We start from the raw sequence: 57,077 nt of genomic DNA, 5'->3' as shown, positions 1-57,077 counted from the left end.
TGATTTGTGTAGTGCGGCCGCTGAGCCGCGACTGGAGGACTTGGTACGGCAGAGCGCGTACTTGGTGCCGGATCGCGAGGCTTTGCGGATCGGCAGGCATCGACTGTCTTACCAGCAGTTGATCTCTACGGCTGATCGCTGGGCGAGTGTCCTGCGGTCGGCTCATTCCAGGGGTGAGCCACGGCGTATTGGTGTCCTTGCCGACCGGACGTTGACGGGGTACCTAGGGATTCTGGCCGGCATGTGCGCTGGTGCAGCGGTATATCCACTCGCCCCCGACCTCCCGGTGTCCCGGCTTGCCGAGCTCCTGCGTGACCATGCTATGGACGCTCTGCTCACGGACGCGGTGTGCGCCGCGAAAGTGAAGGAGCTGTCCGAGACCGAAAGCGGGGTTGTCCCGACGGTTTTCGCACCGGAGGTGGGCAATTCTGTGTGGGGTGAGTCAGGTGTAACCCTTCTTACCGAGGGTGACGTCACTGTACTCCCTGCACGGCAGAAGGCCATGGATGTTGCGTACGTACTCTTTACGTCGGGCTCCACTGGGCGCCCCAAAGGCGTGCCCATCAAGCATGCGAATGTCTGCCACTTCATAGCCAGCGTCATGTCACGGTACGACTTCACGGAGAAAGACGTCTTCAGCCAGACCTTCGGCCTGACGTTTGACTTGGCGTTCTTCGACTTGTTCGCCGCATGGGCCTGCGGCGGCACGGTGGTTCACACCCATCCAGCGGCTCTGGCTCGGTTGCCGCAATTCGTAGAACGTGAGGGGATCACCGTTTGGTTCTCCGTACCTGGAACGGTCTCCGCTCTACAGCGCTCCGGTGGTCTGCCGGCGGGATCCTTGCCTTCGCTGAGGTGGAGCCTGTTCTGTGGCGAGACGCTGCTGCATGAGGACGCAGCCGCCTGGCAGCGGGCCGCCGGGAACTCAACCGTAGAAAACCTCTACGGCCCCACAGAGCTCACTATCGCCTGCACCGCATACCGTTGGGCGCCGTCGAAGCCGGTCGCAGGATCGCATGGCGTCGTGCCCATCGGCCATTTGTTGCCCGGCCATGACGCCGTGCTCCTTGACGAGACCGGCGGGCTGAATGCCTATGAGGGGGAGTTGTGCGTCACAGGTCCACAGATGTTCTCCGGATACCTACAGGCAGAAGACAATGAGGGACGTTTCCTCCGCAGGGACGGCCGCCTCTGGTACCGCACTGGCGATCTCGTACGCCGAAGCGACGAGGCAGGCTTCCTGTACCTGGGTAGAACGGACCATCAGATGAAGGTCCGGGGCCATCGCATTGAACCGGCTGAGGTCGAACAGCGCCTTCGTGTTGTGCCAGGCGTCGAGGAGGCTGTGGTTCTTGCAGTGGGAGAGGCGACCGATCGTCGTCTGGTTGCCATCTGCGGTGGTGACGCGTTGCATGCTTCCCTGATCGACAAGCGACTCCGTGACGAGCTGCCGCCGTACCTGATACCTGGTCAGTACATATTTCTCAACCAGTTGCCGCTGACCGATAGGGGAAAGATCGACCGCCAGGCTCTTGTCTCCTTGGCGCAGGCGTCGCAAGAAGTTTCTTCGAATTACAGCGGCTAACAAAATGGCCACATGGCCTTGCAGCTAATCAGGTTGAATTCAGTGTGATGTCCGACGGTCGTTACGAGTGGTGATCTCTGCGGTACGACGGCCTCATGTGGTATGCGCGAGGGGTGGGCACGGCGCAGATCGCGGCGGAGCTTCGGGTGACGGAGCGGTCGGCACGGCAGCCGCGGGCGGCGTAGCGATGCGGGGGTGTGGCGGCGGGGTCGATGGAGGTCGAACGGTTGCCGTCGGCGCATGGGCATCGGCTGGAGGCGCAGTTGCAGCGGGGCCCGCTGGCGCACGGCTTCGATCAAGGAGGACCAGGGCTGGACGCTCAAGTGGGTGGAGAGCGTGTAGCGGCTGCTCAGGTGGCACCGCTGGAGCTGTTAGGTGCCCGTGCGCCACGCGCTGGAACGCGACGAGGCAGGGATCGAGGTGGGGAGGCCGCGGGGTGTGGCCTCGGGCAAAAGTACCGCGCACGAGCTGGGCGCCCACATCTGCTTCGCGGACGGGACCGGTGCTTCGCGGACGGGACCGGCCAGTCGCTGATCCCGCCGAAGGGTGCACTTGGGCGCCGCCCGGGGCCAGGTCCCGTAGTGCGGGGTGGCCGGCCGGTGCGGCGGCGGGTGAACATCGTCGGCGCGGTGCGCCTGCGGTCCGGGCGCCGACCCGGATGTTCTTCAAGCTGCAAAGACTGGCTGGTCATCTTCCACCTGCCGCCGTACGCGCCGGAGCTCAATCCGCAGGAAAAGCTGATCGACGAACCGACATCGCCTATTCAGCCTGAGCATAGTAAAGCACAAACGGGAATCCGAAGGGTATGCGGGATGCAAGCTGCATGCTCAACCCGTGCGTGCAGCGTCGACAGATTCGTGAAGGTTCTGCTTTGCGCTTGATCAACCAGCTTCCATCCGGGTAGCATGCAATGGACTGGAATTAGTTGGATACTTGAGCATCACAGGGGATAGACGGCCAGGCGGGAATTCGCTGGCATGTCGGAGTTAGACGGAAGTCAGCAGATCGATCTGTACAGCGGTCATGGCGTCGATGTCACGTCTGCCGTTCTCGCATGGCGAGTTCCTTCCCGGCGGAGTAAACCGTATCGGGTAACATTTTCGAGGAATCAGCCACATATTTCGGAGGGAAAACTCGCGCGTCCGGGCAGACGGGGAGAAAGGATAGTTGTGGCTGGGTGGGTAGGAGAGGAAGCGCTCCACGGAATTCTTGACACGGCGGCCGGACGGTTTCCGGGACTGCCCGCTGTGCGCGATGTAGACGGCCGCTGGACGTACCGGGAGCTGTCGGGGGCCACCCGCGCCGTCGCGGACTGGCTGAAGCAGCGCGGCGTGCGAGCCGGGGACCGAGTCGTGACCCGGCTGCCCGCGAGCCGCGCGTTCACCGCTCTGGTGTACGGAGTGTCCCGGGTGGGCGCCACCTTGGTCCCGCTCGCCCCTACGACGACCGCCCACCAACTTGCCCCAATCCTGAAGGAAACGGAGGCTTGCACACTAATCGCCTCCGGCGGACTGGGAGAGCTGCCGGGCTTCTGCCACACTGCCGACGCCGCTGAGCTGGCCGCCGCTGTGGAGACTGTGAGCACATACCGTTCCTCGGCCGCCGTACGTGATCGGTCGCCGAATCCGGAGGTTCCACGAGCGCCCGCCCTGATCATCTACACCTCGGGGACGACCTCCCGCCCGAAGGGCATCGTCTGCCCGCACGATCGGGTGCTCTTCGCCGCCCGCGCGATCGCACAGTGCCTTGAGTACCGCAGCCATGACATCGTCTTCTGCCGACTGCCGCTTTCCTTCGACTACGGCCTCTATCAGCTCTTCCTTTGCGCCTTGGCAGGTGCCGAGCTGGTCCTGGCTGATGAGGGCAGTGACGTCACAGTGCTGCGTCAGCTGCGCCGCTCTGATGCGACAGTCGTCCCCCTGGTCCCCTCGCTGGCAGCGATGCTTATCACGCTCGCCGCCCGGGAGCGCACCCAATCCGGCGCCGGCCGTGCCGTACACAACACGGTGCGACTGTTCACCAGCACCGGAGCGAAACTCCCCCCGCACCTCGCCCGCACATTGCGCGACACGTTTCCTGGAGCCCAAGTCTGCCCGATGTACGGCATCTCCGAATGCAAGCGCGTCTCCATACTCCCGCCGGACCAGGCCTCCCTGCGTCCCGAGTCGGTTGGGCGCCCGTTGCCCGGCACCACGGTGACCATCCTCGACTCCGACGGCATGGCCGTGCCGCCTCGCGTGGTAGGAGAGATTGTGGTTGACGGCCCCCACGTGATGGACGGGTATTGGCGCAGCTCTGGCGCGACTGCGCGGATGTTCCGGACCACGCCGGGCGTCCCGCGGTTCCGGCTCCACACCGGCGATTACGGGTACCTCGATGAGGAGGGATACCTCTACTTCTCCGGACGGCGTGACGAGATCTTCAAGCGACGTGGCGTGCGCATGAGCACACTGGAGATCGAGGCCGCTGCTCAGTCGGTGCCCGGAGTACGTGACGCGGTGGTGCTCGTCCCGGTAGACGAGAACGAACTCTCCTTGTTCGTGACCGGCACGGCACGGCCTGCCATGGTGCTTGCCGAACTCGCCGCCCGGCTGGGGCTGGCCCGAACCCCCACGCGCTGCATGGTGCTCGACACCATGCCTGTGACCGCGAACGGAAAAGCCGACCGGCAGGCCCTGCGTACCTTGCTCGACGCGGACGCCTCGGAAGCGGACTGGCATGCCTGACTTCGACGCCATAGCCGAGACGTACGGCACACCGGCATACGTGTACGACCTGGATCGGTTGGAGCAGGCATACGACGACCTCGTACGCACACTCCCCACGGGCTCTCTCATCTACTACTCCCTGAAGGCCAACCCACATCCCGCACTGGTGCGGCGCCTGGGCGGCCTCGGCGCCCGTCTTGAAGTCAGCTCCGCAGGCGAACTGGCTGCCGTCATCGCCGCCGGACAGTCTTCCCAAAACGTGCTGTACACCGGGCCAGGCAAGACTCCCGAAGAACTCGGCGGGGCACTGGCAGCGGGCGTACGTCTCTTTTCCGCCGAGTCCTTCGCGGACATTCGCCAGATCGGTGCTGCCGCCGAACGGCACAGTGTGCGCGTTGACTGCCTATTGCGGGTCAACGCGCCGGATGCGGTTGGCGGCAGCGGGCTCCGCATGACGGGCACTTCGTCTCAGTTCGGCCTCGACTATGAACAGTTGGTGGCCGAGTGGTCCGCCTTCCGGCCACCAACCACTGTCACAGTGCGGGGTTTCCACTTCTTCCCTCTGACCAATGCCCGCGACGAGGCGACACTGCTGGACGAGATGACCCAGAGCATCAGGTGCGCGGCACAGCTGTCCCATCAGCTCGGCATCCCGCTGGAATTACTCGACTTGGGCGGCGGTTTTGCCGCACCGTACGCGGTCCCCGGGGGCCGCCCGCAGTACGTGAGCCTGCGGGCGGGGCTGCAGAAGGCGCTCGAAAAGTGGCTTCCAGAGCGGGACAAGGGACGACCGTTCCTTGCCTTCGAGTCAGGGCGCTACCTAGTTGCCGACTGCGGGACCCTCCTGGCGTCCGTCATTGACGTCAAGGAGAGTAAGGGCCGCACCTTCGCGATCCTCGACGCCGGCATCAACGCACTTGGCGGGCTGTCCGCCACAGGTCGGCTGCTGCCGGTCAACGTCGGCCCGGAGTCCACCGGACAGCCGGGACCCACGTTCACCGCCGATCTGGTCGGGCCGCTGTGCACCCCACTGGATCGGCTGGGACGGCAAGTGAAACTCAATGGCCTGACACGAGGTGACGTCCTGCGCGTTCCGAACACCGGCGCGTACGGCTTGACCGCCAGCCTGCTCGGTTTCCTCAGCCGACCGGTCGCCACCGAAGTGGTTGTCTCGTCTGGACGCGTCGAAGGAATAAGCCGTCTGGCGCTTGTGAGGACGACCGAAGGAGAAATGCAGCAGTGAGGCTTCCCTGGGACGAATGCTTCTCTTTCGGGGAGACAGGTCACATAGTTACCTTTGCTGTTCAGAGCCGGGAGATGGAAAAATGGACAAAATAGTGATTCACTTCGAAGGTAAGCGCGGCGCGATCGCCCCCCTTACGTGGGCACAACGGAGGACTTGGCGAGGCTCCCGCCTCAAGTACCGGTCGTTCGCGTATGTCCAATCTATTCCGCCAGGGAAAAGTCTCCGCGAGGTCAGTGACGCTGCCAAATGGGCATTCGAGGAGTTTGAGTCCCTGAGAACGGTATTTCCGTTGGGGGCCGATGGCGATCCTCGCCAAAAGGTTGAAAAAGTCGGATCAGTGGAGATCCCGATAATTCAGGCCGGAGCGTCTGTCGAAACTGATATTCAAAGTGCAGTACAGCGCCTCAAGGCGGAACGCTTTGATATTGCAACCGAGCTCGGGGCCTTGTTCGCCATAGTGACGTGCGTAAACGTTCCAACGCATCTTATTTGTCTGGTTTCCCACCTTGCCGTCGATGGTCACGGTTGCAGGGCACTAGGAGTGGCGCTCGATAGCTACTTTTCCGGGGAGCGCGAATGGTCATCGACGCCTGGAATGCAGCCAGTGGACCGAGCGCAGCTAGAGCAATCGACGAGGTGGCAAGAAAAGAGCGCTCGCTCCCTCGAATACTGGAAGTCGGTACTAGAAAAGCTTCCACAAGACGGCGGTCGGGCAGCAGTAATGGATTCTTGCGCGCTGAGGGCTGCTGTTTCAGTCATCTCAAAGAAGTATGCAATGAGTGCATCCGCTGTCTACCTAGCCGCTGTTTCGGTGGTTTCCGGCGCACTCATCGGGCGGGACAAGTCCTCCTTTCTGTTGCCAGCATCCAATCGATTGAGCCAGGAAGAACGTTCATTCGTCGGGGAGCTTGTGCAATTTGCTCCTGGGGTGCTGGAATCGCTCAACATGCCTTTCGAGGCAATAGTTAAGGATGCTTGGAAAGCAAGCCTCAGGGGTTACGGATCCAGTCACTACGATGAGAAGGCTCTTCAAGTGATGCTCACGGACCTCGACGAAGGGAGAGAGTGTAAAAGAGCTTTCGACTTGTCATTCAATGACATGAGGGATTCCACGGAAGGGGAGACCTACGGTGGCGTAGTGGAAGAGATTCACGATCTCGCGAAACTGACGAAAATCGAATTGCGCGAACATGTATATCAAGGCGGAACTCGTTTCCTGTCTTTCGCCCTCCGGTGTGAGGTCAACGAAATACTCACGATCTCTGTTCACGACTCGTACTTCCCGCAGTTTCCTATACGGCGCATTTTGCTGGCAATTGAGGCTCTAGTGGTCGGAATAGCCATGGAGAATGCGGAGCCGCTTCATTACCCCATGCGATTCGTGAGAGCTTACCTGGCATCTCAAGAGGAGACAGTCAATTGAGAGTTGGAGGCGTCTCGGCGAAGTGAGAGACCCGAGGTTCCCCATGCAGATACCCGATCGCCGAGGGGAGTGTCAGTGGAGAAGATTGCACATAAGGGCGTAAGGCTGGGCGCGGCCGTGGGCGGCCGTCTCGCCGACCACCGTGCCGCCAGGCGGAGCGAGAGTCGATGACCGGAGAATCATCCGCCAGTCCGGGATGGGTTCGGCGCCTGTGGGCTCACATGCTCTGGCGCCGCAAGGCAATGGCGCTCTCACTGCTCGGTGCGGTACTCGGTAGCGTCTACATGATCACCATGCCCATGGTCGTACGGCAGATCGTCGATGGCGTCATCGTCAGCCATGGGTCGGCGTTGTGGCCGTGGCTGGCCTTGGTCCTAGCGGTCGGCGCCGCTATGGTCGGCTTTGAATGTCTCCGCCGTTTGTATGGTGCTCGCCTTGCCCTTGAAGTTGAGTTCGACCTGCGCAATGCCATGCACGGAGAACCGCGACCGCATTCCGACGGGTCAGCTCGTCGGACGAGCCAATTCCGATACTGCCCTGATCCAGGGGGCTGCTCAACTACTTCCCGTTCCTTAGCAGCGATGCCCTGCGGGTGGTGCTGTCGGTCGGGGTGATGCTCTTCCTGTCCCCATTGCTGGCCATCGTCAGTATCATTCATCGTGCCAATCGTGCTCGTGGTCTCCTACAGAATGCGCTGGAAGGTGTTCCCCGCCACTTGGGACGCCCAGCAGCGTGTAGGCGACGTCGTCCAGATCGTCGACGAGGACCTCAACGGGGTACGGTCCACCGAGATTCGGGTCTGCTGCCATGAGTCGAAGACCTGCGAAAGCTGTTCGACCGGTGAGAAGAATAGGCCGGTGTAGAGGATGAACGCGATCAGGTATCGCTGACCTCATGAAGAACAGCCTCACCCCAGACTCAGAGGACCCCGAGAAGACTGGTCAGCTGTCCGGTGAGGTGGTCATCGACGACGTGCACTTCTCCTACCCGACCAAGGCGATCCGGCGCGGATGCACCCCGGAACGCAGCGGCCCGCAAGACGTCCAGAGCCTTCAGCACGCCGGCGCCCTGGCGGCCAAGCCACGGAGGCGTCGCGCGGTATCAGCCTGCGCATTGCGCCCGGCGAGACGGTCGCGCTCGCTGGCGCAACAGGCGCGGGTAAGTCGACGACCATGAAGCTGGTGGCACGGTTCTACGATCCAGGCGACAGTGCCATCCGCGTCGATGGCCACGATCTCCGAACGCTCGACCTGCTGCCGTACCGGCGCCAGCTCGGATACGTGCCTCAAGAAGCGTTCCCGTTCACCGGGTCGGTTCGCGGCACATCGCCTACGGCCGGCCCGGCGCAAGCGACGCCGAGGTCGAGGCAGCGGCCCGGGCGGTTGGTGCCCACGACTTCATTGCCGGGCTGCCCGGCGGCTATCTGCACGAGCTGGCCGAACGTGGCCGATCCCTGTCGGCCGGGCAGCGTCAGCTCATCGCGCTGGCCAGGGCCGAACTGGCCGACCCCCTCTTGCTCTTGCTGGACGAGGCCACCTCCAACCTCGACCTCGCCGCAGGGGCCCGGTTGCAACGGCGATGCAGCGCGTCTCGCACGGCCGGACCACGATCGTGATCGCGCACCGCCTACAGACGGCCCGGACTGCGGATCGCATCGTCGTGCTCGATGGCGGCCGGATCATCGAGGTCGGGCCGCACGAGGAGTTGCTCGCCGAGGGCGGCAAGTACGCCGCGATGTGGCAAGCGTTCGAAACGGCCAGCCATGCCAAAGCGCGCACCGCGCTCGAAACGTAGGCCTTGCGTTTACTGAGCTCTTTCAGCGTGGCCACTGATCGGGTGATGGGATCGGTGCCCGCAACGCACGAGGCTCCCGTGCCGTTGGGGGAGGTGTTCGAAGTCTCAACCCTCAGGCACAGGAGCCGCGTTGGTGCCGTATTCTGCCGCACTCGACCTGCCCCATGCCCTGGTCGAGTGGGTCACCATGCTCATCGTCACTCTTGAGGGTGACCGCCGCTGCAAGTTCTCGCCGCACCAGCGTGCCCTGGTCGGCCTGGTGTACCTGCGCCGGCACGACACCCTCGCCCAGCTCGCGGTCGGGTTCGGTATCTCCGTCAGCACCGCCCACGCCTATACGACAGCAGTCGTCGACCTACTCGCGAACCACGCCCCCGGGCTCCTGCGGGCTCTCGCGAAGCGGCGGACGTTGGCCTCAACATGGGGCGAGGAACCTGGAGTTGGATCGTTCCGGACGGGCTGTGGGAGATTGTGAAGCCGTTGATCCCTCCGTCCGGGGTGCGGTCGCAGGGCGGCGGAACGCAGGACACGCCTCATGAGACGTTGTTTGCGGCGATCGTCTACGTCCTGGTGAGCGGGTGCGACTGGCGCGCCTTGCCGCCGTGCTTCGGGATATCGAAGTCGACGGCACACCGACGGTTCCTGATCTGGTCCAGAGCCGGTGCCTGGGGCCGACTGCACGAGGCCGTACTGCACCGACTGGACGACGCCGGCCTCGTCGACGCCACCCGCGTCGCCCTGGACACCGCGCACGTCCGCGCTAAAAGGGGGCGAACACACAGGTCCGCGCCCCCTGGACCAGGGCAAGCCGGATTCCAAGATGCACATCCTGTCGGACGCGAACGGCCTGCTCCTCATCGTCGGTGTCTCGGCCGGCAACGTCCACGACAGCGAAGGGCTGAAGCCCATGGTCGAGGGCCCACCAAACGTACACGACCCGTACCGCGGCCACTAGTTCAAGCCGCAGCGGCTGCACGCGGACAAGGCGTACGACGTTCTCCACCTGCGGAGATGGCTAACTGCGACGCCAATGCCAACATCGAAGCCGCCGTCGTGCACACCCTTGCCACCTGCGAGTGGGTGAAGAAGGGGCAGCCGCTCTGCCTGATCGTCGACTCCGCACCGGCAAGTCACACCTGCTGATCGCGCGCACCGAGGCCGAGATGGCAGACTTCCGCGGGAAGTACACCCTGGCAACCAAGCCCGTCAACGAACTAGTCGAAGCCGCGGACGAGAAGCAGCTGACCAAGACGATCGCCCGCTACGGACGTGTCGATCTTTCATGCATCGACGAACTCAGCTACATGAACTCCACAAGCACGGTGTCGAACTGTTGTTCCAGGTTCTGGCCGCGCGGGAGGAAAAGCACAGTGTCGGCATCGCCTCCAACGAAGCCTTCGGCGGCTGGACCCAAGACGTTCACCGATCCCTAGCTCTGCACGGCTATCAGCGACCGGCTGACCTTCAACAAACCGTTAGGAATCGTTACCGAGAAGGATCCACTATAACGTTAGGCCGCCACTAGCGACTCCAGACCGCCGTGGAGGTTTGCGGACCCGGTATCCTCATGCGATCCGCACCGTAAACCTGGAGAGCTGTCATGGTCCTGCGTATGTCCCGGCTGATGCTCAAGACGTTGCCTGATGACCCGGCTGGTGCCGAGACCGCGAGCCACAAGCTCCTGGTCCGCGCTGGGTATGTCCGGCGTTCAGCAGCCGGGCTCTGGACCTGGCTGCCGATCGGCAAGAAGGTACTGGAGAATTTGACCCGGATCGTACGCGAGGAAATGGACGCCATCGGCGGGCAGGAGATGCTGGCGCCCGCGCTGGTGCCGCGCGAACCCTACCAGCTCACGGGCCGTTGGGACGAGTACGGTGATCAAATCTTCCGGCTCAAAGACCGCAGGGGTGGAGATTATCTGCTTGCCCCGACGCTCGAGGAGATCTTCACTCAGGCGGTTAAAGACCAGTGCACGTCCTACAAGGACCTGCCGTTGATCCTCTATCAGATCGGGAACAAGTACCGCGACGAGGCGCGTCCCAGGTCGGGTGTGCTGCGCGGCCGTGAGTTCCAGATGAAGGACTCGTACTCCTTCGACACGACCGACGAGGGCCTGGCGGAGTCGTACCGGCTGCACCGCGAGGCGTACATCCGCATCTTCGAACGGCTCGGTTTCGACTTCCGGATCGTGTCCGCGGTGTCTGGGGCCATGGGCGGCTCGGCGTCGGAGGAGTTCATCGCCCCGGCAGAGGCGGGCGAGGACACCTTCGCGGACTGCCCGACGTGCGGCTACGCGGCCAACACAGAGAAGGTGACGGTCGGTAAGATCCTGGTCGAGGATGGTGACCACCCGCCTCTGGAGGAAGTGGACACCCCGGATACGGCGACTATCGAGGCTCTGGTCGAGGTTCTGGGTGTGTCGGCGTCGGCGACGCTGAAGAACCTCCTGGTGAAGGTGGATGGCGAGATTACGGCTGTCGGCGTGCCGGGCGACAGGGAAGTCGACCTGGGTAAGCTGGGCGAACACCTCTCCCCGGCGATCGTCGAGCTGGTCACCGCAGAGGACCTCGCCGAGCGGCCGGACCTCGTACCCGGTTATGTCGGGCCGCAAGGACTGGACATCCGCTATATTGCCGACCCCCGGATCGCGACCGGCACGGCGTGGGTGACCGGCGCGAACAAGGAAGGCGTTCACGCCCGCAACGTCGTCGCCGGGCGGGACTTCGAGGTCGACGAATATCTGGACGTCGTCGTCGTCCAGCCTGGCGACCCGTGCCCGAACTGTGGCTCCGGACTCCGGCTCGGCCGGGCCATCGAGATTGGCCACATCTTCCAGTTGGGACGCAAGTACGCCGACGCTTTCGAGCTGGACCTGCTCGGTCAGAACGGTAAACCGGCCCGGGTCACCATGGGCTGCTACGGCATCGGCCTCTCCAGGGGCGTCGCCGCCCTCGCGGAGCAGACCCACGACGAACACGGACTGTGCTGGCCGCGTGAGATTGCTCCGGCTGATGTCCATGTCGTCTCGGCGGGAAAAGCGTTGCAGAGCGAGCTGGCGCTCACCATCGCCCAGAAACTGGACGCGGCAGGCGTGCGGGTGCTGTTGGACGACCGGGTCGGAATCTCCTCTGGGTCCAAGTTCGCCGACGCCGACCTCCTCGGGGTGCCGACCATCCTCATCGTGGGACGGGGAGCCGCGGACGGCGTCGTCGAACTGAAGGACCGCCGTTCCGGTGAGCGGGAGGAACTCACGGTAGACAACGCCGTGGCGCGACTCTCCGCGTGACCGGCAGGGAAATCCGTCTCGTAGGAACCGCGCACTCCATGGCGGTCAGCGGATCCTCGCCGACGAGGTAGTGGCCGCTCTCTGCGGCCTGGACGCTGCCGCCTCGGCCCGCATGGAGTTCACGGCGCGCTTCTCCAAGCGCTCTTCCGGGGACACTCAGAACCTTCCCGTCGTCTCCCTGAAAGACCACGCCGAGGACACGCTGGGGGCGCTGATCAGCCGCACGCTGGACTTCGCGCCCAGCACTTCGCCGTGCGCCGCGTGGCACGGAGGCTTCTGTTCAGTAGACCCTCAGCGAAGTCGTGAGCGCGGTCGGGGCACTCGAAGATGCCGAGTTCTACCTCAAGGCAGGCGGCAAGGTCGCCCGCATCGACACCTGACGCTTGGGCGCGGCGCCGACTCACCTACGTGAGTCGGCGCCGTTCTGTTTGCCGATCAAGTGATCAAGGCGCGATGTATTTAAAACCCGAAATGCGATAGGCTATGTTGATCTTGTAGCCTCTGACGCGGCCAGTTCTGGATGCCCTACCCGACCATTGTGGGAATCGGCCAGAGAACCGTCGTTGAGCAATACTCAAGACCCGGAGATCAGCCCTGGGAGGGACGCGGAAAGCGTACCTTCCCCATTGATCCTGTGATGGTTACCGAGTAGGCCCGCGTTCGCAGCGAGGGTCGGGCTGGTGGTCCGCAACGGCTACCACCAGCCGCGGACCGTGGTCACCGCCGCCGGGCAGGTGGAGGTGAAGGCGCCGCAGGTGAACGGCCGCCGCATCGATGAGAAGACCGGGGAGCGCAGGCGGTTCTCCTCCGAGATCCTGCCGTCCTGGTGCCGCAAGTCGCCGAAGAGCTCCGAGGTGCTGCCACTGCTGTATCTGCACGGCCTGTCGTCCGGGGACTTCGTTCCGGCGCTGGAGCAGTTCCTCGGTGGCGCGGCGGGCGTGTGCGCGGTGACCGTGACGCGGCTGACGAAGTAGTGGCTGACCGCGACTACGTGTATGTGTGCCGACGGCGTGCACCCAAGGCCCGGCTCGGTATTCGGCAGTAGTGGGTTCTGGCACAGATCTTGGAGAGCGGTCGGGGAGTCCTCTCCCGGAGCGGATGCCCACTACCGGCGCCGACGCGAGCAAGGGGACTGGCACGCGGCAGCCCAACGTCACCTGTTCAACCGCATGATCGGCCAGCTCTACCAGTGTCTTCAGGCAGTCGAACTGTTCGGCGAACACATCGCCTTTCCCTCCGAACTGGCCGCAGCAGCTTGACGACTTGGCATCGTGAGATGTCTATACGGTCAGCACTAGAGATCTTTAACAGCTGACGTTACGGCGATTGGAGGTCGAGACCGGTCTTGGCGATGAGGCCCTCGATGAGGCGGGGGCGATACTGCATCCGTTTCAGCCGCGTCTTCACCAGCGCGGTGAGCTGGTCGAGGCTGTGTTCGGTGAGGTTGGCCAGCGACCTCTTCAGGTGCGACCACAGGCCCTCGACGGGGTTGAGCTCGGGAGCGTACGGCGGCAGCTGATAGTGCCCTTGCCGAATGCCTCGTCCACGCAGGTGGGATCAGGTTTGGGCGTTGGCCGAGGCCCATCGAGTCGCCGGTATCGCGTGGCGCCGGTTGGCGCGGCATGATGATCGGTCGTGCTGCTGAGACTGGCGTACCTGGGTGTGACGAACGCGTTCGCGATGCTGCGACTGTTGCCGGTGAGTGACCGGGAGAAAGATGTCGAGATCCTCGCTCTGCGCCACCAGATCGGCGTTCTGGAACGGCAGCTGAACGGGCAGCAGGTCCGGTTCCACGCGAGCGACCGGGCGTTTTTGGCGTCGCTCCTCCATGGCCTGCTACGGGAAGTGCTGCGCCGGATGCGGCTGCTGGTGCGGCCGGACACGGTACTGCGCTGGCACCGCAACGTCATCGCCCGCCGACACGCTTCCCAGTCCCGGCCGAAGCGCGGAGGCCGGCCCCGCACCGTGCACTCGATCCGGGCGCTGGTGCTGCGCCTGGCCAGGGAAAATCCAAGTTGGGGCTATCGGCGCCTGCACGGTGAGCTGCTCGTACTCGGGGTGAAGGTGGCAGCATCCACGGTCTGGGAAATCTTGAAGGAGGCCGGCGTCGACCCGGCGCCCGAGCGGGCCTCCAGCACTTGGGCGGACTTCCTGCGCTCCCAGGCCGACGCGCTCCTGGCGTGCGATTTCTTCGAGGCCGTCACTCTGTCCGGGGCCCGCTTGTACGTGTTCGCGGTGATCGAGCACGCGAGCCGCCGGATCCGGATCCTGGGCGCGACCGCGCACCCGACCGCGTCCTGGGTGGTCCAGGCTGCGAAGAATCTCGTCATGGACCTCGAGGACGCCGGCTGCCGGGCTCGCTATCTGATCAGGGATCGGGACGGGAAGTTCCCACGGCCGTTCGACGAGGTGCTCAAGGACGCGGGTATCGAGGTGGTGCTCAGCGCGTCCGGATGCCGCGCATGAACTCGATCATGGAGCGCTGGGTGCAGACCTGCAGGCGAGAGCTGCTAGACCGTACGTTGATCTGGAACCAGCGCCATTTCCTGCACGCCCTGCGCGAGTTCGAGGCGTTCTATGACGAGCACCGGCCGCACCAGGGTCTTGCGAATGCCTGCCCTCTCCACTCGCTGCCCGCTCCGATCGAGGACCCGGACCGGATCGCCCATCTGGACATACGACGGCGAGCGCGACTCGGCGGCACCCTCCACGAGTATCAACATGCCGCCTGACCAGCATGGAGGAGGTATTCGGCAAGCGCACCTTCACGGCGCACTCGGCGCCAACCCGCGGAAGGGCGTCTCACGCGTGGGGTGTGCCGAAGGAGTTCGCGGACGTCATCGTGACGGCCATGGTCGCCCTGGACGCCGTGAGCGGGGACAGCGCGGCGGTGGTGGAGCACCAGCTCCAGGGCCGCGCGCCGGATGAGATCACCGGCGGCTGGGGACATCCAGCTCCAGGTCCTCGCGATCAACGGGGGCATGGGGGAAGTCGCCATCGCGGTGTACGGGGCACGGGTCCGCACAGTGAGCCAGGCGAGGTGACGCACACGTGGGAGGACATGGAAGCGCGCCTCGGCTGGCTCATCCTCACGGCCGCCGCGCTGGACAACCTCACCGGTGCTACCTGGGACACGGTGGATGAGCGGGTGCGTTTCCTCGCGGCGAGGGTCGCGGCCTGGGCTGGACATGAACCTCAGCTGACCCGCTCTACCCTCTGTGCGGAAGGGCCCGCACGGCAGTGCGGGCCCTTCCGCGTCATCCCCTACTTTGCGGACGCACACGCCCTAGGGGGCGTGTGCGTCCCGCCTCCCAGGTGGGAGACGAGTGGGAGATGATCATGGCGGGGTGCTGCAATCAGGCGCTAGGAAATGCTAGACAGCGCTACCTGTGCGGCCCTGGTTCAGCCCGCCGACTCCGCCGCGTGGGGGCTCAACACACCCACACTGACCAGCACAATCACTGCGATACCGAGGGCGATGCGGTACCAGACGAACGGCATGAAGCTCTTGGTCGAGATGAACTTCATGAACCACGCGATGACGGCGTAACCGACGACGAAGGCGATCACCGTGGCGAAGATCGTGGGGCCCCAGGAGACGTGGTCGCTCTCCAGCGCGTCCTTCAACTCGAAGAGTCCCGAGGCCAGTACGGCCGGGATGGCGAGGAGGAAGGAGTAGCGGGCCGCGGACTCGCGCTTGTAGCCCATGAAGAGGCCGCCGCTGATGGTGGCGCCGGAGCGGGAGACGCCGGGGACGAGGGCCATGGACTGGCAGAGGCCGAAGATCAGGCCGTCCTTGACACCGAGGTCCTCAAGTCCCTTGCGCTGCTTGGGTGCGCGATGCCGCCCGCCGGTCTCGTCGCGTGCCGCCAGGCGGTCGGCGACGCCGATGACGATGCCGACGACGATCAGCATCGTGGCGGTGATGCGCAGATCGCGGAACGGCCCCTCGATCTGGTCCTTGAACAACAGCCCCAGCACACCGATCGGGATCGAGCCGACGATCACCAGCCAGCCCATCTGGGCGTCGTGATCGCGGCGCAGTTCCTTGTTCCCGAGAGAACGGGTCCACGTCGAGATGATCCGCCCGATGTCCTTGCGGAAGTAGATCAGCACGGCGGCCTCGGTGCCGATCTGGGTGATCGCGGTGAAGGCCGCCCCGGGGTCCTTCCAGCCCGAGAAGGCCGCGGTCAGGCGCAGATGCGCGCTGGAGGAGACGGGAAGGAACTCGGTCAGCCCCTGGACGAGTCCGAGGATGAGTGATTCGAACCAAGACATGAAGTTACGGCGTCCAAGTGCTGGTCGTGTGACGGGAGTCGGGCGCGCCACATCACCGGGCGCGGTGATCGGGGTGCGAGGGCAGCGTAACGCCCCGCGGTGACGGCGCGGCCACAGGGGCGGTCAGGCTGCCGTCGGTCCGGTCACCGTCCAGCCGGGGGTCTGGGGGTGAGCTGTCAGGTCCTCGTGGCGGACCATGCCCCCACAGGCGGTGCAGGTGACGACGGGCAGCAGTTCGTTGCCGCAGCTGTGCTCGACGACCATGGGCCGGTCGTCGTCCTCGCGCAGGTGCCGGTCGCCCCAGGCCATGAGCGTCAGCAGCAACGGTTCCAGTTCGAGCCCCGCTTGAGTGGGCCGGTACTCGAAGCGCTGCGGTCGCTCGCTGTAGACCCGCTTGGTCAGGATCCCGGCGTCGACGAGCCGGCGCAGCCGGGTGGCCAGGATGTCCCGCGGGGCGCCGATGTTGCGCACGAGCTGGTCGAACCGGCCGTTCCCCATGCAGACCTCCCGCAGCACGAGCAGGGAGTGCTTCTCGCCGACGAGCGCCAGGGCGTCGGCGATGGAGCAGGGGCGCGGGTCTCGGGTGGCGGCCATGATCCCCAGTGTAGGTGAGAGTTTGGTTCTCCAACTTAAGGGTTTGATTTTCCAACCCGCAAGGTTATGGTGAGTTTGGATTTCCTACTCACCAGTAGTCGCCGCACAGATGGAGGCCCGCACCATGCGTGACGCAGTCATCGTCGAAGCCGTACGCACCCCCGTAGGCAAGGGCAAGCCGAACGGCGCCCTCGCGCACGTGCACCCCGTCGAACTCCTCGCCCACACCCTGCGCACCCTCGTGGAGCGCTCCGGCGTCGACCCGGCGCTCATCGACGACGTCATCGGCGGAACCGTCGACCAGGTCGGCGAGCAGGCCATGAACACCACCCGGTACGCGGCCCTGTCGGCCGGCTTCCCGGAGACGGTCCCGGCGACCACCGTGGACCGTCAGTGCGGTTCCTCCCAGCAGGCCGTGCACTTCGCCGCGCAGGGGGTGATCGCGGGCGCGTACGACATCGTCGTCGCCTGCGGGGTCGAGTCGATGAGCCGCGTGCCGATGTGGTCGAACGTCCCCGAGGGCAAGGACCCCTTCGGCCCCGGGGTCGCCGCACGCTACAAGGAGGGCCTGGTCCCGCAGGGCATCAGCGCCGAGCTCATCGCCGCCAAGTGGTCGATCGGCCGGGAGCAGATGGACGCGTTCGCCGTCTCCTCGCACCAGAAGGCCGCAGCGGCCTGGGAGAAGGGCCTCTTCGACGCCGAGGTGGCGCCCCTGGAGGGCGTCTCGCGCGACGAGTGCGTACGCCCGGGCAGCAACGCCGACATCCTCGCCGGCCTCAAGCCCGCCTACTACGACCCCGACTTCGCCGAACGCTTCCCCCAGATCGAGTGGAACGTCACGGCGGGCAACGCCAGCCCGATCAACGACGGCGCCTCGGCCGTCCTCATCATGTCGAGCGAGACAGCGGAACGCCTGGGCCTGCGCCCCCTGGCCCGCCTGCACAGCTTCGCCGTCACCGGCTCCGACCCCGTCCTCATGCTCACCGGAGTCATCCCGGCCACGGAGCGGGTCCTGCGCCGGGCAGGTCTCACCCTCGACGACATCGACCTCTTCGAGGTCAACGAGGCGTTCTCCAGCGTGGTCCTGGCCTGGCAGCAGGAGACGGGCGCGGATCCGGCCAAGGTCAACGTCCACGGGGGCGCGATCGCGATAGGCCACCCCCTGGGGGCCAGCGGCACCCGTCTGACGACGACGTTGGTGCACGCGATGCGGGAACGCGGGGCCCGTTACGCCCTGCAGACGATGTGCGAGGCGGGAGGACTGGCCAACGCGATGATTCTGGAAAGGGTGTGACGAGCGCCCGTTCGGGGCGCGCCCGGCCACACCCGATCAGGTGCTCAGCGGCGTCGCAGTTGATGCCGCTTGCGCCACGCCACCACCGCCCCCGCCAATCCCGGCAGGGCGATCGCGCCCATGGCGATCAGGAACGCCGGCGACGTGGGCGCTGAAGCGCGCGCCCCGGCGACCACGTACGCGGCGGTGTTCGGGATCGACCCGAGCGCCGTCGCGACGAGGAACGGGACATACCCCATACGGGAGACCGCGGCGCAGTAGTTCGCCGCGGCGAACGGCACCCCGGGAAACAGCCGCGCCGCCAGCATCGAGCGGAACCCGTGCCGGCTCAACTGCCCGTCCGCCGCCTTCAGCCACCGCCCCCGCAGCAGCGGCCGCAGCGCGTCCTGACCGAGCACCCGGCCCAGACCGAAGGCGATCCCGGCCCCGAGCACCGTGCCGGCGAGGGCGGAGGCGAGCCCGAGCTGCGAGCCGAACAGCGCGCCCGCGGCGAGATTCAGCAGCGGCCGCGGCACGAACGCCACCGTGCACAGCCCGTACGCCACCCCGAACACGACCGCAGCCGCGAACCCGCCGAGCTGGGGCGGCCAGCCGTCCGAGAGCAGTCTCTGCGGCTCGAAGAGCAGGACCGTGGACGCGGCGCCCGCGAGCAGCGCGACGAGCAGGGAGAGCCGGAACCACGGCGACAGCAGCACTCTCGTGCAGCGGGCGCTGAGACGCACCGGAGCGGGGACGGGGAGAGTGAACTCCGTGGCGATGGCCGGGGGAGTGGCCGTGGCGGTGCCCCCAGAGCGGGTGGTGGCATCGAGCATCCAGTGACGGTAACCGACACGGAGGTGTGATCGCCGTACGGATGCCGTCGGTTGTGTGCACGGGCCGCGGCGGGCGGCGACAAAAAACCGTTCGACGTGGGACGACGCGTCGGACATGATCTGCGTCATGTTCCGGTACGCCTTCGCTCTCGCAGCATCCGCAGTCGCGGATGCGCCGAAGGCTGCCGTTCCCGTCTTCCTGGCCGCCGCAGACGGCGCCCGAAGCTGACCCTTCCCGGATCGTCCGGCGGACCCCGCAGGGGGAGGGTCGGCGAGTCCTTGGGGTCCCGTTCTTCCGCGAACACGAAGAGGCTTCGAGGTACAGCCATGTCCAAAACCGCTTACGTGCGCACCAAGCCGCACCTGAACATCGGCACCATGGGTCACGTCGACCACGGCAAGACCACCCTGACCGCCGCCATCACCAAGGTCCTGTCCGAGCGCGGCAGCGGCACGTTCGTGCCGTTCGACCGCATCGACCGCGCTCCGGAGGAGGCCGCGCGCGGGATCACCATCAACATCGCGCACGTCGAGTACGAGACCGACACCCGGCACTACGCGCACGTGGACATGCCGGGGCACGCCGACTACGTCAAGAACATGGTCACCGGGGCCGCGCAGCTCGACGGGGCGATCCTCGTCGTCTCCGCGCTCGACGGGATCATGCCGCAGACCGCCGAACACGTGCTGCTCGCGCGGCAGGTGGGCGTGGACCACGTGGTGGTCGCCCTCAACAAGGCGGACGCGGCCGACGAGGAACTGGTCGAGCTCGTCGAACTGGAGGTCCGTGAGCTGCTCACCGCGCACGGCTACGGCGGCGACGCCGTGCCCGTCGTACGGGTCTCGGGGCTCAAGGCCCTGGAGGGGGACCCGCGCTGGACGGCGTCGATCGAGGCGCTGCTCGACGCGGTGGACACGTACGTGCCCATCCCCGAGCGGTATCTGGACGCGCCGTTCCTGATGCCCGTCGAGAACGTGCTGACCATCACCGGCCGGGGGACCGTGGTGACCGGCGCGGTCGAGCGGGGCACCGTGCGGGTGGGCGACCGGGTCGACGTGCTCGGGGCCGACGTGGACACGGTGGTGACCGGCGTCGAGACCTTCGGCAAGCCGATGGACGAGGCGCAGGCGGGAGACAACGTGGCCCTGCTGCTGCGCGGTGTCCCCCGGGACGCGGTCCGGCGGGGCCATGTCGTGGCCGCGCCCGGCAGTGTGGTGCCGAGCCGTCGCTTCACCGCGCAGGTGTATGTGCTCTCGGCGCGGGAGGGCGGGCGTACGACGCCGGTCTCCACCGGGTACCGGCCGCAGTTCTACATCCGTACGGCGGATGTCGTGGGGGACGTCGACCTCGGTGAGGTCGCCGTCGCGCGGCCGGGGGAGAAGGTCGTCATGACCGTGGAGCTGGGTCGGGACGTGCCTCTCGAGGCCGGGCTCGGGTTCGCCATCCGTGAGGGCGGGCGGACCGTGGGGGCGGGGACCGTGACAGCCGTTTCGTAGGGGTGGCTGATGTACGCGGGGGACTGCGGGCCGGTCGTGGCTGGTCGCGCGGTTCCCCGCGCCCCTGACGGGGCGTTCTGCGCCAGGCACAATTGGCAGGTGACCGAGTCCATCCCCGTAGCCCGTCCCGTTGATCACGGGTTCGCCAAGCTGATGCCCGATGTCGACCGGGAGCGGGCCTGGTTGCTGACCGTGGACGGGGCTCCGCAGTCGTACGTCGATCTGGACGAGCCGACGCATCTGGAGTTCGAGTACGCGCGGCGGCTCGGGCACGTCCTGGACTGCGCAGGGGAGCCGGGGCGGCCGCTGGACGTCGTACATCTCGGTGGGGGTGCTCTGACGTTGCCGCGGTATCTGGAAGCCACCCGGCCGGGCTCCCGGCAGGACGTCGTCGAGGCCGACCGGGCGCTGCTGGAGCTGGTCGTCGAGCAGCTGCCGCTTCCGGAGGGGGCGGGGATCGCGTTGCACGCGGCCGATGCGCGGGGATGGCTGGAGAACGCCCCGGCGGACTCCGCCGATGTGCTGGTCGCCGACGTCTTCGGAGGGTCGCGGGTTCCGGCGCATCTGACGTCCTTGGAGTACGCCCGCGAGGCCGCGCGGGTGCTCCGCGGCGACGGGGTCTATCTCGCGAACCTCGCCGACGCGGCGCCCTTCGCCTTTCTGCGGTCCCAACTCGCCAACTTCGCCGAGCTGTTCAAGGAGCTCGTCCTGATCGCCGAACCGGGGGTCCTGCGCGGGCGGCGGTTCGGGAACGCCGTGCTCGTCGCCGCGCGCCGGCCTCTCGACACGGCGACCCTGACCCGGCGTACGGCGGCCGACGCCTTCCCCGCGCGGGTCGAACACGGCGCCGGGCTGCGGAAGTTCATCGGTGCGGCGCGGCCGGTGCGGGACACGGACGCCGTGGCGTCACCCGAGCCCCCCGACGGGGCGTTCGGCATCGGCTGAGTCGGTCGCGGCGACCTGGGCGACCTGCCTGGTGTTCCGGCGCAGATTGCGGACGTCCGGTACGCACAGGACCCCGGCCGTGACCGCGACGATCAGGCCCGAGCAGCCCCACAGGGCGGCGGCGCGTCCGAACGCCGACTCCGCCGGACCCGCCAGCGCCGCCGCGAGCGGCATGAGGGCGACCGAGCCGAACCAGTCGTAGGCCGAGACCCGGGAGAGCTTGTCCTCCGGTATCTCCTGGTGCAGGGCGGTCATCCAGGAGACGCCGAAGACCTCGACGGTCGCGCCGGCCACGAACATCGCCGTGCACAGCAGGGGCACCGGCACCGGGACGGCGAGTGCGGCGGACGGCAGGGCCATCGGGAACACGCACAAGATGCCCACGAACAGCAGCCGGTGCGGTTTCCAGCGGACCATGAGAAGCGCGCCGACGACCGTGCCCGCGCCGAAGAAGCCGAGCGCCACGCCCCAGGGGCCCGCGCCGCCCAGGTCGTCGCGGGCGACGAGCGGGCCGTAGACCGCGTCGGCGGCGCCCAGCACCGCGTTGGCGACGGAGAACTGGACGACGATGCCCCACAGCCACGGCCTGCCCGCGACCTCCCGCCAGCCGTCGCGCAGGTCGGCGAGCATGCCGGCACCCGGTTCCCGGGCCGGGATGTGACCGACGTCGAGCAAGGCGCGCAGCGAACCGGCGACCGCGAACGCGGCGGCGTCCGCCGCGAGCACCCAGCCGGGGCCCACCGCGGCGACGAGCGCACCGCCGAGCGCGGCACCGCCCAGCGCCGCGCCCTGCATCGCCATCCGGAACACCGCGAAGGCCCGGCCGGCCTGTTCGCCGCTCACCGAGGACAGCAGCATGCCCTCGGCGGCCGGGCTGAAGAACGCGTGGCCCGTTCCGCCGAGCGCGGTCAGCAGCATCATCTGCCACAACCGGGGCTCGCCGGTCAGGACGAGGAGGGCGAACGCGCCCTGCGAGAGGCAGTTGAGGGTGTTGGCCGCGACCATCACGCGGTGCCGGGGCAGCCGGTCCGCCACCGCGCCGCCGATCAGCAGGAACACCACCAGGGGGAGGGTGCGGGCGGCGGCCACCAGGCCCACGTCACCGCTGTCGCCGCCCGCCTCCAGCACGGCGAACGCGGCGGCGATCAGGGCGCCGTTGCTGCCGAGGTTGGTCACGAACGCGGCGGCGGTCAGCAGGCCGTAGTTGCGGCTCGCCCAGGCGGGTCTGCGGGCGCGGGAGAAGTCGGCGGAGGGGGTCACCGGCCGACTATCGCCGCCCGGGTGCGGCCTTGCCAAACGTTTTGCAGGCCGGATCCGGGGTGCGCTCGCCGGCGTCGGCTGTGTCTGCGCTGCGTCTCCGTTTGCGTCTCCGTTTGCGTGTCCGTCTGCGTCAAGGAGACGCCGATCACTGGTGCAGGGCCTGGTCAGCGCGATCTACTCGTGGGTAACCTCCCGGGTATGAGCGCAGACCAGATGTCCGTCGGCGAGATGCTCGCCGCCACCGTGCCCATGGTTCGGACCCTGAACCTCGAGTTCCTGGAAACCGGACCGGAGAAGGTCGTGGTCGCCCTGCCCGACCAGGGCGAGTTCCACAACCATGTGGGCGGGCCGCACGCCGGGGCGATGTTCACGCTCGGTGAGTCGGCCAGCGGGGCGGTCGTCCTGGCCGCGTTCGGAGACCAGCTCTCGCGCGCGGTACCGCTCGCCGTCAACGCGGAGATCGCCTACCGCAAGCTCGCGATGGGCCCGGTGACCGCCACGGCGACCCTGGGCCGCCCGGCCGCCGAGGTCGTGGCCCAGCTCGACGCCGGGGAGCGCCCCGAGTTCCCGGTCACGATCGAGATCCGCCGCGGGGACGGGGCGGTCACCGGTGAGATGACGGTGGTGTGGACACTGCGGCCCAACGGCTGAGCGTGGCTCCCGGCGGCCGGCGTGGCCGGCGATGCCGGCATGGGGGGCCTCGCGTGCGAGTGCGCTGACCATCACGCCGCACGGCGCCGTCCCCCGCCAACCCGCTCGCCGCTCTCCAGCTCCGCCACGAACCCCTTGAGCCGGTCGGTGAACTCCGGGCCCAGGTCGGGGCGGGCGCAGGCCAGGCGGACCACGGTGCGCGGATAGTCCGCCTTGTCGCCGGTGTCGTAGCGCAGGCCGTCGAAGACCACCCCGTGGACCGTTCCGCCCGCTGCCAGTTCCTGGAGCGCGTCGGTGAGTTGGATCTCCCCTCCACGGCCCGGCGGGGTGCGGTCCAGGACGTCGAAGACCGCGGGGTCGAGGACGTAGCGGCCGATGACCGCGTAGGCGCTGGGGGCGGTTTCGGGGGAGGGCTTCTCCACGAGGCCGGTCACATGGACCACGCCCTTCTCCTCGGTCGGCTCCACCGCCGCGCAGCCGTAGAGGTGGATCTGTTCGCGCGGCACCTCCATGAGGGCGACCACGCTGCCGGCGTACCGGTCGCGGACGTCGAGCATCGTGCTGAGCAGGGTCTCGCGCGGGTCGATCAGGTCGTCGCCGAGGAGGACGGCGAAGGGCTGGTCGCCGACGTGGCGGCGGGCGCAGAGCACCGCGTGGCCGAGACCGAGCGGCTCGCCCTGACGGATGTGGTGGATGCCGGCCAGGCGCGCGGGATCGCGCACGGCGTCGAGCCGTACCGCGTCGCCCTTGGCCGCGAGGGCCTGTTCCAGCTCGAAGGCGTTGTCGAAGTGGTCCTCGATGGCCCGCTTGTGGCGGCCGGTGACCATCAGGACGTCGTCGAGGCCGGCCGCGGCGGCCTCCTCGACGACGTACTGGATGGCCGGCTTGTCGACCACCGGGAGCATCTCCTTGGGCGTCGCCTTGGTCGCCGGCAGGAACCGGGTGCCGAGCCCGGCGGCCGGGACGACCGCCTTGCGGACCGTGCGGGTGGGGGTAGTGGTGCCGGTCGTGTGGGGGACGATCATGCGGATCAGGCTGCGTCACGGTGTTGAGAGCACGCCGGGAGAAGCCTGGGAGCCAGCTGTGGACCCGGCCCGGCGCGGGAGATTTTGTGTGCCAGGCATCAAGCCCCGGACACAACGGGACGCCCGCATCCCGCTTAATTTCGAATGCGGGTGCGGATACCGCCGGTAACATTTCTGAACTCGCCTCTTTTTGAACATGGGTCACTCCACCTTCTTGTTTGCTGTACATCAATTGTGCGAAGGTGAGCGCCCCCCTGAAGGCCGGGTCGCACCTGACGCGACATAGGTATGCACCAATCAGGCGCCTGCTTTCCGAGGACGCGCATATTCCATGCGGTCCTGCGGCTTGGAAGGAATTGGTCCCGTGCAATCCGCTTACCCCCCACGACCCCCTTACCCGCCACGTCCCGGATCGAGTGCGGCGGAGTCCGACCGCAATCTCCTGGCCAGGCTGGGTGAGAACAGCGTGGACGGTCATGCCGTGGCGTTGCTGATGGCGCGACACTGGCAGGCGACCTACGAATACGCGGTCATCTGTCTCGCCTCCTGGTCCGGTTCGGCCTCGATGGCGGCCGCAGCGGCATTTCACCGCGTACTCGGCCGGGCGGGTGACGGTGCACTGCGTCCCCAACTTCTTGTTGCGGTGAGGGAGTTCGTCAAGGATTGGGCCGCGGACGACGAAGTCTCCGCCGTTCTGCCGGAACTTCGCAAGACGATCGGTGGCCGTGGTCTGCGCGCGGCGAGGTCCGTCACCCCCGAAAGGCGACTGCTCGCCGAGCGTGCATTCCGAGCCCTTCCCGGGGCTTCCCAATGCCTGCTGTGGCATGCCGAGGCAGAGTCCGAACCCATATCCGTACCGGCCGGTCTGCTGGGTGTGGACGCGTCCCGTGCGGCGGTCGCCCTGGAGCAGGCGCGCGAGCAATTCCGTACCGGCCTTGTCCGTGCCCACCGGGAACTCGCGCCCACCAGTGAATGCCGTTTCTACAATCGTCTCCTGGATGTCCCGATTCGTCGGGGCGGAGACCTTCTGCCCGATGTCCGCAAACATCTGACGGAATGCCGGTACTGTCGTCACGCCGCCGAACAGCTCAGCCATTTCGAGGGCGGACTCGAGGTGCTGCTCGCCGAGACGGTGCTCGGCTGGGGCGCCCACCGCTATCTCGACTCACGGCCCGCGCGTGCCGCCGAGCGTCCGGCCCCGGCTTCGCCCGGCGCGGCCCGTAGCAAGCCCGGCGGGCGCCACCGTCCGGTTCCGGCAGGCCTCCTCGCCCAGCCGCGCAAGAGCGCCCGGGCCGTTCTCGTGGGCGCCGGTCTGACCTCCCTGGCCCTGCTCGCAACGGTGCTGGTCACCAAGGGCTGGTCCGACGACGGGGGTGTTTCCACGCCCGGCGCGACCTGGGGCGCGGTGAGCGGCAACGCCGTACGGCCGAGCCCGTCGGGGGTCTCCCAGCACGCGGGGTCGCCGTCCACGGCCTCCATGAGCAACCCCGTCGAGGTCGCACACGGCAGACTCCGCAGCGCCGACGCCGGCCTGTGTCTCGACACCCACGACGGGCAGACCATCGACGGTACGAAGGCCGTGCTGGCGGAGTGCTCCTCCGCCGGGTCCCAGCAGTGGACGTACCAGGAGGACGGACTGCTGCGCAGCGCGGCCGACCCCCGACTCTGCCTCGACTCGGACACCGAGAAGCGGTCGGTGGTGGTCGCCGACTGCCTGACCGGCACAGGAGAGGTCCGTTACGACCTCACCGTGCGCGGCGAACTGCTGCTGCGCCGCGGCAAGGGGCTCCTGGTCGCGCCCGGCAAGGGCGAGAGCGTCGTCGTCACCGGGCGCAACGGCTCGAAGGGGCAGCGCTGGCTGCTGGAGTACGCCGACCAGAGCGCGCCGGCCCAGCAGGGCACGCAGTCGCCGCCGGACACGGAGTCGGGCCGGCCCTCCGGGGGGCCGGGCGAGGATCCGCTCAGGCCCGATCTGGCCCCGCCTTCCGAATCCGACGCCCACCCCGACCGGAGTCCCGGTCATCCCTCGGACCAGCAGAAAACCCCGCCCGAGCAGTACGGGACCCGGGTGGCCCAGGTCGACCACGACGACGCGCAGCCGGTGACTCCGGCCCTCCCGGCCGTGCCGGTCCAGCAGGCCGGGGCGGCGGTGGGCGCGGTCGTGGACACCGCGACATCGGTGACGGCGCTGGGCACCTCGGCCCTTGACGTACTCGGTGCCGGCGTGGGGCGGGGCGGCGGCGGGTGAACCTGTGCTCCGGACGCCGGTTCTCGTGACCCGGTAGGCTGCTCCGGCGTGCGTCGGTAGATGGCGCGCGCCGGAAGCGCGACTTGGGAGGAACCGGCGTTGCACGTCCAGGAATGGCTCGACACCGTGCCCCCGGCCGCCGTCTACGCCCTGGTGGGCCTGGTCATCGGTCTGGAAAGCCTGGGCATTCCGCTGCCCGGCGAGATCATCCTGGTCTCGGCGGCGCTGCTGTCCTCGCAGCACGCGGGGATCAACCCCGTGGTGCTCGGCGCGTGCGCCAGCGTCGGGGCGGTCGTCGGTGACTCCATCGGCTACGCGATCGGACGCAAGGGTGGCCGTCCCTTGCTCACCTGGCTGGGCAACAAGTTCCCGAGGCACTTCAGCGAGGGCCATGTCGCCACGGCGGAGCGGTCCTTCGAGAAGTGGGGCATGTGGGCGGTGTTCTTCGGCCGCTTCGTCGCCCTGCTGCGGATCTTCGCCGGGCCGCTCGCCGGTGTTCTGCGAATGCCGTACTGGAAGTTCCTGATCGCCAACGTGCTGGGCGGGATCATCTGGGCGGGCGGTACGACGGCGGTCATCTACTACGTCGGGATCGTCGCGGAGTCCTGGCTGAAGAAGTTCTCGTGGCTCGGGCTCGTGCTGGCCGTGCTGATCGGGCTGACCTCGATGCTGGTGCTCAAGCGCAAGGCGAAGAAGGCGACGGCGCAGCTTCAGGCGGCCGAGCCGGAGACCGTCCCGGCCGCCGACTGAGCCTCATGGCTCCACGCCCTCACTGCTTCACGGCTTCTCGTGCACCTCGTTGTGGGCCTTGGCCAGGTCCGCGTAGAGCGTCCCGTTCAGGGTGACCCCCTGACGCTCCTCCTCCGTCAGCTCCCGCCGCACCTTCGCCGGTACGCCCGCCACCAGCGAACCGGGCGGGACCTGCATGCCCTGCGGGACCAGTGCCTGGGCCGCCACCAGGGAACCCGCGCCGATCACCGCGCCGTTCAGCACCGTCGCGCCCATGCCGATCAGGCAGTCGTCCTCGACCGTCGCGCCGTGCACGACCGCGTTGTGCCCTACGGACACCCGCTCTCCGATCGTCACGGGGAAGCCGGGGTCGGCGTGCAGCGTGCAGTTGTCCTGGATATTGCTGTGGGCGCCGACTGAGATGCGTTCTACATCGCCGCGGGCCACCGCGCCGTACCAGAGACTCGCCCCCGCCTGAAGCGTCACGTCTCCGATCACCGACGCGTTGGGCGCCACGAAGGCCTCCCCGTCGATCTTCGGTTCCCTTCCGCCGATGCCCGTGATCAACGCCTTGTGCGCCATTTCGCCTCCTGGTTCGTGATATCCCGAACCGTACGCCACCCGGTGGGGCGAAGATCACAAGCCCGTCGTCCCATCTGGGCGCCGTGCGCTCAGTACGGTGAGCTCGTGCCGAAGAGCAAGAACACGTTCTCATCCTGGCGGGGCCGTCTCGTCCAGCGTGCCGTGCACGCGGGCTGGGCCTGGGTGCAGCGCACGGGCTCCGTCACCGCCGAGCGCCCCGGGCGCTTCCGCTTCGGCGCGCTGGGGGCGCACACCCGGCTGGCCTTCCCGCTCGGCACGGTCTTCGGTGAACCGTGGATCCACCTGGGCTCCCACTGCATCGTCGGCGAGCAGGTCACCCTGACCGCCGGCCTGATGCCCGACCTGGACCTCGGCCCGGAGCCGATCCTGCGCATCGGCGACGGGGTCGTGCTGGGGCGCGGCAGTCACGTCATCGCCGACACCACGGTCACCATCGGCAGCGACTGCTACTTCGGCCCGTACGTCTACGTGACGTCCACCAATCACTCCTACGACGATCCCCACGAGCCCATCGGCAAGCAGTGGCCGCGGATGGAGCCGGTGGAGATCGGGCCGGGGTGCTGGGTCGGGACGGGGGCGGTGATCCTGCCGGGGGCGAGGATCGGACGGAACGTCGTGGTCGCGGCCGGGGCCGTGGTCCGGGGCGTGGTGCCGGACCACGCCGTGGTGGCGGGGGCTCCGGCCCGGGTCGTACGCCGCTGGACCGCCGAGGACGGCTGGCAGCCGCCGCTCAGGACCCCGGCACCGGTGCCGATACCCGAAGGAGCCACGGCGGAACAGCTCAACGCGCTGGCCGACCTGGACGAGGAGACGGTGGCGAAACTCGCCGAACTGGACCAGGACGCGGCGACGCGACTTGCCGGACTGGACTGAGGCGCGCTGCGCGGCCGGGGACGAGCCTGCCGGGGCGACCGTCGTGAGCGGAGCGGGGGCCGTCCGGACCGTAGGGTCGCCGAGCCCATGGAGCGGTCAGCCCGTTGCGAGGAGCAGGGTGCCGAGCAGGGCCAGGCCCGCGCCGGCCGCCTGGAGCGCGCGGAGGCGTTCGCTGAGGAAGCCGCGGGCGGCCAGGGCGGTGACCACGGGGTAGAGCGAGGCGAGGACGGCGGCCACCGTGACCGGGCCGTGCTGGGCGGCTACCGAGTACGTGCCGTTCGCCGCCACGTCCGCGAGGCCGATGAAGGCGAGCGCGGGGAGGGACGGCCAGGGGAAGCCGGACGTCGGGAGCGCGGGCGTGCCCCGTTTCACCGAGACGTACAGGGCCGCGCCGCCCACCGCCACGTTGACCAGGCGCTGTACGAACAGGGCGAGAAACAGGCCGGTGACGGTCGTGGACGCCTCCGCGATCAGGACGAACACCGTGCCGAAGCCGAGCGCCGCGATCAGGGTGAGGACGATCGCCTGCCGCTGGACCGGGGCTCCGCGCAGCTGGGGGCCGCCCGCCAGGATCACTCCGGTGACGGCCACCGTGATGCCCGCGACCTGCACCAGGCCGGGACGCTCGCCGAGGAGAAGGCCGACACCGACCGGGACCGCCACGCTCAGCGTGCCCAGCGGGGAGACGACTCCCATCGGGCCCAGCGCGAGCGCCTTGTAGAAGCAGATCAGGGCGACCGGTCCGGCCAGCCCCGCGGCGACCGCGAACCACAGCCGAGGACCCGCCTCGCTCCAGCCGCCCGTCGCCACCACGATCGCGCCGAGGACTCCCGCCGCGATCCCCTGCGAGACCACCACGACCGTGAGCGCCGGGAGCCGCCGGGTCAGCATCCCGCCGCCGAAGTCGGCCAGGCCCCACAACAGGCTGGTGGCCAGGGCGAAGAATGCTGTCACGGCTTGCCTCGCAGTACAGTTCGGTGAACGATCGGGTGCACCCCACCGTAGTTCATTCAGCTGCACTGTGTCATACAGAATATTGGACGTGACGTGTCGGACCTCGACCTGCTGACCCAGTCCCTCGCGCGCAACGTCAAGCGCTGGCGGACCGAGCGCGGCTTCACCCTGGACACCCTCGCCGCCCGGGCCGGAGTGAGTCGCGGCATGCTGATCCAGATCGAACAGGCCCGGACCAATCCCAGCCTCGGCACGGTCGTGAAGATCGGCGACGCCCTCGGGATCAGCATCACCACGCTCCTCGACTACGAGCAGGGACCGAAGGTGCGGATCGTCCCCGCCGAGCAGGCCGTACGGCTGTGGCACACCGACGCGGGCAGCTACAACCGGCTCCTCGCGGGCGCCGAGGCCCCGGGCCCGCTGGAGATGTGGGACTGGCGGCTGATGCCGGGCGAGAGCAGCCCGTCGGACCCGCACCCCCCGGGCACGGTCGAGCTCGTGCACGTCACGGCCGGCGAGCTCACCCTCACCGTCGACGGGGTGGAGCACCGGGTCCCCGCGGGCGCGAGCGCCTCCTTCGAGGCGAACACGCCGCACACGTACGGCAATCAGGGCACGGTACCGATGGAGATGGTCATGGCCGTCTCGGTGCCGGGGGTGTCCTGAGCGGCTGTTAGCGTGCCGCCATGGACGCACCCATCGGACACTTCGACCACGCCGCCCCGGCCCCCGCCGCCCTCGACGAGCTGACCCGCCCGGTCGCCGACGCCGTACGCCACTGGAGCGGCAGCGTCCCCGCCGAGCAGATCGTGTACGTCGACACCGACCCGCAGTGGGCCGACACCGCGGTGTTCGTGCAGCACTACGGCCAAGAGCTCCTTGAGCAGTCGGCGAACTGTGTGGTGGTGGCCGGCAAGCGCGGTGGCGAGACCACTCTCGCCGCGTGCGTGGTGCTGTCCACCACCCGGGTCGACGTCAACGGGGTCGTCCGCCGCCAACTCGGCGCCCGGAAGGCCTCGTTCGCCTCGATGGACACGGCGACGGGGGAGACCGGCATGGAGTACGGCGGCATCACCCCGCTCGGACTTCCCGCCGACTGGCCGGTGCTGGTCGACTCGGCCGTGCTCGACCTGCCGTACGTCCTGGTCGGCAGCGGGCGGCGACGGGGGAAGCTGCTGGTGCCCGGCAAGGCGTTCGCGGAACTGCCGGGAGCGGTGGTGCTGGAGGGGCTCGGCGTCGCCTGACCGGGCCGCAGTGTCCTGACCGCGGGCCGCGGCGTCACCTCAGACCGGAGTGTGGTGGGCAAGGGCGTGATGCGGGTCCGCCTCGCCCGGGACCGGGGCCGGATCGGCGTGCACCAGGGCCGCCGTGAGGCGGGGCACCGCGTGCAGCAGAGCGTGCTCGGCCTCCACGGCGACCATGTGCGACTGACGTACCGTCATCTCGCCGTCCACCACGACCGCCACCTCCGCGCGCAGCCGGTGCCCGATCCAGCGCAGCCGCAACTCGCCCACCTCGCGCACCCCTTCGACCTCCCGCAGCGCGCCCTCGGCCCGGTCCACGAGGTCCGGGTCGACGGCGTCGAGCACACGCCGGAACACCTCGCGCGCCGCGTCCCGCAGGACCAGCGTGATCGCGGCCGTGATGGCCAACCCCACGATCGGGTCGGCGAGTTGCCAGCCCAGGGCCGAGCCGCCGGCGCCGACGAGCACGGCCAGTGAGGTGAACCCGTCGGTGCGGGCGTGCAGTCCGTCCGCGACCAGTGCGGCCGATCCGATGTCCCGTCCCACCCTGATGCGGTACCGGGCCACCCACTCGTTGCCCGCGAAGCCCACCAACGCGGCCGCGGCGACCGCGGCAACGTGCGCCACGGGACGCGGATCGAGCAGCCGGTCGATCGCCGCCCACCCCGCGAAGGCCGCGCTCGCGGCGATCGTCAGCACGATCACGATGCCCGCGAGATCCTCGGCACGGCCGTAGCCGTACGTGAAACGCCGGGTGGCCGCGCGCCGGCCCAGCACGAAGGCGATGCCCAGCGGTACGGCGGTCAGCGCGTCGGCGGCGTTGTGCACCGTGTCGCCGAGCAGTGCGACGGACCCGGACACGGCCACGACGACCGCCTGCATCAGCGCCGTGACACCCAGCACCGCCAGCGAGACCCACAGGGCGCGCATGCCGCGGGCGGAGGACTCCAGGGCGGAGTCGAGCTTGTCGGCGGTCTCGTGGGAGTGGGGGGTGAGGACGTGCGCCAGGCGGTGACGGAAGCCGTGGCGCCCGTGCCCGTGCCCGTGCTCGTGCTGGTGCTCGTGCTCGTGCGGATGGTCATGGCCGTGACCGTGCTCGTGGTTGCTCACGTGGTGCCCCTTCCGATGCGCGCGGTGGTGGACGTATCGCACCCGCGGCACCATTATGTGCGTATGAGCGCACGCATGCACCTATCAACTGCGCACGATGCGCACCCGCGCACCCCCGGCGAGGAACAGTTCGCCCTCGCCGCCGAGATCCTCGCCCTGCTCGGCGACCGCACCCGCCTCACCCTGCTGCACGCCCTGACCGGAGGAGAGGCCGACGTCACTACTCTCACGGAGGCGTGCGGAGCGGCCCGGCCGGCGGTCAGCCAGCACCTGGCGCGGCTCCGGCTGGCCGGGCTCGTGAACACCCGGAAGGAAGGGCGCCGGGTGATCTACACCCTGCGCGACGGCCATCTGCGACGGCTCGTCGACGAGGCCCTGAACGTGGCCGACCACCGGCTCAGCGACCGGCCGGTGCACGACTGAGGACCAGTACGTGAAAGGTCAGTACGCGGCCGACGTACCGAGGTACTGCTCCGCGAAGGTCGCGGCGGCGGCAGGTGAGGTGAACAGGCGGCGGAGGCGGGCGAACGTGGTGCCCGCGCGGTACTCGTCGCCCGACGAGGTGCCGTGGTAGACCTCGGAGAGCCACTGGGAGAACTCCTGGTAGTCCCACACGCGGCGCAGACAGGCCTCCGAGTAGCCGTCGAGGCCGCTGCCCTCGCCCTTGCCGAGGTAGGCGACGAGCGCGTCGCCGAGCAGGAAGGCGTCGTGCAGGGCGAGGTTCATGCCCTTCGCCGCTATCGGGGCGGTGAGGTGGGCGGAGTCCCCCGCGAGGAAGAGCCGGCCGTACGTCATGGGCTCGACCACGTAGTTGTGCATGTCGAGGACGCGCTTCTCGATCAGTCGGCCCTCGGTGAGCGGCGGGGTGCCGTCCGCGGCCAGGCGCTGCTGGAGTTCGGCCCAGACGCGGTCGTCGGACCAGTTCCCGGGGTCGTCGCCGGGCGGGCATTCCAGGTAGTAGCGGGTGACCTCGGGGCTGCGGGCCATGTGCCCGGCGAAGCCGTTCGGGTGGATGCCGAACAGGACGCTGTCGGAGGACGGCGGTGCCTCTGCGAGCAGGGCCAGCCAGCCGATGCCGTAGTCGTGCCGGGCGATGGTGGTGGTCTCGGGAAGGACGGTGCGGGTCACCCCGCGGGCCCCGTCGCAGCCCGCCACGAACTCGCACCGCACCAGGCGCCGTTCGCCCGAGTCGGCATCGGTGTACGACACGGACGGCCGGGGCGTCTCCAGGTCGTGCAGCCGGACGTCCCGGACGCCGAAGCGGATCTCGCCGCCCCTCGCGTCGGCGTACTCGCGGACCAGGTCCGTGACCAGCAGGGGCTGGGGGTAGACGAAGTGGTGCTGTCCCGTCAGCTCGCCGTAGGCGAAACGAAAGCGCTCGCCGGCGAAGCGGAACTCGCACTCGGTGTGCAACTGGGCCCGCTCCAGGAGGGTGTCGGCGAGACCGCGGTCCTGCAGTCCCCGTACGGCCCACTCCTCGATCACGCCCGCGCGGGGCCGCCGCTCGATGAACGCGCGGGTCTCCACCTCCAGGACGAGGCAGTCGACACCCGCGGCCCGCAGGATGTTGCCGACGGTGAGTCCGGCGGGCCCGGCGCCGACGATGACGACCGAACAGCGCTCTGGGGCACCCGAGTCGGGGCGGGAGGCGGAGGTCACCCGAACATTATGTCGGTGCCCCGCGGAGGGTGGGAGCGGTGCCGGGGCGCCTCCACACGCGGAGGCGCCCCGTCCGGACCGCTTCCTCAGTGCGCGGGAGCCTCCGTGACAACGACCTCGTCGATACTCCGCTCGATGTCCTCGGGACGGGAGGCGGTCGCCTTCGCCCAGTAGTAGATCACCAGGGAGAAGGCGGTGACGACCAGCATGTCCCACCACAGGCCCAGGTGTCCCTGGCCGCCGAAACCGCCCTGCCAGGAGATCAGGCCGAGACCGAGCAGATAGACCGGCAGCCACTGGGCGGCCTTCCAGTCGAGCCGGGGCGCGTCGGGCAGGCCGGCGCTCACCGCGTACCAGGCGTACCCGCCGAGCAGCAGGTAGCCGAGGACGATGGCCACCCCGAGCCGCCACAGGGTGTCCCAACCCGCCCAGTAGATGATCAGGTTGGCCACCACGAAGGACAGCGGGGCGATCACCTTGCCGGCGGGGAGCCGGTACGGGCGCTCCAGGTGCGGCAGCCGCTCGGCGAACACGCCGTACGCGAGGGGCGCGCCGGCGTACATGAGGACGCTTGCCGAGGTGATGAAGCCGACCAGTTCCTGCCAGCTGGGGAAGGGCAGGAAGCAGACCACGCCCGTCACGAAGGACATGATCAGGCCGAACCACGGCACGCCCCGCCCGTCGGTGCGGGCGAACACCTTCGGCGCGTAGCCGTTCTTGGCCAGACCGAAGGAGACGCGGGAGGTCGCGGTCGTGTAGATCAAGCCGGTGCCACCGGGGGAGATCACCGCGTCGAGATACAGCACCCAGCTCAGCCAGCCGAGGCCGACCACGGTCGCGAGGCCGGCCCAGGGTCCGCTGATGCCCTCGAAGTTCAGCTTGGCCCAGCCGTGGGCGAACGCGGAGTGCGGGAGGGCGACGATGAACACCAGCTGGAGCAGGACGTAGATGACGGCGCCGATCGCGACCGAGCCGAGGGTCGCCCGGGGCAGGTCCCGCTTCGGGTCACGGCTCTCGCCGGCGAGCTGGATCGCCTGCTCGAAGCCCAGCAGCGCGAAGATGATGCCGCTGGAACTGATCGCGCTCAGCACGCCCTTGGCGCCGAACGGCGCGAAGCCCTCCGAAGTGAAGTTGCCCGGATGGAAGTTGCCGACCGCGATGACGAAGATGGCGACGAGCGGCACCCCGATCTTCCACCAGGTCGCCGCGCTGTTGGTGAACGCGAGCACCCGGACGCCGAAGAAGTTGACGGCGACGAAGACGGCCATGAGGAACACGGCGACCGCGAGACCACCGGCGGTGAGCGTGCCGTCGGCGTGCTGCAAGCCCTTCGCCCAGCTCCAGTGCCCGGCGTACCCGATCATGGCCTCGACCTCGATCGGTGCCACGGTCGCCGCCTGGAGCCAGGAGAACCAGCCGAAGGACATTCCGGCCAGGCCGCCGAACGCGTAGTGCGGATAGCGTGCCGTACCGCCCGCCACCGGGAACATGCCGCCCAGTTCGGCGTGCACCAGGGCCAGCAGGACGATGGCGACCGCGCCGATGATCCACGAGATGATCGCCGCGGGGCCGGCCGTGACGACCGCCTTTTCCGCGCCGTAGAGCCAGCCGGAGCCGATGATGGACCCCACCGAGGCCCACATGAGTCCGATCAGCCCGACGTCACGCCTTAGGCCGCCGCCCGGGGTCCCCTTTGTCGCAGGTGCTGAATCGACGCTTACCATAAATTAAGGGGCCTCTCACGGAATACATACTTTCGATGTACAAGAGGCCTCAGATTACGGATGGACCGTATTTGGGTTGAAGGTGGCGGTCGGTAATTTGACTTTCCTGCGGGGAATTCCTTGCGAGCGTTTCAGGAAATACGGGGGATCTCGATCGCCGGGCACTTGTCCATCACCATGTCGAGGCCGGCGGCGCGGGTGCGGTCGTAGGCGGGCTCGTCGATGACGTCGAGCTGGAACCACACCGCCTTCGCGCCCTTGGCCACGGCCTCGTCGGCGACCGCCCCTGCCAGGTCGCTGTTCACGAAGACGTCGACCACGTCCACGTCGAAGGGGATGTCCGCGAGGGAGGCGTACCCCTTCTCGCCGTGCACGGTCTCCGCCTTGGGGTGAACCGGCACGATCCGCTTGCCGTGGCGCTGGAGCACTTCGGCGACCCGATAGGCCGCGCGTCCCTGATTCGACGAGAGGCCCACGATCGCCCACGTGTCGCCGAGCTCGGTGAGGATTCTGCGGACAATTGCTGCGTCGCCGTACACGCTCGGCTCCTTGTGATGGGTGCGAGGACTGTTGTGGTCGGCAACAGCGGGCGGGCGCGGTTGATTCCGCGGCGGGGGGACGGGAGGGCCGGGGACGGGGGGCGATCATCGGTACGCGGAGAGTGCGGCGAATTCGAGGCCGAGACCGGTGGCCGCCGCACCCGCGCCGCTGAGGACGGCGTGGGGGAGAGCGTCGTCGGTTCGACGGGCCGGTGCGGAACTCCCGTTGTAGTGGCTGGGCAGGCACTGGCGGGCCGTGCGGGTGTGTCCCAAGCCGGCTGTCCAACCGTTCGTCCAGCGCCAGTTGGGCGCGGATCGGACAGGCCGTGCCGGGGCGAGCTGGTTGGCCGTTCGAGGCGTGGCACGGCAAAGGGTGCGTCCACGCGGTGTCCGGCAGCCGGGTGGACGCCGGGCAGGCGGAGGAGGGGAGCGCGGAGCGATGGCGCAAGCAGCGGTGCGGGAACTCGCCCGGGGATACATCGTGTTCCGGGCAACCCTGGTCCGAAGGCCCGTCGGGGCGTAGCTTGCGCAGCAGCCTCACGGCAGGGGGTGGCCGATGTCCGGGTACGACACGCTCGCCGCACGTCTCACCATCCATCTCGACGCCTCACAGCTCTGGCACCACCGGCCCGCCTACGCCGAACTCGTCCACCGGGCCCACCGTGCGGGCCTGGTCGGCGCGAGCGTCTTCCAGGGCATCATCGGTTTCGGAGCGGGCGACCCCAAGTCCGCCAAGGGCCCCTGCGCGGTGGTCCTGGTCGACGAGGAGCCGCGGCTGCGGTCCTTCCTGCCGCTGGTGGCCGACGTCCTGGGCGAGACGTCCGCGGTCGCCGTCCTGGACCGCGTCCGCGTCCACTCCCCGCGCGTCGACGAGTGAGGAGAGGGGGTCCGAGCCGGCGGTTGCGTTCCGTGACTGTGTCCGAAATACCGGTCAGTCACCTGCGCAGGGCTCTCCGCCCGCCTACGCTCGCCCCGTGCTGCGCATCACCGACGCCCGAACCGGCGAGCCCGTCGACGCCGTCCGCGCCCTGAGGGGCCTGACCCGAGTCGAAGCCCATGTACCCGGCTACGACACCTCCGCCCTCCGCATCTTGCTCGTGGCCGATCTCCTCGTCCGGGCGCTGGAGATCGGTGGCACGCCCGTGTGGGCGCTGCTCACCGGCGACCGCGAACAGGCGGAGCTGCACGCGGGCGCCGCCGCCCTGGGCATCCGGCCCTTCGAGGACCGCCGGGACGTCGGCCCCGGCTGGGGCGAGTCCCAGGTCGTCCATGTGGTGGGAGAGGGCGGTGCGGCCCCGGACGGGATCCGGATCGCCGTCGCGCCCGTCGAAACTGCGGACCTCCCGGAGGGCACCGACCCCGCCGAGATCCGCCTCGCCCTGCTCACCCCGCCCCGGAGCGCGCCCGCACGGCTCGACGAGGCGGCCCTGGCCGACGCCCGCGCCACCCTCGTACGCTGGCGCCGGGCCGTCGCCGCATGGGCCCGGCATCCGTCCCGGCCCGTCCCCGAGAAGGTGCGCGGACGGCTCCGTACCGCCTGGGAGGACGACCTGGACGTACCCGAGGTGCTGCGCGTGCTGCGGTGGGTCGAGGAGTCGGACCTGCCGGAGGGCGCCCGCTTCGAGACGTACGCCTACGCGGACCGGCTGCTCGGTCTCGACCTGACCCGCGATCTGGGATCCCCGGCGTGATCGAGCGCACCGCGGCGGGCCCGCCGCGTCGACTGGTGGTGCTGAGGCACGCCAAGTCCGTCTGGCCCGAGGGCATCGCCGACCACGAACGCCCCCTCGGGCCCCGCGGCCACCGGGACGCGCCGGAGGCGGGACGCGTTCTCGCCGCCTGCGACCTGCTCCCCGACCTCACCCTGTGCTCCACCGCCGTACGCGCTCGGCACACCTGGGACCTGGCGTCCGCCCAATGGGGCACTCCGCCGCCGGTACGCCTCGCCCCCGAGCTGTACGGAGCCGACGTACCGCAACTGCTGGCGGCCGTGCGCGAGACACCTCCCGAAGTCGTGACACTGCTCCTCGTCGGACACAACCCCGGTCTGGAGGAACTGGTCCTCACGCTCGCCGGGGACGGCCTGGACGACGCGCAGGCCCAGGTGCGGATGAAGTTCCCGACCTCGGCGATCGCGGTGCTGGCCTGGCACGGCACGTCCTGGCGGGCCCTGGAGCCGGGGACGGCACTGCTCACGTCCGTGATGGTGCCGCGGGGGAGGAAGTGACCGAAGCAGGCCCATGCGGGCCCGCGGCCGCCGTTTCGATCACGGACTAGGCTGACCGGATGCAGGACGAGTACCGCACAGTGGCCCGCGCGGGCGTGCACGAGACCGAGGTCAACCGCTCCCGCTTCCTGTGCGCCCTCGCCCCGGCGGCCACCGAGCAGGAGGCTCAGGACTTCGTCGCGTCCGTCCGCAAGAAGCACGCCGACGCCACCCACAACTGCTACGCGTACGTCATCGGCGCCGACGCCGGCGTCCAGAAGGCGAGCGACGACGGCGAACCCGGCGGCACGGCGGGTGTCCCCATGCTCCAGATGCTGCTGCGCCGGGACATGCGGTACGTCGTCGCCGTCGTCACCCGCTACTACGGCGGTGTCAAGCTCGGCGCGGGCGGACTCATCAGGGCGTACGGCGGCGCGGTCGGCGAGGCCCTGGACGCCCTCGGCACGCTCACGCGCCGCCGGTTCCGCCTCGCCACGGTGACCGTCGACCACCAGCGCGCGGGCAAGGTGCAGAACGACCTGCGGTCGGCCGGACGCGAGGTACGGGACGTCCGCTACGGCGAGGCGGTCACGATCGAGATCGGGCTGCCGGACGCGGACGTGGAGGCGTTCCGGGGGTGGCTGGCGGACGTGACCGCGGGGACGGCGGGGTTCGAGCTCGGGGGAGAGTCGTACGGAGACGCCTAGTTGGGCGTTCCGGGCATAACGGGCTTTTCTCTTTCTGGTCATGACGGGTCGATACGGGAGTAACCGCCCGTGATGTCAGACCCGGCCGTTAGGGTCGGGGATCATGAGAATGCTGCACACTTCCGACTGGCATCTCGGCCGGGCGTTCCACCGGGTCAACATGCTCGGGGCCCAGGCCGAGTTCATCGGTCACCTCGTCACGACCGTGCGGGAGCACGGGGTGGACGCGGTGGTCGTGTCGGGAGACGTGTACGACCGTGCGGTGCCGCCGCTCGCCGCGGTCGAGCTGTTCGACGACGCCCTGCACCGGCTCGCCGACCTCGGCGTGCCCACGGTCATGATCTCCGGGAACCACGACTCCGCCCGCCGCCTGGGGGTCGGCGCGGGACTGATCGGGCGGGCCGGCATCCATCTGCGGACCGGGCCGGCGGCGTGCGGGATTCCCGTGGTGCTCTCCGACAGCCATGGTGACGTGGCCTTCTACGGCCTGCCCTATCTCGAACCCGCCCTGGTGAAGGACGAGTTCGGCGTGAAGAAGGCGGGCCACGAGGCCGTGCTCGCCGCCGCCATGGACCGGGTCCGCGCCGACCTCGCGACGCGCGCGCGGGGGACGCGGTCCGTCGTCCTCGCCCATGCCTTCGTCACCGGCGGCGAGGCCAGCGACAGCGAGCGGGACATCACCGTGGGGGGAGTGGCCGCCGTGCCCGCCGGTGTCTTCGACGGGGTCGACTACGTGGCCCTCGGGCATCTGCACGGCAGCCAGACCATCACCGAGCGCGTGCGCTACTCCGGCTCCCCGCTGCCGTACTCCTTCTCGGAGACCGACCACCGCAAGAGCATGTGGCTGGTCGACCTGGACGCGGAGGGCGCGGTCACCGCCGAGCGCGTCGACTGTCCGGTGCCGCGGGCGCTGGCCCGGATCCGGGGGACGCTGGAGGAACTCCTCGCCGATCCGCGGCTCGTGCCCCAGGAGGAGGCCTGGGTCGAGGCGACCCTCACCGACCCCGTCCGCCCGGCGGAACCCATGGCCCGGCTCTGCGAGCGCTTCCCGCACACGCTCAGCCTCGTGTTCGATCCCGAGCGGGCACCGGACGACCCCGATGTGTCCTACGCCCGGCGGCTGGCAGGGCGCAGTGACCAGGAGATCGCCGAGGACTTCGTGGCGCATGTGCGGGGCGCCGGGCCCGACGAGCGTGAACAGGCCGTGCTGCGGGACGCGTTCGACGCCGTGCGCGCGGACGAGGTCGTGCGGGAGGTGGCGCGGTGAGGCTGCACCGGCTGGACATCACCGCCTTCGGACCGTTCGGCGGCTCCCAGACGGTCGACTTCGACGAGCTGTCGGCGGCCGGGCTGTTTCTGCTGCACGGGCCGACGGGTGCCGGGAAGACGTCCGTGCTCGACGCCGTCTGCTACGCGCTGTACGGCTCGGTGCCGGGCGCCCGGCAGAGCGGCCAGGGGGCGGCGCTGCGCAGTGATCACGCAGCCTCAGGCGCCCGCACCGAGATCCGCCTCGAACTCACCGTCGCCGGACGCCGGTTGGAGATCACCCGGCAACCGCCGTGGGAGCGCCCGAAGAAGCGCGGTACCGGTACGACGCTCGACAAGGCGCAGAGCTGGCTGCGCGAGTACGACGGCGTGGCCGAGGCCTGGAAGGACCTGAGCCGGTCCCACCAGGAGATCGGCGAGGAGATCACCCAGCTGCTCGGCATGAGCCGTGAGCAGTTCTGTCAGGTCGTGCTGTTGCCCCAGGGCGACTTCGCGCGCTTCCTGCGGGCCGACGCCGAGGCGCGCGGCAAACTGCTGGGACGCCTCTTCGACACCCACCGGTTCGCCGAGGTCGAGAAGCGGCTGGCCGAGCGACGCCGCGCGGCCGAGGCACAGGTGCGCGAGGGCGATTCCGCGCTGCTGGCCGACGCGCACCGCATGCAGCAGGCGGCCGGTGACGCCATGGAGCTGCCCGGGCTCGCGCCCGGTGAGCCGGGGCTGGCCGAGGCCGTCCTGAGCGCGGCCGCCGTCGCCCGCAGCACCGCCCGCGAGCAGTTGACGATCGCCCACTGCGGACTCGGTGCCGCGGAGTCCGCCCAGGCCGCCGCCGAGCGCACCCTGGCCGACGTACGCGAAGTCGACCGGCTGCAACGCCGGTTCGCCCAGGCACGCGAGCGGGCCGCGCTGCTGGAGCAGCGGGCCGACGGCTACCACCAGGCACAGGCCCGGATGGAGCGGGCCCGCAAGGCGGAGGCGGTGGCGCCCGCACTGGAGCTGCGCGAGGCGGCCGAGGCCGAGCACCGGCGGGCGGCCGTGGCCGAGACACGCGCGCGTGGGCTGCTGCCGGAGACCTTCGCGGGGGCGGGCGCCGCCGGACTCGCGACCGCGGCACGCCGGGCGGCCGAGGAACTGGGCGGCCTGGACGCGGCCCGGCGCGCCGAGCAGCGGCTCGCCGAACTCTTCGCGGAACGCACCGACCTGGACCGCCAGGAGCGCTCCGACGACGGCGTCCTCCAGGAGGCCGAGGCCTGGCTCGCCGGGTGGGAGGAGACCCGCACCGGCCTTCAGTACGCCGTCGACTCCGCCCAGGAGGCGGCCACCCGCGCCGAACAACTGGCCGTGCAGCGGGAGCCCGCCCGCAAGCGGCTCGCCGCCGCACGCCAGCGCGACCAGTTCGCCCGGGACACCGACGACGCCCAGCATCAGGTCATCGAAGCGACGGATCGCGCCCAGAAAGCCCGCGCCGACTGGCTGGACGTCAAGGAGCGGCGGCTGAACGGCATCGCGGCGGAACTGGCCGCACAGCTCACCGACGGCGAGCCCTGCGCGGTCTGCGGCGCCACCGAGCACCCCGCCCCCGCCCGCAAGGACGCCGGTCACGTCGACCGGGAGACCGAGGAGCGCGCGCTCGCCGTCTCGCAGCACGCCGACGAACAGCGGGCCGAGGCCGAGCGACGCCTCGCCTTCGTCCAGCGGGCGCTGGCCGCCGCCCAGGGGGAGGCCGGTGACACCGCCACCGAGGAACTCGCCGTCCAGGCCGACGACCTGGAGCGCGAGTACACCCGGGCCCGCACCCTCGCCTCCGCGCTGCACACCGCGACGGAACAGCTGCGCCAGGCCGAGCGGGAGCGAGAACAGCGGCTGTCCGCCCAGCAGGAGGCCGCCGTGCGCACCGCCTCCCGGGGTGCCCGCCGGGACGCCCTGGAGCGGGAACGCACCACCCTGGAAGCCGAGTTGGCCGAAGCGCGCGGCGCAGCCGACAGTGTGGCCGCCCGCGCCGCCCAGCTGGAGCGGCAGGCCGCGCTGCTCACCGACGCCGCCGACACCGCACGCGTCGCCGAGGACACCGCCCAGCGGCTCAAGGACGCCGACGCCCGCCTCGCCGACGCCGCCTTCCGGGCCGGCTTCGACACCCCGCAGGACGCGGCCGCCGCCCTCCTCGACGAGGCGGCCCACCGCGATCTCCAGCACCGGCTGGACGCCTGGCAGGCCGAGGAGGCCGCCGTACGTGCCGTGCTCGCCGAGGGCGACACCGCCGAGGCGGCCCAGCAGCCGCCCGCCGACGTCCTCGCGGCCGAGCGGGCCGCCGCCGACGCGGGCCACCGAGTCCGCGAGGCCGCCTCCGCGCGCGACGCGGCGGCCCGGCGCTGTGCCGAACTGGACCGGCTCTCCGCCCGCTCGGCCGCCGGCCTCGGACGGCTGGCGCCGCTGCGCGAGGAGTACGACCGGGTGGCCCGGCTGTCGTCGCTCGCCGCGGGCACCTCCGCGGACAACGAACGCAAGATGCGTCTGGAGTCCTATGTGCTCGCGGCCCGCCTGGAGCAGGTGGCGGCCGCCGCGACCGCGCGCCTGCAACGCATGTCGTCCGGCCGCTACACCCTCGTCCACTCCGACGACCGCACCGGACGCGGCCGCAGCGGACTCGGACTGCACGTCGTCGACGCCTGGACCGGACGCGAGCGGGACACGGCCACCCTGTCGGGCGGCGAGACCTTCTTCGCCTCGCTCGCCCTGGCCCTCGGCCTCGCGGACGTCGTCACCGACGAGGCAGGCGGGGTCCGGCTCGACACGCTCTTCATCGACGAGGGCTTCGGCAGCCTCGACGACCAGACCCTCGACGAGGTCCTCGACGTCCTGGACTCCCTGCGGGAACGCGACCGCAGCGTGGGCATCGTGAGCCACGTGGCCGACCTGCGCCGCCGTATCCACGCGCAACTGGAGGTCGTGAAGGGGCGGACGGGGTCGGTGCTGAGACAGCGCGGCGGAGGCTGAGGTCAGCGCCCCAGGGGCCGCCGGGGGAGCGGGGAGGAGTAGACGACGCTCGTGGTCACCGAGCCCAGCGTGCCGATCTTGCCCGAGACTTCCTCCAGGTGCCGCATCGAGCGGGCGGCGACCTTGATGACGAAGCAGTCGTCGCCGGTCACGTGGTGCGCCTCCAGGATCTCGGGCGTCACGGCGACCAGATCGTGGAAGGGCTTGTAGTTGCCGTTGGGGTACCGGAGGCGGACGAAGGCCAGGATGGGCAGGCCCAGCCGGTCGGGGTCCACGACGGCGGCGTACCCCTGGATGACGCCCGCCTCCTCCAGCCGCCGCACCCGCTCGGTGACCGCGCTCGCGGACATCGAGACGGCACGGGCGAGCTCGGCAAAACTGGCCCGGCCCTCCCGCTGGAGGACGTCGAGGATGCGCCAGTCGGTGGCGTCCGGGGAATACGCGGTCATGTCCGAGAGATAGCAGGGAATTCCCCGGCGGAGCAAGGCTCACGCCGTGGAATCGCCCTTCAGGCCGTTGACCCTCGACCGTAGATTTCTGGTCATGACGACAACCGACTCGCTCACCGTGAACCCCGTCCTGCGCGTCGCCCCGGCCGCCCCGGCCGAGGCCGCCGCCTACTTCCGCGCGAGCCTCGTCCACCACGCGGACGTCTCCGACGTCGCCACCACGCTCGCCGCGGACGGGGACCCCGGCTTCGTGGTCCTCGACTCCCGCTCCACCGCCGCCTGGGACCAGGGGCACGTCCCCGGCGCGGTCCACCTGCCCACCGCCCTCATCGCCGAGCAGGCCGAACGGCTCCTCGACAGGTCGGTGCCGGTGGTGACGTACTGCTGGGGCCCCGGCTGCAACGGCGCCACCCGCGCCGCGCTCGCCCTCGCGGAACTCGGCTACCAGGTCAAGGAGATGCTCGGCGGCTTCGAGTACTGGGTGCGCGAGGGCTTCGCGTTCGAGACCTGGGAGGGCCGCGAGCGGCGCGCCGCCGACTCGTTGACCGCCCCGGCCGACTCCGAGGACTGCGGCTGCTGAGTCCTGGCGGTTCCGGTGGGGCTCCTGTGCAGGTGCAACCTTCGGGTTCCTGTGCGTGTAGGTTCTGGCCCATGGTGCGATACGCGGAGCCGGGCGCGGTGGAGTGGGTGGAGTCGGGCGGCGGTCCGCTCATAGCGGTGCCGGAGACGGTGCTGCCGTTCTGGGCGGGCGCCGACGGCGACGAGACGGCCTCCGACTACGACCGGGCCTGTGAAGTCGACGGCTGTGTGGGCCTGTTGCCGGTCGGTGACGCGGCGGCCCTGGTCCTCGGGGACGAGCCCGCGTCGACCTCCTACCTCCCCGACCACGACACCTTCGTACGGTGGTGCGCCGCCGACTCCGAGGACGAACTCCTGGCCGAGGTCCCCGCCGCCCTCGCCACCGCCGCCTGGGAGGACGAGGTGAGCTGGACGGTACCCGGCCCGGTCGTCCTCTTCGACGCCGCCTGGCCCGGCAACGACTCGGTGAACACCGACCACTTGAAGGTCCCGCTCGCCCCCGGCCGGTACGCGGTACGCGCCGCCAACGTCCGGCCCGGTCCGGAGACCTGGCTGGGTCTCGTCCAGCTGCGCAGGCTCCCTGACTGAGTGTCGTTCCCGCGCGTCACCGGGGCGGGCGGGACGTGCTCCGGCCCGCCCTGTCGCCGGTCGACGGCGAACGGGGCGGGCCGGAGCACCCGTCAGATGAGTGGCTCGCAAGGCGGCTTACGGCACCGGCCCGTCGTACGGATCACAGGCGGGCCAGCTCGTCCACCAGGTCGTCGAGTCCCAGCGAGCCCTGCGACAGCGCCGCCATGTGCCAGGCCTTCAGGTCGAAGGCGTCGCCGTGCCGTGCGCGGGCCTTCTCCCGGCCGAGCAGCCAGGCCCGCTCGCCGAGCTTGTAGCCGATGGCCTGGCCGGGGATCGTGAGGTAGCGGGTCAGCTCGCTCTCCACGAAGTCCGCCGGACGGCTGCTGTGCGCGCCGAAGAACTCCTGCGCCAGCTCGGGCGTCCAGCGCTCGCCCGGGTGGAAGGGGGAGTCCGCCGGGATCTCCAGCTCCAGGTGCATGCCGATGTCGACGATGACCCGGGTGGCCCGCATCATCTGCGCGTCGAGATAGCCGAGTCGCTGCTCCGGGTCCGTGAGGAAGCCGAGCTCGTCCATGAGCCGCTCGGCGTACAGCGCCCACCCTTCGGCGTTGGCGCTCACCCCGCCCACCGTGGCCTGGTAGCGGGAGAGGTTCGCCGCGACGTGCGTCCACTGCGCGAGCTGGAGGTGATGGCCGGGCACGCCCTCGTGGTACCAGGTCGAGACGAGGTCGTAGACCGGGAAACGGGTCTGGCCCATCGTGGGCAGCCAGGTGCGGCCGGGACGCGAGAAGTCCTCCGACGGGGCCGTGTAGTACGGGGCCGCCGCACCGCCGGGCGGGGCGATGCAGGACTCCACCTTCCGCACCCGCTCGGCGAGATCGAAGTGGGTGCCGTCGAGCGAGTCGATCGCCTGGTCCATCAGTCCCTGGAGCCAGTCGCGGACCTCGTCGACGCCGTCGATGTGCTTGCCGTGCTCGTCGAGGTGGGCGAGCGCCACCCACGGCGTCTCGGCGCCCGGCAGGATCTTCTCGGCCTCCTGCCTCATCTCGCCGAGCAGCCGGTGGTACTCGGACCAGCCGTACGCGTACGCCTCGTCCAGGTCGAGGTCCGTGCCGTTGAAGTAGCGCGCCCAGCGGGCGTACCGCTCCCGGCCCACGGTGTCGGGGGCGCCCTCGATCGCCGGGGTGTACACGTCCCGCATCCAGTCGCGCAGCTCCACCACGGAGGCGGTCGCGGCGCGGGCGGCCTCGTCCAGCTCCGCGCGCAGTGCCTCGGGGCCCGCCGAGGCGAAGTCCTCGAACCAGCCACGTCCGTTGCCGTCGGTGTCCGCCCACTCGGTGAGCTGCTCGACGAACGTGGCGGTCGGACGCGGCGCCGCGTACAGCTTGCGCTCCAGACCGAGTTCGAGGGACTGGCGGTAGCCCGCGAACGCGGCCGGTACGGCACGCAGCCGCTCGGCGATCGCGGCCCAGTCCGCGTCGGTTTCGTTCGGGGTGACGGTGAAGATCTCGCGGATCGAGTGCGGCGGTGTGGACAGGTTGCCGACCGCTCGCAGGCCCTCGTCGGCCTCGTGCACGGCGAGTTCGGCCGTCAGCCGCTCCCTCAGCAGTCGGCCGCACCGGCGCTCGATGTCACTGTCCGCGCCGGGCTGCCGCTCGGCCTGGTCGAGCTTCGCGAGCGTGGCCCGCTGAAGCTCCGCGAGCGCCTCCTGGCCCGCCGGCGAGGTGTCGGGAAGCCTGCTCGAACTCTCCTTCACACCCAGGTAGGTACCGGTGATCGGATCGAGGGCGATGAGCTCGTCGACGTAGGCGTCGGCGACCTGACGGGGAAGCGGGCTCTGAGTCTCAGACATGCGGTCCATCCTCATACGGAGACCTCGCGGGAGTCACCCCGATTCCGCTGTCGGCGTGGCAGGCGGAAGGAGCGGCCCGCACTCCCACTGCTGGAAGATCAGCCGGGTCTCCACCCGGGCCACCTCGCGCCGGGACGTGAACCCGTCCAGCACCAGCCGCTGCAGATCCGCCATGTCGGCCACGGCCACATGCACGAGGTAGTCGTCGGGCCCGGTCAGATGGAAGACGGTCCGCGACTCCGGCAGCGCCCGGATCCGCTCCACGAACGGCCCCACCAGCTCCCGCCGATGCGGCCTGACCTGCACCGACAGCAGTGCCTCCAGGCCCCGGCCCAGTTTCGCCGGATCCAGCCGCAGCTGATGACCGAGGATGACGCCCGAGCGGCGCAGCCGGGTCACCCGGTCCAGGCAGGTCGACGGCGCGACCCCGACCTGGGCGGCGAGATCGCGATAGGTGGTCCGGGCGTCGTTCTGCAACAGCCGCAGCAGATGCAGGTCCACCGGGTCCAGTACGACAGATTCGGCCATTGGCCGAACGTAGCACGGGGTTCACCCCGGGAACGCCGTTCGGTGTTCACCCTTGCGGGCATGGACTCAGCGCGCACCTCCACCGCCTCTCGTACGCCGCTCAGAGCACTGGCCACCGAGGCCGTCCACGCCGGCCGCGACGACCTCGCCCGGCAGGGACTGCACGCCCCGCCCATCGACCTGTCGACGACCTACCCCTCCTACGACAGCCGCGGCGAGGCGGCCCGCATCGACGCCTTCGCCGCGACCGGTGCCGAGCCGGAGGGCCCGCCGGTGTACGGACGCCTCGGCAACCCGACCGTCGCCCGCTTCGAGACGGCCCTGGCCCGCCTGGAGAACACCGAGGCCGCGGTCGCCTTCGCCAGCGGCATGGCAGCGCTCACGGCCGTCCTTCTCGTACGGGCCTCCCTGGGCCTGCGCCACGTGGTCGCCGTGCGCCCCCTGTACGGCTGCAGCGACCACCTCCTGACCGCCGGACTCCTCGGCACGGAAATCACCTGGACCGACCCGGCGGGAGTCGCCGACGCGCTGCGCCCGGACACCGGCCTGGTCCTGGTCGAGTCCCCGGCCAACCCCACCCTCGCCGAGATCGACCTGCGGGCCCTGGCCCACTCCTGTGGCTCGGTACCCCTCCTCGCGGACAACACCTTCGCCACTCCGGTGCTCCAGCGCCCAGCGGAACACGGCGCCCGTCTGGTGCTGCACAGCGCCACCAAGTACCTCGGCGGCCACGGGGACGTGATGGCCGGGGTGGTGGCCTGCGACGAGGAGTTCGCCGGACAGCTGCGGCAGGTCCGCTTCGCCACGGGCGGCGTCCTGCATCCCCTCGCCGGCTATCTCCTCCTGCGCGGCCTGTCGACCCTCCCGGTCCGCGTCCGCGCCGCCTCCACGTCCGCCGCGGAACTAGCCCGCCGTTTCGCCGCCGATCCCCGGATCACCCGAGTGCACTACCCGCGCATCGGTGGCGCGATGATCGCCTTCGAGGTCGACGGCGACCCGCACGAGGTGATCGACCGGGTCCGCCTGATCACCCCGGCGGTGAGCCTGGGCAGCGTGGACACCCTCATCCAGCACCCGGCGTCGATCAGCCACCGCATCGTGAACGCGGACGACCGCCGGGGTGCCGGGGTGAGCGACCGGCTGCTGCGGCTGTCGGTGGGCCTGGAGGACGTGGAGGACCTGTGGGCGGATCTGGACACGGCACTGGAGTGCGTGCGCGCACCCGCGCCCGCCGGCCGGACCAGCGCCCCTACGGCGCTTCGGCCCTGCTGACCCCGATCGCACCGTCCGTCTCCTCCACCGGCGCGTCCAGCCGAGCCGTGATCACCAGGGTTCCCTCCTCGATCTGATAGTCGAGGGGGAGCTCCAGCCCCCGCATCGCGGCGACCATCCCGGTGTTGGACGACTGCGTCACGGCGTACACGCTCTCGCAGCCGGCCTCCGCCGCCATGGCGACGAGCCGCTCCAGCAGCTCGCCGCCGATCCCCCGCCGCTGCCACGCGTCCTCGACGAGCAGTGCCACCTCGGTCTCGTCACCGTCCCACAACAGGTGCCCCAGCCCCACGATCCGCCCGGACGCGGTCTGTACGGCGAGGGTGCGGCCGAACCGCGGGCTGAGCAGGTGCTTCAGATAGCGGTCGACGTCACCGACGGGCCCGTGGTACCGCATGCTCAACGTCCGCGCCGAGCACCGCTCGTGCATCGCCACCGCGGCCTCCAGGTCCCCGGTGTCGGCCCGGCGCACGGTGATGTCGTGGCCTTCCGGCAGCGTCAGTACGTCCTGGCTGCGCGGCACCCGCGGACCGAGCCGGGCGTCCAGTTCGACCAGGGCCCGGGCCCGGGCGAACTCCGTCGGCGTGAACGGCAGATACGGCCGCTCCACGGTGATCACTCCACCTTCGGGCGCCCGCAACCGCATCACGGTGTCCTCCAGAACTCCCTCCACAGGCACTCCGTCCGGCCCGCGGCCGCCTCCCACCGGTACGGCCGGCAGGGACCGGATCGTGCACCGGCCCAGCAACTGCCGCAACGCGAGCGGCAGTTCGGCCGCGTCCAGCGCGGTGCGGGTGGCGAGGCCGAGCACCCGGGTCGGGGCGTCCACCAGGTCGTGCGTGTCGGCCCGCTCGATCCAGGTGTCGGCGCCGCCGGCCCACGCGACGGCCCGGGTGATCTCGGAGCCCTCCAGCGCGCCGGGGGCACGCAGCAGGAACTCGTCGACCGTGCCGTCGCCCAGCGGGTGCGTCTGCAGGCTGAGGATGTCGACCCGGTGCGCGGCGAGGGCCGTGCAGAGCGCGGCCAGCGAGCCCGGCTCGTCCTTCACCGTGGTGCGCATCCGCCACAGCGTGCTCTCCGCTGCCACGGGGTCCGAGCTCCGCGACGGCTGGTCGGACGGCCCGGCCTGCGCGCCCTCGGGCAGCGGCCGGGCGCCGGTATCACCCGTCGGGGGTGCGTGGCCGTGGCGCCGTGTCCACCAGGTGTGGAACGCGGCCCTGAACAGGGAGGCGAGTTCGATCACGTCGCGCCGCCAGTGGCGCACGGGGCGACCGTGTTTCGCAGGGGTCACATCAGACATGTCCGGAGTCATGCAGCCACTGTGGAGGAACGGTGTTGCGTGATCACGAACGCATTGTGACTGCTCGGTAAAGTAAGGTTCTGCACCTTTCGTACCCTTTTCAACCGTTACGCAGCGAGTGATGCCGGAGGGGCTCCGGTACCCCCTACTACGTCATGCAGCCACGCCGATGTTCAACGGGCCGCGCACCGGGGGATGACGCCGATGCGCGACCCGCCCTTGAGGGTACGGGAGTTACTGGCCCACCCGGCCCGGCTGGAGCACCTGCGTGAACAGCACCGTGCCGTCCTGTTCGCGCAGTCGCACCGTCAGCTCACCGCTGTGGCCGTCGATGTCGACCTCGCCGAAGAACTGGTAGCCGCCCGCGGGGGAGACGTTGGAGGCGGTCGGCGCCTTCACGAACACCCGCTCCGGGCCGAAGGTGCCGTCGAGCGCGCTGGCCGGGAAGGCACCCGCGTTCAGCGGCCCCGACACGAACTCCCAGAAGGGCTCGAAGTCGGTGAACGCGGCCCGCGACGGCTGGTAGTGCTGGGCCGAGGTGTGGTGGACGTCGGCGGTCAGCCACACCGTGCCGGTGATCCGCCGGTGCTTGACGTACCGCAGCAGTTCGGCGATCTGCAGCTCACGTCCGAGCGGGGCGCCCGGGTCGCCCTGCGCCACCGCCTCGATGTTCGCCCTGCCCTCCGTGGCGTCGGGCACGACCAGGCCGAGCGGCATGTCGGAGGCGATCACCTTCCACACCGCCCGCGAGCGCGACAGCTCCCGCTTGAGCCACTCCAGCTGCTCCCGGCCGAGGATGCCCTGCGGGTCCACGGTCTGGTCGTCGGGCGAGTTGGCGTTGCGGTACGTGCGCATGTCCAGCACGAACACGTCGAGCAGCGGTCCCTGCCGCAGCACCCGGTAGACCCGGCCGTCCCGCGCCCCGGGCCGGAGCGTGGAGATCGGGAAGTACTCGCTGAACGCGCGCCGCGCCCGGCCCGCGAGCACGTCGACGCTCTTCTCGGTGTAGCGGGCGTCGGAGTCCAGGATCGTCTGGCCCGGGTACCAGTTGTTGCGCACCTCGTGGTCGTCCCACTGGATGACGGACGGGACCTGGGCGTTGAAGGCCCTGAGGTTGTGGTCGAGCAGGTTGTAGCGGAAGTTGCCGCGGAACTCGGCCAGCGTCTCGGCGACCTTGGACTTCTCCTCGGTCGTGATGTTCCGCCAGGTGCTGCCGTCGGGCAGGGCGGCGGTCTCCGTGATCGGGCCGTCCGCGTAGATGTTGTCGCCGCTGCAGAGGAAGAAGTCGGGGTCGAGCCCGGCCATCGCCCGGTAGATGGTGTAGCCGCCGAAGTCGGGGTTGATGCCCCAGCCCTGCCCGGCCAGGTCGCCGGACCACAGGAACCGCACCCCGTCACGGCGTTTGCGGGACACCGTGCGGAAGGTGCCGGTGACCGGCTCGCCGGTGCGGCGCGGGTCGTCCGGGTCGGCCAGCAGCACGCGGTAGTGGATCTGCTCGCCCGAGGGCAGGCCCCGCAGCCGGGTCGTCCCCGTGAAGTCGGTGTCCGGGCCGAGCAGCGGGCCGTGCCATCTGCGCGGGTTGCGGAACGACTCGGTCGGGGACGTCTCCACGATCATCCGGGCCGGACGGTCGGAACGGACCCATACCAGGCCGGAGTCGGAGGTCACGTCTCCCGTCTGTACGCCCCAGCCCGCCCCTGGGCGTCCGGAGAGGGCGAAGGCCGGGGCGGCTCCGGACACCGCGGGCAGGGTGAGGGCCGCCGAGGCGGCCAGGGAGCCGCGCAGAACGCTGCGGCGGCCGGGGAACGGACGGTGTGACATGGATGCGCCTCCAAGGACGGGATCCGGCCGGTGTGCGATGCCACAACTACTGGGGCGCCGCAGCGCGCACGCGAACCGCAGGTGAACAACTGGCCGCGGGAACGAAGGAACCGGTGTGCGAAACGGCGCGGCTCAATAGCGGGCGGCCTCCGCCATCAGCCGTACGCCGTCCCGGATCCGGGTCGGGGACAGGTGCGCGTATCCGAGGACCAGGCGCACGCCGTCCTGGTCGTCGGGCTCGGCACGCGCGTGTGCGTAGTCCGTCAGCGGGCGGACGGTCACACCGGCCGCGCCGAGGCGCGCGAGGAACCTCTCCTGGGGGCCGTACCGGTGTGGCAGTGCGGCGATGACGTGCAGACCGGCCGCGATCCCGGACACCTTGGTACCGGGGAGGTGTTCGTCCAGCGCGGAGACCAGCGCGTCCCGCCGCTCCCGGTAGGCGCGCTGGCAGCGGCGCAGTTGGCGGTCGTAGTCGCCGCGCTCCACGAACCGGGCGAACAGCGCCTGGTCGATCGTGGGATGGCCGAGGTCCATGGTCCGCTTGCGCTCGACGACCTCGTCGGCCAGCGCCTCAGGCACGAGCAGCCAGCCGAGCCGCAGTCCGGGAGCGAGGGACTTGCTGACCGATCCCGCGTAGGCGACACGGTCCGGGTCGAGCCCCTGGAGCGCCCCCACGGGAGCCCGGTCGTAGCGGAAGTCGCCGTCGTAGTCGTCCTCCAGGAGGAAGCCGTCGACGGAGCGCGCCCAGTCGAGCAGTTCCGCGCGCCGCCGCGCGGAGTACGCGATGCCGGTGGGGAACTGGTGGGAGGGCGTCGTGACCACGGCTCGCACGCCCGCATCGCGCAGAGGGCCGAGGGCGATCCCGTCGTCGTCCAGCGGTACCGGCACGGTGGTGACACCCGCCGCCGCGTACAGGGCGTCGTGCTGTGGACTCCCGGGGTCCTCCACGCCGACCGTCGGCAACCCGCGCGCGTGGAGCGCGAATCCGAGCAGCGTCGTCGCCTGCGCCACGCCGGAGACGACCACGATCCGCTCCGGATCGGCGACCACACCCCTGCGGCGGGTCAGCAGCTCGGCCAGGGCGGCACGCAGCCGGGGCAGCCCGCGCGGGTCGGGATAGCCGAGATCCTGGTGCGGCAGCTCCGCCAGCACGCCCCGGTGAGCGGTGACCCAGGCGGCGCGGGGGAACAGCGACAGGTCGGGCGTCCCCGCGACGAAGTCCGCGCCGTTGCCCGGAGCGCGCGGGGCCAGGTCACGCGCGCGGGGCCGGGCGGCTCGCACGGCTCCGCCGACCCAGGTGCCGGCACCCCGGCCGCTGCGCAGATAACCCTCCGCCGTCAGCTGCTCGTACGCCTCGGTGACCAGCCCGCGCGACACACCGAGGTCGGCGGCCAGATCCCGGCTCGACGGCAGCCGTGTCCCCGGCACCAGCCGACCGGACCGGACCGCCTCCCGCAACGCCGCCTGAAGGGAACGGCCACGCGTGCGTGCCGGAGCGGAGACGGCGGGCAGGAGCAGCTCCCAGGCGGCCGACCCGACGGGATCGTGGTGCGGTTGTTGCTCCGGATTGGTCCCCGATGACGTCATGGAACTGGACCTTAAGCCGGACCGCGGCAGTTCCTAGCGTCGTTTCCATGAACGCCACCACGCGCGGCTCCCTCCTCGCCACGTTCGCCTGCGTCCTCGTCGGAGCGTCCTTCACCGCCAACAGCGTCCTCGGCGACTACCCGTACGCGGGCGGCCAGTTCCTGCGCTACGGGCTCGCCGCGCTGCTGCTGGTCCCCCTGGCCGCGAAGGGCGCCGCGGCACGGCTGCGCGCGCTCGGGGCCCACCAGTGGACCCGTCTCGCGCTCCTCGCCGCCGTGGGCATGGTCGGCTTCAACCTCGCCGTCATCGCCGCCGAACGCACCGCGGAACCGGCCGTGCCCGGCGTCTTCGTGGGCTGCGCTCCCGTACTGGTGGCCGTCCTCGTCCCGCTGCTGGAGGGACGCCGGCCCGGACGCCGCGTCCTGCGGGGCGCGTCGCTGGTGGCACTCGGCGCCTTCGCCGTCCAGGGCTGGGGCCGTACGGACGGCGCGGGCATCGCCTTCTCGGCCTGCGCGCTGGCCGGTGAGGTCGGCTTCGCGGTGCTCGCCGTACCGGTGCTGCGGCCCCTGGGGCCATGGCTGCTGTCCGCCACCGTCTGCGCGGTCGCCGCCGTCGAGGCCGCTGCGACAGGACTGCTCCTGGACGGCACCGCGTGGCTGCGGCGCCCCGACACCGCCGAGGCCGCCGCCCTGCTGTGGCAGACGGCGGTCGTCACCGTCGTCGGCTTCGTGTGCTGGTACATGGGCATGCAGCGGATCGGCGCGGAGCGCGCCACGCTGTTCTCCGGCCTCATCCCGGTCGCGGCCGCCTGCACCGCGCCCCTCGTCGGCACGGGCTCCTACGGCGCCGCCCAGGCGGTGGGCAGCGCCCTGGTCGGTGCCGGAGTCGCCCTCGGATCGGGGGCGTTGAGCCGCAGGCGGAAGAACTCAGCGGCTGCCGTCGAGGATGACCCGCGCGACCAGAGCAGGGTCGTCGTTCATCGGGCAGTGGCCGCAGCCGGGCAGCCGCACGAGCCGGGCCCGGGGGATGATCTGCTTGGCCCGCACGCCCTGCCGGCGCACGAGCAGCATGTCCCTGGTGCCCCAGGCGACCGTGACCGGCAGCCCGGGGATGTCGTCGCCGAACTGGACGGCGGTGCCGGCCCGGAGCGTCTCGTCGAACCCTGTGGCCCGCGCGAGGGCGAGCGTCTCGGCGACCACGGCCTCGGGTGAACGCCTGCCCGGGCGGGCGTAGATGGTGCTCGTGAGCATCGTGCGGCCGGCCGCGCTGCGCGACAGCCGCTCCACCAGCGGCAGCGGCAGCCGGCGGGAGATGTGCCGCATCGCGAGCAGCACCCCGAACGCGTAGCGCCGCTCGGCCTGTGACCAGAACCCCGCGGGAGACAGCGCGGTGACCGACCGTACGAGCTGCTCGCGGGCGAGTTCCAGGGCCAGCAGGCCGCCGAGGGAGTTGCCCGCCACGTGCGGACGGTCCAGCTCCAGGGCCTCGCAGAACGCCCCGAACACGGACGTCGTGGTGGCCAGGTCGTACGACAGCCCCTCGGGCAGCCCCGGCGACGCGCCGAACCCCGGCAGGTCCACGGCGATCACGTCGCGCTCGGTCGCCAGGATGTCCACCACCGGGTCCCAGGCCTGCCGGTGGTGACCTATGCCGTGCAGCAGGAGCAGCGGCTCACCGCGGCCCACGCGCGCGTAGGAGACGGTCACGGGCTGCGGCCCCCCGGCGGAGGGGACTTTGAAGGAGACGGTGGCGGACATGAGGGCTCCTTGACGGCGGCTCACGGGGCTGGGGCGGTGACGCACGGCGGACGCGCTGTAGACAGCTTGTCAGCAATTGCTACTGGCGGGTAGACCCTCCGGTCCGCAGGGCGCGCCGCACGCTCATATCGCCTGGACACGAACCGGCGTCTGGGTTGGGATGAATCCGTGGCCACTGACAGCGAGACCGACGTCTTCGAAGAACACCGCCCCGTCCTCCTGGGCGTCGCCTACCGCATGCTCGGGCGCGTCAGCGACGCCGAGGACGTGGTGCAGGAAGCCTGGCTGCGCTGGTCGGCGGCCGACCGGAGCGAGGTGCGCGAACCGCGCGCCTATCTGGTCCGCATCACCACGCGCCTGGCGATCGACCGGCTGCGCCAGGTCAAGGCGCGTGGCGAGACGTACGTCGGCCCCTGGCTGCCCGAGCCGTACGAGACCGACTTCGGGGACACCGTCCCCGACACCGCGGAACAGGCGGTCCTCGCCGACTCGGTCTCCCTCGCGGTCCTGGTCGTCATGGAGTCGCTGTCACCCCTGGAGCGGGCGGTGTTCGTCCTCAGGGAGGCCTTCGGCTACCCCTACGCCGACATCGCCACCATGCTCGACCGCGCCGAACCCGCCGTACGGCAGCTCGCCGGGCGGGCCCGCAGGCACGTCGACGAACGACGGCCTCGCTACGACGTCGACCCCGTTCAGCGCCGCGATCTGACGGAGCGTTTCCTCGCCGCCGCCGGCGGAGGCGACCTGGAGGGGCTGATGTCACTGCTCGCCCCGGACGTGCGGCTCGTCGGGGACAGCGGCGGCAAGACCAAGGCGCCGCTGCGGGTCCTGGAGTCGGCGGACAACGTGGGTCGCTTCCTGGTCGGCGTCGCAGGAAAGGGCGTCCCGGACATCACCTGGCGGTTCCTGGAGCTCAACGGCGGACCCGCGATCCTCGTCCTGTCGGGCGGAAAGCCCGACTCCGTCTTCCAACTGGACGTCCTGGACGGCCGCATCCAGTCCGTCTACATCATCCGCAACCCCGACAAGCTGCGCGCCCTGCCTGCCGCTTGAATGCCTCGTGAACGCCGGGTGGCATCACGCCCGCGCGTCCCACAGGGGATCGAGGATTGGTCTTGACCAAGGGTGGGGGCCGCCCTATGGTCGCAGAGAAGTGCAACAACCTTTAATAAACAAAGGCGCTAAAACGCCGCCGGACCACGGCGATTGCGGAGGACAGGGTGGGGACCACGCAGCTCGAATCGGTACCGGAACCGAAGTACTGGCATCTCAAGACCGTGCTCAGTGAGGCATTGGACTCCGAATTCTCCGTGGGCGAGATCCTGCCCAACGAGCGCGACCTCGCCGCCCGTTTCGGCGTCGCCCGCGCCACGCTCCGGCAGGCCCTGGAGCAGCTGGAGCTGGAAGGCAGGCTGCAGCGCCGCCGCGGTGTCGGGACGACCGTCGCCCCGCCGCGCGTGGGCGTGGCCGTCGGCACCGAGCAGCACGCCTGGCCCGGTACGGCCGGCGACGACTGGCAGTCCGTCGACTGCGCCGCCGCGGTGCCGCCCGCGGCCGTCGCGGACGCGCTGGGGACCGACCGCGAGCGGCCGGTGCACACCGTGCGCCGCTCCCGTATGACCCACGGCCAGCCCGTCGCCGCCGAGCTGCTGTACATCCCCGAGGCGTCGGTGCCGGAGCTCTCCGCCATAGACGCCCCCTCCGGAGCGGCACGCGCGCGTGCCGTGCTGCGCGAACTGCAGCGCCTGGAGCTGGAGAGCCGGGAGAACGCCGTCGAACTGGGCTCGGCCCGCGCCGACGACGCGAAGGAGCTGGACCGCCTGCCCGGCGCCCCGGTGCTCGTCGTCACCACCCGCTATCTGGCCGGGGGCCGCACCGCCGCCGTGTCGGTGGCCACCTACCGCGCGGACACCTGCCGGCTGACCTTCGGGGACTCCGGCGCGGTGGAGATCCACGAGAGCCCGGAGCGCCAGGCCTCCTGAGCACCACGGCGGCGCCCCGGACCTGCGTCCGGGGTGCGGCGGCACGGCGATGTCGTACGCCTCAGGCTCGGCCCGAAGACGGTGTACGCGCCCACCACCCCCGAACTGACCGGAGCCGTGGCGCTCAAC

At 69.9% G+C, this 57,077-nt stretch carries 47 protein-coding genes and 8 pseudogenes (1 of these 55 running past the window's edge); 34 read left to right on the top strand and 21 right to left on the bottom strand.

Going from position 1 to position 57,077, the window contains the following annotated elements; genetic code table 11:
* From ABZT02_RS40635 to ABZT02_RS40585, 11 genes and pseudogenes are all read left to right on the top strand, one after another.
* Positions 1-1,585: the 3' portion of an AMP-binding protein gene (locus ABZT02_RS40635; RefSeq protein WP_356027226.1), read on the top strand. It extends 107 nt beyond the left edge of the window; only the last 1,585 of its 1,692 coding nucleotides appear in the window; its start codon lies off the left edge, out of view; it ends in the stop codon at positions 1,583-1,585.
* A 1,169-nt stretch (positions 1,586-2,754) separates the two neighbouring features.
* The gene (locus ABZT02_RS40630; protein ID WP_356027224.1) at positions 2,755-4,311 is read left to right on the top strand and encodes a class I adenylate-forming enzyme family protein; all 1,557 of its coding nucleotides are present in this window, start codon (positions 2,755-2,757) and stop codon (positions 4,309-4,311) included.
* Positions 4,304-5,536, top strand: coding sequence for a type III PLP-dependent enzyme (locus tag ABZT02_RS40625; RefSeq protein ID WP_356027221.1), 1,233 nt, complete (start codon positions 4,304-4,306; stop codon positions 5,534-5,536). The genes ABZT02_RS40630 and ABZT02_RS40625 overlap by 8 nt, the downstream gene beginning before the upstream one ends.
* Positions 5,537-5,618: 82 nt before the next feature.
* Positions 5,619-6,962 (top strand): condensation domain-containing protein, encoded by a 1,344-nt coding sequence (locus tag ABZT02_RS40620; protein ID WP_356027219.1) that lies wholly within the window; start codon positions 5,619-5,621, stop codon positions 6,960-6,962.
* A 1,097-nt stretch (positions 6,963-8,059) separates the two neighbouring features.
* Positions 8,060-8,756: pseudogene (locus ABZT02_RS40615) on the top strand (ATP-binding cassette domain-containing protein); the annotation flags it as partial.
* A gap of 130 nt (positions 8,757-8,886) precedes the next feature.
* Positions 8,887-9,159, top strand: a pseudogene (locus ABZT02_RS40610) (transposase family protein); the annotation flags it as partial.
* A 17-nt stretch (positions 9,160-9,176) separates the two neighbouring features.
* Positions 9,177-9,774 (top strand): annotated as a pseudogene (locus ABZT02_RS40605) (IS5 family transposase); the annotation flags it as partial.
* Positions 9,774-10,186: pseudogene (locus ABZT02_RS40600) on the top strand (ATP-binding protein); the annotation flags it as partial. The pseudogenes ABZT02_RS40605 and ABZT02_RS40600, both read left to right, overlap by 1 nt.
* A 170-nt stretch (positions 10,187-10,356) precedes the next feature.
* Positions 10,357-12,042 carry a proline--tRNA ligase gene (locus ABZT02_RS40595; RefSeq protein WP_356027216.1) on the top strand — a complete coding sequence of 562 codons (1,686 nt, stop codon included), beginning with the start codon at positions 10,357-10,359 and terminating at the stop codon, positions 12,040-12,042.
* 677 nt (positions 12,043-12,719) lie between these two features.
* A pseudogene (locus ABZT02_RS40590) lies at positions 12,720-13,010 on the top strand (IS256 family transposase); the annotation flags it as partial.
* Positions 13,011-13,121: 111 nt separating this feature from the next.
* Positions 13,122-13,301 (top strand): annotated as a pseudogene (locus ABZT02_RS40585) (IS110 family transposase); the annotation flags it as partial.
* Between the two features lie 58 nt (positions 13,302-13,359).
* Here ABZT02_RS40585 and ABZT02_RS40580 read toward each other — a convergent pair.
* On the bottom strand, positions 13,360-13,557 hold the full coding sequence (locus tag ABZT02_RS40580; RefSeq protein WP_356027271.1) for a transposase: 198 nt from the start codon (positions 13,555-13,557) through the stop codon (positions 13,360-13,362).
* Between the two features lie 120 nt (positions 13,558-13,677).
* Between ABZT02_RS40580 and ABZT02_RS40575 the strand changes: the two are divergent.
* Positions 13,678-14,774: pseudogene (locus tag ABZT02_RS40575) on the top strand (integrase core domain-containing protein).
* 70 nt (positions 14,775-14,844) lie between these two features.
* On the opposite strand, the gene ABZT02_RS40570 reads toward ABZT02_RS40575, so the two are convergent.
* The 3 genes from ABZT02_RS40570 to ABZT02_RS40560 all read right to left on the bottom strand — a co-directional run bounded on the left by ABZT02_RS40570 (position 14,845) and on the right by ABZT02_RS40560 (position 16,914).
* A complete protein-coding gene (locus ABZT02_RS40570; protein ID WP_356027214.1) occupies positions 14,845-14,976 on the bottom strand; it encodes a hypothetical protein in 132 nt (43 codons plus the stop codon).
* 468 nt (positions 14,977-15,444) lie between these two features.
* The gene (locus tag ABZT02_RS40565) at positions 15,445-16,320 is read right to left on the bottom strand and encodes an undecaprenyl-diphosphate phosphatase (protein WP_356027211.1); all 876 of its coding nucleotides are present in this window, start codon (positions 16,318-16,320) and stop codon (positions 15,445-15,447) included.
* Positions 16,321-16,443: 123 nt separating this feature from the next.
* The gene (locus ABZT02_RS40560) at positions 16,444-16,914 is read right to left on the bottom strand and encodes a helix-turn-helix domain-containing protein (protein WP_356027209.1); all 471 of its coding nucleotides are present in this window, start codon (positions 16,912-16,914) and stop codon (positions 16,444-16,446) included.
* A 124-nt stretch (positions 16,915-17,038) separates the two neighbouring features.
* Between ABZT02_RS40560 and ABZT02_RS40555 the strand changes: the two genes are divergently transcribed.
* A complete protein-coding gene (locus tag ABZT02_RS40555) occupies positions 17,039-18,208 on the top strand; it encodes a thiolase family protein (protein ID WP_356027206.1) in 1,170 nt (389 codons plus the stop codon).
* 44 nt (positions 18,209-18,252) lie between these two features.
* On the opposite strand, the gene ABZT02_RS40550 is transcribed toward ABZT02_RS40555, so the two are convergent.
* Positions 18,253-19,020: a TVP38/TMEM64 family protein gene (locus tag ABZT02_RS40550; RefSeq protein WP_356027204.1), complete on the bottom strand. Its 768-nt coding sequence runs from the start codon at positions 19,018-19,020 to the stop codon at positions 18,253-18,255.
* A gap of 327 nt (positions 19,021-19,347) precedes the next feature.
* Here ABZT02_RS40550 and tuf point away from each other — a divergent pair, with 327 nt between their 5' ends.
* Together tuf and ABZT02_RS40540 are read left to right on the top strand one after the other, a co-directional pair.
* Positions 19,348-20,517, top strand: coding sequence for an elongation factor Tu (gene tuf / locus ABZT02_RS40545; RefSeq protein WP_356027201.1), 1,170 nt, complete (start codon positions 19,348-19,350; stop codon positions 20,515-20,517).
* 99 nt (positions 20,518-20,616) lie between these two features.
* Positions 20,617-21,462, top strand: coding sequence for a fused MFS/spermidine synthase (locus ABZT02_RS40540; protein ID WP_356027198.1), 846 nt, complete (start codon positions 20,617-20,619; stop codon positions 21,460-21,462).
* Here ABZT02_RS40540 and ABZT02_RS40535 read toward each other — a convergent pair.
* Positions 21,424-22,722: an MFS transporter gene (locus ABZT02_RS40535; protein ID WP_356027195.1), complete on the bottom strand. Its 1,299-nt coding sequence runs from the start codon at positions 22,720-22,722 to the stop codon at positions 21,424-21,426. The genes ABZT02_RS40540 and ABZT02_RS40535 overlap by 39 nt on opposite strands.
* Before the next feature lie 213 nt (positions 22,723-22,935).
* Here ABZT02_RS40535 and ABZT02_RS40530 point away from each other — a divergent pair, with 213 nt between their 5' ends.
* Positions 22,936-23,373 carry a DUF4442 domain-containing protein gene (locus ABZT02_RS40530; protein WP_356027269.1) on the top strand — a complete coding sequence of 146 codons (438 nt, stop codon included), beginning with the start codon at positions 22,936-22,938 and terminating at the stop codon, positions 23,371-23,373.
* A 71-nt stretch (positions 23,374-23,444) separates the two neighbouring features.
* On the opposite strand, the gene galU is transcribed toward ABZT02_RS40530, so the two are convergent.
* Positions 23,445-24,398, bottom strand: coding sequence for a UTP--glucose-1-phosphate uridylyltransferase GalU (gene galU / locus ABZT02_RS40525; RefSeq protein WP_356027193.1), 954 nt, complete (start codon positions 24,396-24,398; stop codon positions 23,445-23,447).
* A 466-nt stretch (positions 24,399-24,864) separates the two neighbouring features.
* On the opposite strand from galU, the gene ABZT02_RS40520 reads away from it, so the two are divergent.
* Complete coding sequence (locus tag ABZT02_RS40520) at positions 24,865-26,646, top strand: ricin-type beta-trefoil lectin domain protein (RefSeq protein WP_356027191.1); 1,782 nt, start codon at positions 24,865-24,867, stop codon at positions 26,644-26,646.
* A 99-nt stretch (positions 26,647-26,745) separates the two neighbouring features.
* Positions 26,746-27,396, top strand: a complete 651-nt coding sequence (locus tag ABZT02_RS40515) for a DedA family protein (RefSeq protein WP_356027188.1) — start codon at positions 26,746-26,748, stop codon at positions 27,394-27,396.
* A gap of 27 nt (positions 27,397-27,423) precedes the next feature.
* Here the strand turns inward: ABZT02_RS40515 and ABZT02_RS40510 are convergent, their stop codons facing one another.
* Positions 27,424-27,957 (bottom strand): gamma carbonic anhydrase family protein, encoded by a 534-nt coding sequence (locus tag ABZT02_RS40510; RefSeq protein WP_356027186.1) that lies wholly within the window; start codon positions 27,955-27,957, stop codon positions 27,424-27,426.
* Between the two features lie 105 nt (positions 27,958-28,062).
* Here ABZT02_RS40510 and ABZT02_RS40505 point away from each other — a divergent pair, with 105 nt between their 5' ends.
* Complete coding sequence (locus tag ABZT02_RS40505) at positions 28,063-28,851, top strand: acyltransferase (protein ID WP_356027182.1); 789 nt, start codon at positions 28,063-28,065, stop codon at positions 28,849-28,851.
* Positions 28,852-28,947: 96 nt separating this feature from the next.
* Here ABZT02_RS40505 and ABZT02_RS40500 read toward each other — a convergent pair whose 3' ends face one another.
* Positions 28,948-29,805, bottom strand: a complete 858-nt coding sequence (locus tag ABZT02_RS40500; RefSeq protein WP_356027180.1) for an EamA family transporter — start codon at positions 29,803-29,805, stop codon at positions 28,948-28,950.
* A gap of 93 nt (positions 29,806-29,898) precedes the next feature.
* Here ABZT02_RS40500 and ABZT02_RS40495 point away from each other — a divergent pair, with 93 nt between their 5' ends.
* Positions 29,899-30,471 carry an XRE family transcriptional regulator gene (locus ABZT02_RS40495; protein WP_356027178.1) on the top strand — a complete coding sequence of 191 codons (573 nt, stop codon included), beginning with the start codon at positions 29,899-29,901 and terminating at the stop codon, positions 30,469-30,471.
* A 20-nt stretch (positions 30,472-30,491) separates the two neighbouring features.
* Positions 30,492-31,049: a YbaK/EbsC family protein gene (locus ABZT02_RS40490; protein ID WP_356027176.1), complete on the top strand. Its 558-nt coding sequence runs from the start codon at positions 30,492-30,494 to the stop codon at positions 31,047-31,049.
* Positions 31,050-31,088: 39 nt separating this feature from the next.
* Here the strand turns inward: ABZT02_RS40490 and ABZT02_RS40485 are convergent, their stop codons facing one another.
* Entirely contained in the window at positions 31,089-32,213 is a 1,125-nt protein-coding gene (locus ABZT02_RS40485) for a cation diffusion facilitator family transporter (RefSeq protein ID WP_356027174.1), read from the bottom strand.
* Between the two features lie 9 nt (positions 32,214-32,222).
* Here ABZT02_RS40485 and ABZT02_RS40480 point away from each other — a divergent pair, with 9 nt between their 5' ends.
* Positions 32,223-32,582: a metalloregulator ArsR/SmtB family transcription factor gene (locus tag ABZT02_RS40480; protein ID WP_352387062.1), complete on the top strand. Its 360-nt coding sequence runs from the start codon at positions 32,223-32,225 to the stop codon at positions 32,580-32,582.
* Between the two features lie 18 nt (positions 32,583-32,600).
* Here the strand turns inward: ABZT02_RS40480 and ABZT02_RS40475 are convergent, their stop codons facing one another.
* The 4 genes from ABZT02_RS40475 to ABZT02_RS40460 form a co-directional block, all read right to left on the bottom strand.
* Positions 32,601-33,818 carry a 4-hydroxybenzoate 3-monooxygenase gene (locus tag ABZT02_RS40475; RefSeq protein WP_356027172.1) on the bottom strand — a complete coding sequence of 406 codons (1,218 nt, stop codon included), beginning with the start codon at positions 33,816-33,818 and terminating at the stop codon, positions 32,601-32,603.
* Between the two features lie 86 nt (positions 33,819-33,904).
* Positions 33,905-35,542: an APC family permease gene (locus ABZT02_RS40470; RefSeq protein ID WP_356027170.1), complete on the bottom strand. Its 1,638-nt coding sequence runs from the start codon at positions 35,540-35,542 to the stop codon at positions 33,905-33,907.
* A gap of 131 nt (positions 35,543-35,673) precedes the next feature.
* Positions 35,674-36,081 carry a CoA-binding protein gene (locus tag ABZT02_RS40465; protein WP_356027168.1) on the bottom strand — a complete coding sequence of 136 codons (408 nt, stop codon included), beginning with the start codon at positions 36,079-36,081 and terminating at the stop codon, positions 35,674-35,676.
* A gap of 105 nt (positions 36,082-36,186) precedes the next feature.
* On the bottom strand, positions 36,187-36,354 hold the full coding sequence (locus ABZT02_RS40460) for a hypothetical protein (RefSeq protein ID WP_356027165.1): 168 nt from the start codon (positions 36,352-36,354) through the stop codon (positions 36,187-36,189).
* A gap of 283 nt (positions 36,355-36,637) precedes the next feature.
* Here ABZT02_RS40460 and ABZT02_RS40455 point away from each other — a divergent pair, with 283 nt between their 5' ends.
* The 6 genes from ABZT02_RS40455 to ABZT02_RS40430 all read left to right on the top strand — a co-directional run bounded on the left by ABZT02_RS40455 (position 36,638) and on the right by ABZT02_RS40430 (position 43,251).
* Complete coding sequence (locus ABZT02_RS40455; protein WP_356027163.1) at positions 36,638-36,958, top strand: DUF190 domain-containing protein; 321 nt, start codon at positions 36,638-36,640, stop codon at positions 36,956-36,958.
* Between the two features lie 97 nt (positions 36,959-37,055).
* Entirely contained in the window at positions 37,056-37,772 is a 717-nt protein-coding gene (locus ABZT02_RS40450; RefSeq protein ID WP_356027161.1) for a hypothetical protein, read from the top strand.
* Complete coding sequence (locus ABZT02_RS40445) at positions 37,769-38,308, top strand: histidine phosphatase family protein (RefSeq protein WP_356027158.1); 540 nt, start codon at positions 37,769-37,771, stop codon at positions 38,306-38,308. Before ABZT02_RS40450 ends, ABZT02_RS40445 begins: the two co-directional genes overlap by 4 nt.
* Before the next feature lie 59 nt (positions 38,309-38,367).
* On the top strand, positions 38,368-38,994 hold the full coding sequence (locus ABZT02_RS40440; protein ID WP_356027156.1) for a YigZ family protein: 627 nt from the start codon (positions 38,368-38,370) through the stop codon (positions 38,992-38,994).
* A 103-nt stretch (positions 38,995-39,097) separates the two neighbouring features.
* Complete coding sequence (locus tag ABZT02_RS40435) at positions 39,098-40,261, top strand: exonuclease SbcCD subunit D (protein ID WP_356027153.1); 1,164 nt, start codon at positions 39,098-39,100, stop codon at positions 40,259-40,261.
* Positions 40,258-43,251: an SMC family ATPase gene (locus ABZT02_RS40430; protein ID WP_356027151.1), complete on the top strand. Its 2,994-nt coding sequence runs from the start codon at positions 40,258-40,260 to the stop codon at positions 43,249-43,251. The genes ABZT02_RS40435 and ABZT02_RS40430 overlap by 4 nt, the downstream gene beginning before the upstream one ends.
* Positions 43,252-43,253: 2 nt before the next feature.
* On the opposite strand, the gene ABZT02_RS40425 is transcribed toward ABZT02_RS40430, so the two are convergent.
* The gene (locus tag ABZT02_RS40425; protein ID WP_123987747.1) at positions 43,254-43,700 is read right to left on the bottom strand and encodes an Lrp/AsnC family transcriptional regulator; all 447 of its coding nucleotides are present in this window, start codon (positions 43,698-43,700) and stop codon (positions 43,254-43,256) included.
* Positions 43,701-43,794: 94 nt separating this feature from the next.
* Between ABZT02_RS40425 and ABZT02_RS40420 the strand changes: the two genes are divergently transcribed.
* Together ABZT02_RS40420 and ABZT02_RS40415 are read left to right on the top strand one after the other, a co-directional pair.
* The gene (locus ABZT02_RS40420; protein ID WP_356027147.1) at positions 43,795-44,280 is read left to right on the top strand and encodes a rhodanese-like domain-containing protein; all 486 of its coding nucleotides are present in this window, start codon (positions 43,795-43,797) and stop codon (positions 44,278-44,280) included.
* Between the two features lie 71 nt (positions 44,281-44,351).
* Positions 44,352-44,867 (top strand): immunity 21 family protein, encoded by a 516-nt coding sequence (locus ABZT02_RS40415; protein ID WP_356027145.1) that lies wholly within the window; start codon positions 44,352-44,354, stop codon positions 44,865-44,867.
* A 142-nt stretch (positions 44,868-45,009) separates the two neighbouring features.
* Here the strand turns inward: ABZT02_RS40415 and ABZT02_RS40410 are convergent, their stop codons facing one another.
* Together ABZT02_RS40410 and ABZT02_RS40405 are read right to left on the bottom strand one after the other, a co-directional pair.
* Positions 45,010-46,701, bottom strand: a complete 1,692-nt coding sequence (locus ABZT02_RS40410; protein ID WP_356027143.1) for a DUF885 domain-containing protein — start codon at positions 46,699-46,701, stop codon at positions 45,010-45,012.
* 33 nt (positions 46,702-46,734) lie between these two features.
* Complete coding sequence (locus ABZT02_RS40405) at positions 46,735-47,229, bottom strand: Lrp/AsnC family transcriptional regulator (RefSeq protein ID WP_020122341.1); 495 nt, start codon at positions 47,227-47,229, stop codon at positions 46,735-46,737.
* Positions 47,230-47,289: 60 nt separating this feature from the next.
* Between ABZT02_RS40405 and ABZT02_RS40400 the strand changes: the two genes are divergently transcribed.
* Complete coding sequence (locus ABZT02_RS40400; protein ID WP_356027140.1) at positions 47,290-48,501, top strand: PLP-dependent transferase; 1,212 nt, start codon at positions 47,290-47,292, stop codon at positions 48,499-48,501.
* On the opposite strand, the gene ABZT02_RS40395 is transcribed toward ABZT02_RS40400, so the two are convergent.
* The 3 genes from ABZT02_RS40395 to ABZT02_RS40385 form a co-directional block, all read right to left on the bottom strand.
* Entirely contained in the window at positions 48,479-49,765 is a 1,287-nt protein-coding gene (locus ABZT02_RS40395) for a GNAT family N-acetyltransferase (protein WP_356027138.1), read from the bottom strand. The genes ABZT02_RS40400 and ABZT02_RS40395 overlap by 23 nt on opposite strands.
* 270 nt (positions 49,766-50,035) lie before the next feature.
* Positions 50,036-51,622, bottom strand: a complete 1,587-nt coding sequence (locus tag ABZT02_RS40390) for an alkaline phosphatase D family protein (RefSeq protein ID WP_356027136.1) — start codon at positions 51,620-51,622, stop codon at positions 50,036-50,038.
* A 132-nt stretch (positions 51,623-51,754) separates the two neighbouring features.
* Positions 51,755-53,209 (bottom strand): PLP-dependent aminotransferase family protein, encoded by a 1,455-nt coding sequence (locus ABZT02_RS40385; protein WP_356027133.1) that lies wholly within the window; start codon positions 53,207-53,209, stop codon positions 51,755-51,757.
* Here ABZT02_RS40385 and ABZT02_RS40380 point away from each other — a divergent pair.
* Positions 53,200-54,090: pseudogene (locus tag ABZT02_RS40380) on the top strand (EamA family transporter); the annotation flags it as partial. The gene ABZT02_RS40385 and the pseudogene ABZT02_RS40380 sit on opposite strands and share 10 nt — an antisense overlap.
* 45 nt (positions 54,091-54,135) lie before the next feature.
* Here the strand turns inward: ABZT02_RS40380 and ABZT02_RS40375 are convergent.
* The gene (locus ABZT02_RS40375) at positions 54,136-54,966 is read right to left on the bottom strand and encodes an alpha/beta fold hydrolase (RefSeq protein WP_356027130.1); all 831 of its coding nucleotides are present in this window, start codon (positions 54,964-54,966) and stop codon (positions 54,136-54,138) included.
* Positions 54,967-55,134: 168 nt separating this feature from the next.
* On the opposite strand from ABZT02_RS40375, the gene ABZT02_RS40370 reads away from it, so the two are divergent.
* A complete protein-coding gene (locus ABZT02_RS40370; protein ID WP_356027128.1) occupies positions 55,135-56,019 on the top strand; it encodes an RNA polymerase sigma-70 factor in 885 nt (294 codons plus the stop codon).
* 167 nt (positions 56,020-56,186) lie between these two features.
* Entirely contained in the window at positions 56,187-56,948 is a 762-nt protein-coding gene (locus ABZT02_RS40365) for a GntR family transcriptional regulator (RefSeq protein WP_356027125.1), read from the top strand.
* Positions 56,949-57,077 lie beyond the last annotated feature (129 nt).

The organism is Streptomyces sp. NPDC005402, assembly GCF_040606575.1.
Lineage (GTDB): Bacteria > Actinomycetota > Actinomycetes > Streptomycetales > Streptomycetaceae > Streptomyces.
This window is presented reverse-complemented; position numbering and strand designations above follow the sequence as displayed.

Bases quoted from the DNA above. Each gene is read 5' to 3' on its own strand.
- ABZT02_RS40625 (WP_356027221.1), top strand. From the start codon at position 4,304: ATGCCTGACTTCGACGCCATAGCCGAGACGTACGGCACACCGGCATAC.
- ABZT02_RS40620 (WP_356027219.1), top strand. From the start codon at position 5,619: ATGGACAAAATAGTGATTCACTTCGAAGGTAAGCGCGGCGCGATCGCC.
- ABZT02_RS40595 (WP_356027216.1), top strand. From the start codon at position 10,357: ATGGTCCTGCGTATGTCCCGGCTGATGCTCAAGACGTTGCCTGATGAC.
- ABZT02_RS40565 (WP_356027211.1), bottom strand. From the start codon at position 16,320: ATGTCTTGGTTCGAATCACTCATCCTCGGACTCGTCCAGGGGCTGACC.
- ABZT02_RS40560 (WP_356027209.1), bottom strand. From the start codon at position 16,914: ATGGCCGCCACCCGAGACCCGCGCCCCTGCTCCATCGCCGACGCCCTG.
- ABZT02_RS40555 (WP_356027206.1), top strand. From the start codon at position 17,039: ATGCGTGACGCAGTCATCGTCGAAGCCGTACGCACCCCCGTAGGCAAG.
- ABZT02_RS40550 (WP_356027204.1), bottom strand. From the start codon at position 19,020: ATGCTCGATGCCACCACCCGCTCTGGGGGCACCGCCACGGCCACTCCC.
- tuf (WP_356027201.1), top strand. From the start codon at position 19,348: ATGTCCAAAACCGCTTACGTGCGCACCAAGCCGCACCTGAACATCGGC.
- ABZT02_RS40530 (WP_356027269.1), top strand. From the start codon at position 22,936: ATGTCCGTCGGCGAGATGCTCGCCGCCACCGTGCCCATGGTTCGGACC.
- galU (WP_356027193.1), bottom strand. From the start codon at position 24,398: ATGATCGTCCCCCACACGACCGGCACCACTACCCCCACCCGCACGGTC.
- ABZT02_RS40510 (WP_356027186.1), bottom strand. From the start codon at position 27,957: ATGGCGCACAAGGCGTTGATCACGGGCATCGGCGGAAGGGAACCGAAG.
- ABZT02_RS40490 (WP_356027176.1), top strand. From the start codon at position 30,492: ATGGACGCACCCATCGGACACTTCGACCACGCCGCCCCGGCCCCCGCC.
- ABZT02_RS40485 (WP_356027174.1), bottom strand. From the start codon at position 32,213: ATGGTGCCGCGGGTGCGATACGTCCACCACCGCGCGCATCGGAAGGGG.
- ABZT02_RS40480 (WP_352387062.1), top strand. From the start codon at position 32,223: ATGAGCGCACGCATGCACCTATCAACTGCGCACGATGCGCACCCGCGC.
- ABZT02_RS40470 (WP_356027170.1), bottom strand. From the start codon at position 35,542: ATGGTAAGCGTCGATTCAGCACCTGCGACAAAGGGGACCCCGGGCGGC.
- ABZT02_RS40455 (WP_356027163.1), top strand. From the start codon at position 36,638: ATGTCCGGGTACGACACGCTCGCCGCACGTCTCACCATCCATCTCGAC.
- ABZT02_RS40440 (WP_356027156.1), top strand. From the start codon at position 38,368: ATGCAGGACGAGTACCGCACAGTGGCCCGCGCGGGCGTGCACGAGACC.
- ABZT02_RS40435 (WP_356027153.1), top strand. From the start codon at position 39,098: ATGAGAATGCTGCACACTTCCGACTGGCATCTCGGCCGGGCGTTCCAC.
- ABZT02_RS40425 (WP_123987747.1), bottom strand. From the start codon at position 43,700: ATGACCGCGTATTCCCCGGACGCCACCGACTGGCGCATCCTCGACGTC.
- ABZT02_RS40420 (WP_356027147.1), top strand. From the start codon at position 43,795: ATGACGACAACCGACTCGCTCACCGTGAACCCCGTCCTGCGCGTCGCC.
- ABZT02_RS40415 (WP_356027145.1), top strand. From the start codon at position 44,352: ATGGTGCGATACGCGGAGCCGGGCGCGGTGGAGTGGGTGGAGTCGGGC.
- ABZT02_RS40410 (WP_356027143.1), bottom strand. From the start codon at position 46,701: ATGTCTGAGACTCAGAGCCCGCTTCCCCGTCAGGTCGCCGACGCCTAC.
- ABZT02_RS40405 (WP_020122341.1), bottom strand. From the start codon at position 47,229: ATGGCCGAATCTGTCGTACTGGACCCGGTGGACCTGCATCTGCTGCGG.
- ABZT02_RS40400 (WP_356027140.1), top strand. From the start codon at position 47,290: ATGGACTCAGCGCGCACCTCCACCGCCTCTCGTACGCCGCTCAGAGCA.
- ABZT02_RS40390 (WP_356027136.1), bottom strand. From the start codon at position 51,622: ATGTCACACCGTCCGTTCCCCGGCCGCCGCAGCGTTCTGCGCGGCTCC.
- ABZT02_RS40385 (WP_356027133.1), bottom strand. From the start codon at position 53,209: ATGACGTCATCGGGGACCAATCCGGAGCAACAACCGCACCACGATCCC.
- ABZT02_RS40375 (WP_356027130.1), bottom strand. From the start codon at position 54,966: ATGTCCGCCACCGTCTCCTTCAAAGTCCCCTCCGCCGGGGGGCCGCAG.